This is a genomic window from Streptomyces sp. cg35 (assembly GCF_050410835.1).
Classification (GTDB): domain Bacteria; phylum Actinomycetota; class Actinomycetes; order Streptomycetales; family Streptomycetaceae; genus Streptomyces.
The window spans coordinates 3,514,785-3,571,816 of the sequence record NZ_CP191268.1 but is presented as its reverse complement, the minus strand read 5'-3'; the positions used below and the strand labels follow the sequence as shown (position 1 = coordinate 3,571,816).

Here is a 57,032-nt window from a genome sequence, read left to right as displayed (position 1 = left end):
CGCCGTCTTCTACCGGACGAACGCGCAGTCCCGTGTCTTCGAAGAGATCTTCATCCGCGTCGGCCTGCCCTACAAGGTCGTCGGCGGCGTCCGCTTCTACGAGCGCAAGGAGGTCCGGGACGTCCTCGCCTACCTGCGGGTCCTGTCGAACCCCGAGGACTCCGTCCCGCTGCGCCGCATCCTGAACGTGCCCAAGCGCGGCATCGGCGACCGCGCCGAGGCCATGATCGACGCACTGTCGCAGCGCGAGAAGATCTCCTTCCCGCAGGCACTGCGCCGCGTCGACGAGGCGTACGGCATGGCGGCCCGCTCGACGAACGCCGTGAAGCGGTTCAACACCCTCATGGAGGACCTGCGGACCATCGTGGAGTCGGGCGCCGGCCCGGCCACGGTCCTGGAGGCCGTCCTGGAGCGCACCGGGTACCTCGCCGAGCTGCAGTCCTCCACGGACCCGCAGGACGAGACCCGCATCGAGAACCTTCAGGAGCTCGCCGCCGTCGCCCTGGAATTCGAGCAGGAGTCCGGCGCGGCGGCCGAGGGCGCGGAGGAAGGCGAGGACGACGGCGCGTCCGCGGGCACCCTCTCCGACTTCCTGGAGCGCGTCGCGCTCGTCGCCGACTCCGACCAGATCCCCGACGAGGAGGACGACGGCAGCGGCGTCATCACCCTGATGACCCTGCACACCGCCAAGGGCCTCGAATTCCCCACGGTCTTCCTGACCGGCATGGAGGACGGCGTCTTCCCGCACATGCGCTCCCTCGGCCAGACCAAGGAACTGGAGGAGGAGCGGCGCCTCGCGTACGTCGGCATCACGCGCGCGCGGGAGCGGCTGTACCTGACGCGGTCGACGATGCGCAGCGCCTGGGGCCAGCCCTCGTACAACCCGCCCTCCCGCTTCCTGGAGGAGATCCCGGACGCGCACCTGGAGTGGAAGCGCACGGGCGCTTCGGCGCCGGCGCCGTCCACCAAGGGCATCGGCGGCGGCATCGCCGCGTCGCTGTCGTCGTCCCGCTCCCGTACGACGCCGGCGTTCGCCACGCGCCGCGCCACCGAGAAGCCGGTGGTGTCCCTGGCCGTCGGCGACCGTGTCACGCACGACCAGTTCGGCCTCGGCACGGTGGTGGGCGTGAGCGGATCGGGCGGGAACGCGGAGGCGACGATCGACTTCGGCGACCCCAAGCCCAAGCGTCTGCTGCTGCGGTACGCGCCGGTCGAGAAGCTGTAGCGGTTACGCGGTTACGCGGTTACGCGGTCACTCGGTTACGTGGGATCCAGGCCGTGGCTGCGCAGCCACGGCAGCGGGTCGATCGCCGAGCCGCCCCCGGGCCGTACCTCGAAGTGCAGGTGCGGTCCGGTCGAGTTCCCGGAGTTGCCCGACCGCGCGATCACGTCACCGGCCTTCACGGGCCCGCTCATCACGGTGTGCGCGGAGAGGTGGCAGTACCAGGTCTCCGTACCGTCCTTGGCGGTCACTATCGCCATGTTCCCGTACGCGCTGTTCCACTGCGTGCGCACGGTGCCGTCCGTCGCGGCCATCACCGGAGTCCCGTACGAGACCGGGAAGTCGATGCCGGAGTGCACGGACATCCAGTTGATACCGGCCTGTCCGTAATAGGCGCTCAGCCCGCGCTGCTTCACCGGCAGAGCGAACTTGGGGCGCAGCGCCTCCTTGCGCGCGGCCTCCTCGGCGGCCTTCTTGCGGTCGGCCTCCTGCTTCGCCCTCAGGTCGATCCGCTCCTGCGTGCGGCTCGCCCGGTCGGCGAAGTCGCCCGCGTCCGCGGACACATCCTTGAGCTGCGTGTCCAGCTTGTTGTTGGCGACGGACGGCTTCACCGCGCTCGCGTCGGGCGCCGCCGCTGCCTGCGTCTCCTTGCCGTCGTCCCCGCCGCCGATGCTGCCCACGGACGCCGCCGCGATCCCGGCGACCCCGACCACGCACACCGAGGGCACGGCGACGGTCAGCAGCGCGGAACGCTTGGCGGGCACACGGCGACGGGACCTTCCGGCGGCGCGGGACGCGGCCCGCGACGTGAACTCCGGTTCGGCGGGAGCCGGTTCACGCGCATCGGACTCCGCCCGGGGCTCCGGCACGGAACCCGGCCCGGAGTCCGACCCGGCCTCGGGCTCGTCGTGCGCCTGGGGATACTCGACGGGGTTGTACTGGTCCGGCACGTACTCGTGGAGTGCGGCGGTCTCGAGGACACCGGTCTCGTGGAGTGCAGTCTCATGGACACCGGTCTCATGGAGAACCGTGTCATGGACGGCGGTCTCGTGGACGGCCGGGGTCCCGTCGGAGTTCCACGCCGTTGCGTCGTACGCGCCCGTGTCGTACGCCGTCGTACCGAAGACCGGTGCCTCGAAAGTCTGCGTCTCGAAGGCCTGGGTTTCGAAAGTCTGCGTCTCGTAGGGCTGCGCCGTCCACTGAGCGGTGTGCTGCTGGCCGTAACCGGCGCCCGCCCACATGGCGGTCGTGTCGTAACTGCCGGTGTCGTACGTGTCCGTGTCGTACGCGGCCGCGCTGTACGTCGTCGTGTCGAACGCACCCGTGTCGAAGGCCGAGGTGTCGAAGCCCGACGTGGCGTACGGGTCGGCGTACTGCTGCTGACCGGCGGTGTGCCACTGGCCGGTGTCGTAGGAACCCGTGTCGTACGAGCTGTCGCCCGGCAGGTCACCGAAGAGCGGATCGGTGGCGAAGCTGGTCGTGGAGTAACCGTCGTGTGCCGCGTAGTGCGCGGTCCCCGACGGATGACGGTCGTTCACCAACTTCTCTTTCGCCTCGACAACAGGGGCTGCCAGAGCAGTGCGGCGACTGTACCCGGCGGTACGAGGGCACGACAATCTTCGGCAGGTTTCATGCCCGATGGAAACGGGCAATCGGCCGCCTTTCGGTGAACTGTGGGCAGAGCCTTGGCTCTGAGTTCGAGATGTGTTCGACGCGAACGGGCTCTTCCGGCGCCAGAGTCACGCCACCGTCAGGCCGCCGACCGAGTCGGCGGCGTGCACTCCTTCCGTCGTCGGGTCGGCGTCGAGGGCCTGGCGGACCCCCGTCGCGACGGCCGGGTGCACCGGCAGCGCCAGATGCCCGATGCCCGTCACCCGCACGTTCTGCACGAGGAGATCCGGGTGGTCGACGCACGCCGACTCCAGCGGCACCACCAGCCGGTCGAGATCGCTCCAGAAGCTCACGAAACGCGTACGGCAGCCGGGCGCCGGCCCCTTCAGCTCCTCGACGACCGGTGAACCGGGGCGCATCTGCCGCACGATCGGATGCGCGTCCGCGAGCGGCGCGACCCGGGTGCCGCCGTGCGGGGTGCCGAGCGAGACGAGCGTGCGCACCCGCTGGTCGCCGCCCAGGCGCTGCACGTAGTAGCGCGCTATCAGCCCGCCCAGGCTGTGACCCACGATGTCGATCCGCTCCTGGCCCGACCGCTCGCACAGCTCCTCGACATGCCGGGCCAGCAGCGCCGCCGCGGCCCGTATGTCGCACGTCAGCGGCGAGTAGTTGAGCGACTCGATCTCGTGCCTGCCGTGCTGGACCAGGGAACGGCGCAGCAGGACGAAGACCGAGCGGTTGTCGATGAAGCCGTGCAGCAGCAGCACCGGGGGCTTGGCCGGGGTGGGCAGCCGCGGCGCGTCCGCCAGACCGGCCAAGTCCTTCAGGTCGTCGGGGCCGTCCAGATCCTCGAGCTCATCGGGGTCGTCCAGCTGCTCCAGGTCCGCCGGCGTGAGTGCCGCGCCCGATGCCCCCGTGGCCGGGAGCGCCGGCGGATGCCTTCGTTCCGGGAGGATGCCCGAGGGATAGAGGAGCAGATGCCCCGCGAGGATCGCCAGTTCGAGCGCGGTCGCCTTCAGGAGCGCGACCGACAGACCGGCCAGTCTGGTGGGGAGCAGGTGGCAGATCGGGCGAAAGGGCAAGGTCCTCGTGACCTTCATCGGTCAACCTCCCGTCGGCACAGGGAGGACGCCTCTGACCCCCGTGTGCACTCATGTGGGGAACCGGCCGAAGCGACACCCAGGGCCGGGCCGATGTGCCGACTCGTCGACCCGAAAGACGGCCGAACGCACCGTGCCACCGTGCCGTGCGGCTGTCGGCGCGGTGGCCCGGCGACCTCGAAGCGGCTCCCCTCGCGCCTGTCCCGGATGCGGTTGAAAACCCGCCGGATGCGGTTGCGGCGCGCAGCGAACGTGTCCCACCGTGTGATTTCCCCCTCGCTGAGCACCGTGAAACGGCCGGTTGCGGGATGCTGTCGATAACGTTCGTTCACTTCGGGTATCCCGGATGGGGTATCCGGCAACCGGGTACCAGAGCCCCGGGGGTCAGTCGCTTCATGGAGGCAGTGATGGGTGTGGCAGCCGGTCCGATCCGCGTGGTCGTCGCGAAGCCGGGGCTCGACGGCCACGATCGCGGGGCCAAGGTGATCGCGCGGGCGCTGCGCGACGCCGGCATGGAGGTCATCTACACGGGTCTGCACCAGACGCCCGAGCAGATCGTGGACACCGCGATCCAGGAGGACGCCGACGCGATCGGCCTGTCCATCCTCTCCGGCGCGCACAACACCCTCTTCGCCCGCGTCATCGAACTGCTCCGGGAGCGCGACGCCGAGGACATCAAGGTCTTCGGCGGCGGCATCATCCCCGAGGCCGACATCCCGCCGCTCAAGGAGAAGGGCGTCGCGGAGATCTTCACGCCCGGCGCCACGACCGCGTCCATCGTGGACTGGGTCCGCGCCAACGTGCGGCAGCCGGCCGGGGCGTAGCCCGCCGGGGGGCGGTCCGGAGTCTGGCCTGTCGGAGTCTGTCCCGCCGGAGCCCGTCCCGTCGGAGCCTGGTGCGCCGGGCGGGAGACCGCTGGTGGAGTGGTTGCGGGGTGTGGGCCCGGCGTGGGTTGTGGGCCCGGCGTGGGTTGTGGACCGGGTGACGTTCGTCGGCCTGGTCTTGTCCGTGGGGCGGGGCCCGTTCGTGGGTTGGTTGCGGGTTGTGGGGCGGGGCCGCCCATCAGTGAGGTGGCTGCGGGGCGTGGGGCGGGTGCCGTTCATGGGCCGCCGGGCGTCGGGGCAGGTCCCGGCGGAGCCAGTTCGTCGCGCATCGCCCGGCGCAGCCGCAACGTGCCGACCAGCCTCTGGAACGCCTCCGACCAGTACCCGCCGGCCCCGGGCGCCGCGTCCTCCGTCTCCTCCACCGTCGCCGTGAGCCCTTCCAGACGCACGGCTTCCTCCGGGTCCAGGCAGCGCTCGGCCAGACCCATCACTCCGCTGAAGCTCCATGGATAACTCCCCGCGTCCCGCGCGATGTTCAGTGCGTCGACGACGGCCCGCCCGAGCGGCGGTGCCCAGGGCGTCGCGCACACCCCGAGCAGCTGGAACGCCTCGGACAGGCCGTGCGCCGCGATGAACCGCGCCACCCACTCCGCCCGCTCCGCCCCCGGCAGCGCCGCGAGCAGCTTCGACCGCTCCGCGAGCGAGACCGCGCCGGGGCCCGCCGCGTCGGCGGCCGTCGGGGTGCCGAGCAGCGCCCGCGACCAGCCGGTGTCGCGCTGGCGCACCGCGGCCCGGCACCACGCCGCGTGCAGCTCACCCCGCCAGTCGTCGGCGACCGGCAGCGTCACGATCTCCTCCGGGGTACGGTCGCCGAGTCTCGCCGGCCAGCGGTCGAGGGGCGCGGCCTCCACCAACTGGCCCAGCCACCACGATCGTTCGCCCCGGCCGGTGGGAGGCTTGGCCACCACGCCGTCCCGCTCCATCGCCACGTCGCACTCGTGCGGGGCCTCCACGACGACGGCCCCCGTCGTGCGGTCGAGCGCCACGCAGGACAGCGCACGGTCCGCCATGCGTCCGGCGAGCGCGGAGTGCGGCAGCGCGGAGAGCAGCTCGGCTGCCGTCGACCGCACATTGCGACTGCGGTCGGCCAGGGCCCGCTCCAGGAACGGCTCGTCCGCGTCGCCCAGTCCCGTGCGCAGGGAGTCCAGGAACATGAGGCGGTCCTCGGCCCGCTCGGTGCGCCAGGTGCCCTCCAGCAGGGTGCGGGCCGCATCCGGGTCGTGGGCGCGGACGGCGGCGAGCAGCGCCACCCGCTCCGCGAACAAACCCTCCGACCACAGGAGTTGGACCTGTTCCGTGTCCTCGGGCGCGGGCAGCGCCGTGCCCGCGCCCGGCGCCGCCCGCAGGGCGAACTTCCAGTCCGGGTTGAGGCGGGCCAGCCACAGGGCGCGCGGGCCCGCGAACGTGAGGGCCCCCGGGCGCAGGTCCGTGCGGCCGCGCGCCGCGTCGAGCAGCGCCGGCAGGAGTTCGGGCGGGGGCGCGTAGCCGTGGGCGTTGGCCGTCGCCAGCCACTGCGGGAGCAGTTCCAGGAGGTCGGGGGCGGCGCCTCTTCGCGTATTGCCGGTGCCGGGGCGGTCGGTGAGCAGCAGCGACAGGCGGCTGCGCGCGGCGGTCGGCAGGGGCGGGCGGGGGTCCGCGGCGGCGGGCTCGGGCGGGGTGGCGGCCGGGGCCGGGCGCAGGCCCGCGCGGCGCCGGACCGTCTGCACGGCCGCCTCGTCGAGGAGGGCGGTGGGGGTGGTGGTCGAGCGGCGCTCCGTACCGAGCAGAGCCGTGGTCACCAGGTCGTCCCAGGGTGTGGTGGTCGGGCTGGTCATCTGAACCCCTCTGTTCTGTGTTCTCTGTCCTCGTCGTGGTCGGTTGCTGTGGGGCGCCGTCGGACGGTGCGTGGGGGCGGGGCCGTGTCGGGGTACCTCCTCGGCCGGATGGGTCTCGTCGCCTCCGTACGCCGTAGGCGCGTCATCCGGCGCTGAATGCCTGTGGTGTCCTGCGGGGGCACCCCGACACATCCCCTCCCGTTGCCGTGCGGCCTTCCCCGGTGGGGCCTCCCGTGTTCGGGTGCGGCGCCGTTGGATTCCGCCCCCGCCTTGGGCAATCTGCCGCCTGGGGCGGCAGGGTGGGCAAGGCGGCACCCCAGCGCCGGGGCACTGTCATGGAGGCGGTGCGGTCAGCACAGGGAGATGAGGTCGGGGGACGCGGGCGTCCACGTCGAGAGCGGGCGGAAACCCGTGTGGCCGCATTCCCCGAACACCGTCACCGGCGCACCACCGGACAGAGCCACCAGACGCCACAGCCCGGAGGACATCGCGGCGTGGGCGGTCAGGGGGAGCGCCGACTTGCCATCGGCGTCCGCCAGTTGCCAGCCGCCGTCGGGGCCCTGCACCGGTATCACGTCAGCCAAGGTCACCGGCCACGACTCCAGCCACGGATCCGCCGCGAGCGCCCGCCCGTACGCCACGAGGGCCTGGCCCACATCACCCCCCGACGGCCGGACGGCGCTCGGCTCCGGTGCCGAGAACCGCTCGCCCATTTCCCCGCGGAGCGCCCCCGCCCCCGGATGTCTCGCCACGGCCGCGTCCACGGCCGGCCCGGTCGGCAGGGCCAGCGCCGGGGCGCGGCCCGCCGCCCCGAAGGAGAGGAGCAGGACCGTGCGGGCCGACTCCTCGCCGTACAGCCAGATGCGGCGCGTGGTGAGATGCCCGTCCGCCGTGTCGTACTGGGACAGGACCAGCCAGCGGTCCCGGAGCGCGGGCTCCGTCGCCGAGGCCGTCAGGCCCACCCGGGAACGGACCGTCGCCGCCAGGTCGTCGGGGAGCTCCGCACGGTGCAGCCAGCCCTGGTCGAGGAGATGCAGGAGAGCGCACTCCTCCAGCAGTCGCACCGGCCAGCCGGGTCCACTGCCCGGTATCGCGCCCAACTCCCGTACCCGCGAGGCCAGTCCGGGCGCCTGTGCGTCGACCATGCGGGCCGCTGTCTCCTCCCACAGTCCGTAACCCGCCTGCTCCGCCTGCGCCAGTCCGCCCCGGATCAGATCGGTCAGGCGCTGCTCCAGCTCCGTGGCCCCCGCGGTGATCCGCAGCGCGCGCCGCTCCGCTCTGCGTCGCGCCGCCTCAGGATCTGCCGGGGCGCTGCCGCCGGCCCCGGCCGCGCCCTCCTGCTTCGCCGCCGCCCGCTGTCTGCGGCCCGCGAGCCACTGCTCGGCCCAGTCCGGCGGCGCCTGCCCGCCCGGCACCTGCGTGTCGTCGCCCGCCCAGAGCAGCAGCAGCCCCAGCGCGTGCTTGCACGGGAACTTGCGGCTCGGACAACTGCACTTGTATCCCGGGCCCGTCGCGCCCGGCCCACCGCCCGTGTCCACGATCGTCTGGTACGGCTTGCTGCCGCTGCCCTTGCACAGTCCCCACACCGTCCCCTCGTCCGAACTCCCGGTCCCCGACCAGGGTCCCGCCGCCCCGAGCTTGCTTCCCGCCTTGCGTGACGAGGCGTCAGGCGCCAGTGCCAGCACCTGGTCCGTCGTCCAGCGCACCCCCTGCTGAGTCATGTCTTCGACGGTAGGTCCCGGCACTGACAATCCCGTCGGCCACCGCGCTGACCTGCGGTGATCGTGGGTGCGAGGTCGATTGTCAGTGGCGTGGTGCACCGTGGGATCCATCGCGCGGCGAGGCGGTCATGTCCTCGTCGTGATGGTTCGAGTTGGGCGAGTTGGAGGGGGACAGCCATGACCGTTTCCGTCGAGGACCGGACCGGCGAGCAGGCCGGGGGAGAGGCGCTGCGGCCGCACGCCGAGGACGCGTTCGCGGGTGAACTCGCGGCGCTGGCCGCGCAGGACGACCGGCCGCGGCCGGCCCGCTGGCGCCTGTCGCCGTGGGCCGTCGCCACGTATCTGCTCGGCGGCACCCTGGCCGACGGCACGGTGATCACGCCGAAGTACGTGGGGCCGCGGCGCATCGTCGAGGTGGCCGTGACCACGCTGGCGACCGACCGGGCCCTGCTGCTGCTCGGCGTGCCGGGGACCGCCAAGACATGGGTGTCCGAGCACCTCGCGGCCGCCGTCAGCGGGGACTCCACGCTGCTCGTGCAGGGCACGGCCGGCACGCCGGAGGAGGCCATCCGGTACGGGTGGAACTACGCGCAGCTGCTGGCCCACGGACCGAGCCGGGACGCCCTCGTGCCCAGCCCCGTCATGCGGGCGATGGCGGAGGGCATGACCGCACGGGTCGAGGAGCTCACGCGCATCCCGGCCGATGTGCAGGACACGCTCATCACCATCCTCTCCGAGAAGACGCTGCCCATACCGGAGTTGGGTCAGGAGCAGCAGGCCGTGCGCGGGTTCAACCTCATCGCCACGGCCAACGACCGGGACCGCGGCGTCAATGATCTGTCGAGCGCGCTGCGCCGCCGGTTCAACACGGTGGTGCTGCCCCTGCCCGCGAGCGTCGAGGCGGAGGTCGACATCGTCTCGCGCCGGGTCGAACAGGTCGGCCGCGCCCTGGAGTTGCCGAGCGCTCCCGACGGCATCGACGAGATCCGGCGGGTCGTCACCGTCTTCCGTGAGCTGCGCGACGGGGTGACCGCCGACGGCCGTACGAAGGTGAAGTCGCCCAGCGGGACGCTGTCGACGGCGGAGGCGATCTCCGTCGTCACCAACGGCCTGGCCCTGTCGGCCCACTTCGGGGACGGCGTGCTGCGGCCGTCGGACATCGCCGCCGGGATCCTCGGCGCCGTGGTGCGTGACCCGGCGGCGGACCGGGTCGTCTGGCAGGAGTACCTGGAGGCCGTGGTGCGCGAGCGGGACGGGTGGAAGGACTTCTACCGGGCCTGCCGCGAGGTGAGCGCATGACAGGGCCTCTGCTGCTCGGCGTCCGGCACCACGGACCCGGGTCCGCGCGGGCCGTGCGCCGTGCCCTGGACGCGGCCGGGCCGCGGATCGTGCTGATCGAGGGCCCGCCGGAGGCCGACGCGCTGGTGCCGCTCGCCGCGGAGGAGGGCATGCGGCCGCCGGTCGCGCTGCTCGCCCATGTCGTGGACGAGCCGGGGAAGTCGGCGTTCTGGCCGTTCGCCGAGTTCTCACCCGAGTGGGTCGCCGTGCGCTGGGCCCTGGCGCACGCGGTGCCCGTCCGCTTCATCGACCTGCCCGCCGCCCACAGCCTGGCGATGAGGGACGCCGAGGACGCCCCGAACGAGACGGACGAGGCGGACCAGGCGGACCAGGCGGAGGACGTGCGCGTCGACCCGCTGCGCGTGCTCGCCGAGACCGCGGGGTACGACGACGCGGAGCGGTGGTGGGAGGACGTCGTCGAGCACCGCGAGGGCGATGCCTTCGCCGCGCTCGGCGAGGCCATGGGCGCGCTGCGGGAGTCGTACGGGGACGGCGGACACGGCCGCGACCTGGTGCGCGAGGCGTACATGAGGCTCCAAGTGCGCGCCGCGCAGAAGGAGTTCGGCTCGGGGGAGGAGGTCGCCGTCGTGTGCGGGGCGTGGCATGTGCCCGCGCTGCGGCAGAAGACCACCGTCGCCGCCGACCGCGCCCTGCTCAAGGGGCTGCCGAAGGCGAAGGTAGACATGACCTGGGTGCCGTGGACCCACCGCCGCCTCGCCCGCGCCGGCGGATACGGGGCGGGGATCGAGTCGCCCGGCTGGTACGGGCACCTGTTCAGCGTCCCCGACCGGCCCGTGGAGCGCTGGCTGACCAAGATCGCGGGGCTGCTGCGCGACGAGGACCGGATCGTGTCGTCCGCCCATGTCATCGAGGCGGTGCGGCTCGCGGAGAGCCTCGCCGTGATGCGCGGGCGGCCACTGGCCGGACTGACGGAGACCCTCGACGCGGTACGGGCCGTCCTGTGCGAGGGCTCGGACGTCCCGCTGTCGCTCATCCACGACAAGCTCGTCGTCGGTGACGTCCTGGGCGAGGTGCCCGAGAGCGCGCCCGCCGTCCCGTTGCAGCGCGACCTCACCCGGCAGCAGCGCACCCTGCGCCTGAAGCCGGCCGCACTGGAGAAGGAGCTGGACCTCGATCTGCGCGGCGACACCGACGCCGCGCGCAGCCGACTGCTGCACCGCCTCCGGCTGCTCGGCGTCGACTGGGGCGAGCCGGCGAGGTCCACCCGCGGCTCCACCGGCACCTTCCGCGAGACATGGCGCCTTCGCTGGGAGCCGGAGCTCTCGGTGCGGGTCGCCGAGGCCGGGGTGTGGGGGACGACCGTGCTCGCCGCGGCCGGTGCCAAGGCGGAATCGGACGCCGTCGCCGCGACCGCCCTCGCCGACGTCACCGCGCTCGCCGAGCACTGCCTGCTCGCGGGCCTGCCGGACGCGCTGCCCGTCGTGATGCGGGTCCTCGCCGACCGCGCCGCGCTGGACGCGGACGTCGGTCATCTCGCCCAGGCCCTGCCCGCCCTGGTCCGCGCCCTGCGCTACGGCGACGTGCGCGGCACCGGCACCGCCGCCCTCGCCGAGGTGGCGACCGGCCTCGCCGAGCGGGTCTTCGTCGGGCTGCCCCCGGCGTGCGCGGGCCTCGACGCGGACGCGGCCGTCGAGATGCGCGGCCACGTCGACGCGGTGCACTCGGCCGTCGCCCTCCTGGAGCGGGCGGAACTGGGCGAGCGCTGGCGGGCCGTGCTGCGCACGCTCGCCGCGCGGGACAGCGTGGCCGGGGAGATCCGCGGCCGGTGCGCACGGATCCTGCTGGACGAGGGCGCGCTCGACGACGACGGCGCGGCCCGGCTGATGGGCCTCGCCCTCTCGCCCGGCACCCCGCCGGGCGAGGCGGCGGCCTGGATCGAGGGTTTCGTCGGGGGCGGTTCGGGCGGCGGCCTCCTCCTCGTCCACGACGAGCGGCTCCTCGCCCTGGTCGACGCGTGGCTGACCGGAGTGTCGGGCGACGCGTTCACCGACGTACTGCCGCTGCTGCGCCGCACGTTCTCGGCGTACGAGTCCGGGGTGCGGCGGACCCTGGGTGAGCTCGTCGGACGCGGGCCCGCGGCTTCGGCCTCCGCCGTGTCGGGGGTGCCGTCCGGGTTCGCCGGGGAGCTCGATCCGGATCGGGCCGACGCGGTGGTGCCCGTGGTTCGGCTGTTGCTCGGGGTCGGGGCGGGGGCCGGATGAGGGGATGGGGTGCGGGGGTGCGTTGCCGGGTGCGGACCGGTGGGGCTTCTCGCGCAGTTCCCCGCGCCCCTGGGATGCGCACTTCGTGCGGCATCCCATCGAGGGAGCAGCGGCGCAGCCGCATGCTCCAGGGGCGCGGGGAACTGCGCGACCAGCCCCCACCGGACGCGCAGGCGACCACACACCGCACCCGGCAGACGAGACAGCGCACCAGCACCCCCACGGAGGCGGCGAGATGACGGACCCCATGACCATCGGAGATGAACGGCTCCGGCGCTGGCGACTCGTCCTGGGCGGCGACGCGGCCGACGGCACGGGCTGCCAACTGGCAGGCCGGGACGCGGCGATGGACAGCGCCCTGACCGCGCTGTACGGAACCGACGGAGGGAAACAACGGGCACCCGGCGGCAGCCGGAGCGCCGGGCTCGGGGCCTCCGCCCCGTCCGTCGCCCGCTGGCTCGGCGACATCCGCACGTACTTCCCGTCCTCCGTCGTCCAGGTCATGCAGCGCGACGCCATCGACCGGCTCGGCCTGTCCGCGCTGCTGCTCGAACCGGAGATGCTGGAGGCCGTCGACGCCGACGTGCACCTCGTCGGCACGCTCCTCTCCCTCAACAAGGCGATGCCGGAGACGACCAAGGAGACGGCCCGCGCCGTCGTCCGCAAGGTCGTCGAGGACCTGGAGAAGAAGCTCGCCACCCGCACCCGCGCCACCCTCACCGGCGCCCTCGACCGCAGCGCCCGGATCAACCGGCCGCGCCACCACGACATCGACTGGAACCGCACGATCGCGGCCAACCTCAAGCACTACCTGCCCGAGTACCGCACGATCGTGCCCGAGCGGCTCATCGGGTACGGCCGGGCCGCGCAGTCCGTGAAGAAGGAGGTGATCCTCTGCATCGACCAGTCGGGCTCGATGGCCGCGTCCGTCGTGTACGCCTCCGTGTTCGGCGCGGTGCTCGCCTCCATGCGCTCGATCCAGACCCGGCTTGTCGTCTTCGACACGGCTGTCGTCGACCTCACCGACCAGCTCGACGACCCGGTCGACGTCCTGTTCGGCACCCAGCTCGGCGGTGGCACCGACATCAACCGGGCGCTCGCGTACTGCCAGTCGCAGATCACCCGCCCCGCCGAGACCGTCGTCGTACTGATCTCCGACCTCTACGAGGGCGGGATACGCAACGAGATGCTGAAGCGGGTCGCCGCGATGAAGGCCTCCGGCGTGCAGTTCGTGACGCTGCTCGCGCTCTCCGACGAGGGCGCGCCCGCCTACGACCGGGAGCACGCGGCGGCGCTCGCCTCACTCGGCGCACCGGCCTTCGCCTGCACCCCCGACCTGTTCCCCGAGGTCATGGCCGCGGCCATCGAGAAGCGGCCGCTGCCGATACCCGACGCGTCGGCCGAAACCGGCGGAGCGGCGGCAAACCGGATATGAGTACCCATCGGTAACACGGGGCTTGCGCAGGCTCCCTCGTCCCGTGCGAGGATCGGCGCACCGTGACGTCCCCGATCAGCCTCCCCGCCCCCGCCGAGCGCCTGCCGCGCGCGGCGGTGAAGCGGCGTGCGATTCAACTGGCGCTGTTGCTGGCCGGGTTGATCGGCATCGGTTTTCTCTGCGGCGGGCAGGCCCACGCGGACGACTCCGCCGGCCCCCTCGCGCCGCGTCACGCGGCGGTGCGCGAGGCGGCGGCCGAGCCCGTGCGCGAGGTCCGGGCCGTGCCCGGGCGGGCCTCCGGAGAGGTGCGCGCGCGGGTCGTCGAACCCGTACGGGAGAAGGCCGTGCGGCCCGCCGCCGACGCGGTCCGCCAGGTGACCGAGCCGGTCGGCGAGGTGGCCGGCCGGGTCGTCGAGGGCCTCGCGCAGGCGTCCCCCCGGCCGCTGCCGGACGGGCCGCCGACCCTGCCCGAACTGCCGGGCCTGCCCGGCCACTCCGGCTCCGAGCCGACACCGGCCGACCCCACCGAGCCCACCGAACCCGCCGAGGCGCAGCCCGCGCACACCTCCGCGCACGAGCACGCCCCGCACCGCGCCGCGCGTCCGCACGGCTCGACGCAGGCGGGGCCGACGGCGTACGACACCGCGCGGTTCGGCGACGTACGGCGGGACGGTGCACATCGCGCGTCCCCGGCCCGGCACGCCGCCGCGCCGCAGCCGGCCGGACCCGGCACCCCGTCCCGCCCCGACGGCGCACCCGTGGCCAACGCGTCCGCGGGTGACGGGGGTTCGACGCGGCACGGGGATCTGCACGCGGCGGCGTTCGACAGCCGGCTGCCCGTGCTGCTGCCGCCCGGCGCGCTCGCGTCCGGCGGCCCCGCGCCGGTGACCGACCGACATCGCGACATCCCCGAATTCCCCGGCTAGGGCGGCCCCTTCCCCGCACGTGACCTGTCGCGCGGGGGCGGAACAGGTCTGCCCTACCCCTGAGAATTCGAAGGAACCGACGTACCCATGAACAAGAACATCCGCCGCTCCCTCGTCATGGCCGCCGGCGTCTCCGGCGCCTGGGCCCTCGGCTCGGCCGTGGCCAGCGCCGACGAACTGCCCGCCCACTCGCTGTCCGTGCCGGACGTGGCCGGTGACACCGTCGCCGACGTGCAGGACACGGCCTCCCACCTGACGCGGGGCGCCACGGACAAGGCCGCCGACAAGGCCACCGCCGAGGTCGCCGACCAGGCGGCCGGCCACAAGGCCACCCACGCCGCCGAGAAGGCCGTCGCCAAGGCCACGCAGAAGACCGCCACGCAGAAGACCCCCCAGAAGGCCGGGGCCACGGTCTCGCACCTCGGCGCGCAGGCGCGGGCGCACGCCCCCGCCGCCGAGGACGTCCAGCACGCGGCGGCCACCGCGGCCACCGCGGGTGACGACGTCGACTACCTCTTCGGACCCCTGTCCACGTTCGCGGCCGAGGACGTGACCGCGACGGCCACGCCCATCGCCGACGAGACCGCGGCCGCCGTCCTGCCGCCCGTCGCGGCCACCGCCGTGCACGGCGTGCTGCCGGTCGCGGGCCAGGCGGTCGGCGACGCCGGTGGGCTCGCGGGCGGTGCGGTCGGCGACGTCACGCCGTTCGCCACCGGCCTGGTCGGGCAGCAGGTGCAGCCCTTCGCCGCGGGCGTGACCGGCGAGGTCCAGCCGCTGGCGTCCGGTGTGACCGGCGAGGTCGGCCCGCTCGCGCAGGGCCTGGTCGTGGGCGACGTGGCGCCGTTCGCGGGCGGCGTCGTCGACTCCGTGCGCCCCCTCGTGCAGACGGTCGCCGACCACGTGCGGCCCGTCGTGCAGAGCGTCGGCACCAGCGCCCACGGCCTGACGCAGGGCGTCACCGGTGACGTCACGCCGTTCGCCGCGGCGGTCGTCGGCGACGAGGTCGCGCCCTTCGCGCAGACCGTCGTCGCCGACGACGCGGCGCCCCTGGCGAACGGCGTCGTCGGCGCCGTCGCCCCGTTCGCGCACGACCTCACCGGAACCGTCGTCGCCGACGTCCAGCCGCTCGCGGGCAACGCCGTCACCGGTGTGCAGGGCGTCGCCGACTCCGTCGCGCCCAGCTACGTGCGGGGCATCTGACCGACGCCGCTGAGCCCGGTCGGCCGAAATCCATCGGTGTGACCTGGCCGACACCCGGCGTACGGGCGGGCGAACCCGTCGGGGACGGGGTGCCCGCCTTGGGCCCCTTCGTGCAGAACCGGGGCTCTTCGGGTGGCCTCACCGTGCGTACCCCCGCGCGGTGAGGCCGCAAACAAGTGGCGGACAGCACGACAAACGGGACGCTCTGTGACCGGTATCACCGCTCAGGTGTGATCTGCGATTTAGAAGCCATCGCTGAGCGGCGATAACCTGCGAGACGGACATGCCGCGTACCCGGCCACTGTGTACGCCTCGTACGCCTCCCTTGTGACAGCGGAGTCACGTTGCCCATCGCGGCACGCCCACGCAGGAAATCGAACCGCGAGATCACTGATAGGGACGGACGCGCGTGGACCTGTTCGAGTACCAGGCGAGGGACCTCTTCGCCAAGCACGGTGTACCGGTGCTGGCCGGTGAAGTCATCGACACGCCTGAGGCAGCCCGCGAGGCGACCGAGCGGCTGGGCGGCAAGTCCGTCGTCAAGGCGCAGGTGAAGGTCGGTGGCCGCGGCAAGGCCGGTGGCGTGAAGCTGGCCGCCACCCCCGACGAGGCCGTCGCGCACGCGACGAACATTCTCGGCATGGACATCAAGGGCCACACGGTCCACAAGGTGATGATGGCCGAGACGGCTCCGGAGATCGTGGAGGAGTACTACGTCTCCTTCCTCCTGGACCGCACCAACCGCACCTTCCTCTCCATCGCCTCCGTCGAGGGCGGCATGGAGATCGAGGAGGTGGCGGCCACCCGCCCGGAGGCCGTCGCCAAGACGCCGATCGACGCCAACGAGGGCGTGACCCCCGCGGTCGCGCGCAAGATCGTCGAGGACGCGAAGTTCCCGGCCGAGGTGGCCGACAAGGTCGCCGACGTGCTGGTCACGCTCTGGAAGACCTTCATCGAGGAGGACGCCCTCCTCGTCGAGGTCAACCCGCTGGCGAAGGTCGCCTCCGGCGACATCATCGCCCTCGACGGCAAGGTCTCCCTGGACGAGAACGCCGACTTCCGGCACCCCGACCACGAGGCCCTGCAGGACAAGGACGCGGCCGACCCGCTCGAGGCCGCTGCCAAGGAGAAGGGCCTCAACTACGTCAAGCTCGACGGCGAGGTCGGCATCATCGGCAACGGTGCCGGTCTGGTCATGTCGACGCTGGACGTCGTCGCGTACGCCGGTGAGAACCACGGCGGCGTGAAGCCGGCCAACTTCCTCGACATCGGCGGCGGCGCCTCCGCCCAGGTGATGGCGAACGGCCTGGAGATCATCCTCGGCGACGCGGACGTCAAGTCCGTCTTCGTCAACGTCTTCGGCGGCATCACCGCCTGTGACGAGGTCGCCAACGGCATCGTCCAGGCGCTCGCGCTCCTCGAGGAGAAGGGCGAGAAGGTCGAGAAGCCCCTCGTCGTCCGCCTCGACGGCAACAACGCCGAGCTGGGTCGCAAGATCCTCTCCGACGCCAACCACCCGCTGGTGCAGCGCGTGGACACCATGGACGGCGCGGCCGACAAGGCCGCCGAGCTCGCGGCCGCGAAGTAAGGGACGAGGGACAGAACAGCCATGGCTATCTTCCTCAACAAGGACAGCAAGGTCATCGTCCAGGGCATGACCGGTGCCACGGGCATGAAGCACACCAAGCTCATGCTGGCCGACGGCACGAACATCGTCGGCGGTGTGAACCCGCGCAAGGCCGGCACCTCCGTCGACATCGACGGCACGGACATCCCCGTCTTCGGCACGGTCGCCGAGGCGATCGAGAAGACGGGCGCCAACGTGTCCGTGCTCTTCGTCCCGCCGGCCTTCTCCAAGGCCGCCGTGGTCGAGGCCATCGACGCCGAGATCCCGCTCGCCGTGGTCATCACCGAGGGCATCGCCGTCCACGACTCCGCCGCGTTCTACGCGTACGCGAAGTCCAAGGGCGACAAGACCCGCATCATCGGCCCGAACTGCCCCGGCCTCATCACGCCGGGCCAGTCGAACGCCGGCATCATCCCGGGCGACATCACGAAGCCGGGCCGCATCGGCCTGGTCTCGAAGTCCGGCACGCTGACGTACCAGATGATGTACGAGCTCCGTGACATCGGCTTCTCGTCCGCCGTCGGCATTGGTGGCGACCCGGTCATCGGCACCACGCACATCGACGCGCTCGCCGCGTTCGAGGCCGACCCCGACACCGACCTGATCGTCATGATCGGTGAGATCGGCGGCGACGCCGAGGAGCGTGCGGCCGACTTCATCAAGGCCAACGTCACCAAGCCGGTCGTCGGCTACGTCGCGGGCTTCACCGCGCCCGAGGGCAAGACCATGGGCCACGCCGGCGCCATCGTCTCCGGTTCCTCCGGCACCGCCCAGGCGAAGAAGGAGGCCCTCGAGGCCGCCGGCGTCAAGGTCGGCAAGACGCCGACCGAGACCGCCAAGCTGGCCCGCGAGCTCCTCTCGTAGTCAGCCGCTGTACGCAGACCAGTGGGCCCGCACCGAAACGGTGCGGGCCCACTGGTCTTTGGTCATTCGGCCACGGGCGCCAGCCGCTCGGGGCCGCCGCTCAGCTCGCTGCGCAGCTGCCGGCGCAGCTCCAGCTCCTGCGGGGTCAGCCGGCCGGGTCCCGTCAGCGGCGGCACACCGCTGATCGGGGCGCCGGGCGCGGGCACCGGCTCGTAGTGCGTCGGCGCGACCCGCACCGTGAGCGCGGTCGCGCCGACGATCAGGACGGTGACGGCGATCGCGGCCCGGGTCCAGAACCGGGTGCGCTTCTCACCGACGTTCCGCACCAGCGTGGACTTCGGGGCGTCGAGCTTCTCCGCGCCCGCCAGCTCCGTCAGCCGCCGGCTCAGCTGCTCGGGAACGGCCAGCTCCGGCAGCTGCTCGGCGACGGCCTCCCGGGCGTGCAGGATGCGGTTCGCGGCGGCCGGCGTGCTGGCCTCGGTCTCGGCGGCGGTCTCCGGCAGGTCCAGGCCCACCCCGTCGTAGAGCAGCAGAGTGCGCCGGTAGGCGGGCGGCAGGCTCAGCAGGACGTCGAGGAGCTTGCGGTCCTCCGCGTCGGCCGGGGGCGCGTCCGGGTGGCGGTGCGCGGGGCGCATCCGGTGCCAGGGCGACATCGCGTACTCGTACGCCGCCGCCCGCACCCAGCCCGCCGGGTCCGGGTCGACGGCGACCTCCGGCCACCGCTGCCAGGCCAGCTGGAAGGCGCGCTCGACGGCCTCGCGGGCGAGGGTGCGGCGGCCGGTGAGCAGATACGTCTGGCGGACCAGGAACGGGGCGGCATGCGTGTAGAGGGCGTCGAAGGCCTCGGCCGGTGTCCGCGTGGGCGGCTGCTCCGGCCCGGCGGCGGAGGGCTCGGGCCGCGAGGTCCGCTCGACGGGCTTGGCCAGGTCGACCCGGGCGGCGCCGACGGCCACCGGCTCCGGCTTCGGCTGCCGGGCGGCGGGGCGCTCCGCGAGGTCCGTCAGGAGTCTGGCGTACGCCTCCCTCTTACGGCCCCGCGGCGAGGTGCGGCCCGACTCCCAGGACCGCACCGTCTCGCGTGTCACGCCGACCTTCGCGGCGAGCTGAGCCTGGGTCAGCGACTTCGCCTCGCGGAGCCTGCGGCGCTCCTTCGGCGTCGGCAGTGGGGTTGCGGCGCTCTGCGTCATCGGGAACTCCACACACCCTTTCGCGCGAAAAAGTACATAAACGTATCTTGAGCGACACATCCGTAGTTCGCCTGTTACGCGGGGAAAGCGCGTGTCGTTGGGAGCATGGGCCGGTGACCCAAATGACCGGCCGTGGACTGTCGTTGCCCCTGCTGCTGACCCGGGTGCGGGAACGATCACCGGGACCCGCCGCCGGAGTGTTCGGCGGAGCCGTCGCGGCGGGCCTCGGACTCGGGGCGTTCGCGGTGCTCGTGATGGTGCTGTGGATCAGCTCGCCCTACCCGGACAGCGGGCCCGGCGGCGCCCTGCACACCGCCGCCGCGCTGTGGCTGCTCGCCCACGGCGCCGAGGTGATCAGGACCGACACGCTGTCCGGGACGCCCGCGCCGATGGGCGTGACCCCGCTGCTCCTCCTGGCGCTCCCGGTCTGGCTGGTGCACCGGGCGGCCCGGGACGCCGCGGAGCCGGAGGAGGGGGCGCCGCAGCCCCCCGCCGCCGGAGTGTGGGCCGGGGTCGCGCTCGGCTACCTCCTCGTCGGCGCCGCCGCCGCGTCCTACGCGTCCGGCGGTGAACTGCGGCCCTCCTGGGCCAGCTGCGCGGCACACCTCGTCGTGGTCGCCGTGGCGGCGGCCGGCGCCGGCGTGTGGACCGCGCACGGGCGGCCGCGCGGGCCCCTGCCACAGGCGCTGCGCACGGCCCTGGACGTGCTCCCGGAGACGTTCGTGCGCGACGTCCTCCCGGTCGCCGCGCGGGCCGCGGCCGCCGGGGTCCTCGCCTTGGTCGCCGGGGGCGCGCTCGTGGTGGCCGGGGGGCTCGTATGGCACGGGGGAGCGGTGCGGGAGTCGTTCGTGCAGCTGACGGAGGCCTGGTCGGGGCGGTTCGCGGTGCTGCTGCTGTGTTTCACGCTGGTGCCGAACGCCGTGGTCTGGGGCGCCGCGTACGCACTGGGCCCCGGGGTCGTCCTCGGGGCGGGGCACGTGGTGGGGCCGCTGGGCAGCGCGGGCGGTCCGCTGCTGCCGGCCTTCCCGCTGCTCGCCGCGCTGCCCGCGGCCGGCGACGGCTCGCCCCTGACGTGGGCGGCGGGCGTGGTGCCGGCCGCGGCGGCGGTGACGGTGGCGTGGTTCGTGGTGGTGGCGGGCGAGGCGGCCGGATGGTCACGGGGACGCGTCGCGTACGCGGTGGGAGTGGCCGCCGCGCTGTGCGGGGCGGCGCTGGCCGTGCTCGCCGTGGCGGCGGGCGGCGCGCTGGGCGGCGAGGCGCTCGCCCGGTTCGGGCCCGTCGGCTGGCTCACCGGGCTGGCCGCGGTGGCCTGGGTCGGCGGCGTCGGGGTGCCGGTGGCGCTGCTGGTGCGGTGGTGGCGCGGGCGGGAGTCCGCGATGCGGCCCCGGCTGTCCGCGTGGGCGGCGTCGGCGGTGGCCCGGCGGCGTCGTCCCGACGCCGCGCCGGAGCCCGAACCCGCCGGGGAACCGGGCGGGTTCGAGCCCTACGACTTCTTCGACGAGGCGTCACGCGAGTCGCGCTGGGCGCTCCTGAAGGACCTGTCGGAGCGGCCGCGGACGCCGGAGCGGCCGTCCGGCCCCGAGTCCTGACCTCCGGTCAGCGAGTGCCCAGGAGCGGACGGAGCTCCTTCGGCAGGAGGTCGTCGCAGGACTCCTTCGCCGCGTTGGTCAGGGCGTCCGTGCGGCACTCGTAGTAGTCGCTGTAGACCAGCTTCGCCGCGAACATCGACGCCACCAGCGCCAGCGCCAGCGCACCCGTGACCAGACCGCTGATCGCCGCGGTGGTCTGCGGGCGCGAGGTGTCGGGCGCGGCGGCCGGCGCCGGGGCGTCCGGGGCCGGCGTGCGGGGCTTGGCACGCAGGGCGCTGATGCTCCAGTACAGGGCGAGCGCGCCGAGCAGCAGGGCCACGTACGGCCAGGCGAACAGGGCGAAGAAGAAGCCCCACATGCCCGACAGGAGTGCGTAGCGTGCGCGGCGCTGGGCCGGGTCCGTCGGGTCCCAGCGCATACCGCCGGGACCGGGGCCCTGCCCTTCCGGGCCGCCCTGACCGCCCTGTCCGTTGCCCCCGGTGCCTCCGTTGCCGAGGCGGTCGCCGAACCGGCCGCCCTGGGCGCGGCCCGGCTGGCGGTCGCTCCACTGGCTGCCCCACGGGGAGCGGTCGCCGCCCCCGTCGGAGGAGTCCGAGCCCTCCGGGCGGCGCGGCTGCCAGGGACGGTCAGGGGCGTCCTCGGGCGGCGGTGCGAACGGGTTGTCCGCCCCGGTGTCCCCGGAGCCCTTGGTCTCGTCGCGCTCCTCGGTCTCCTTGGACGGCGACGGCGGCGTGGGCCGGCCTTCGCGCAGCAGGACGGCGCCGGCGGGCAGCGTGAGGCGAAGGCTTCGGTCCGGCATCAGGTGTGCGTCTTCCCCTAGGTCGTCGGTCGGGTCGCAGGTGCGGTTTGGTTCGTTCTTTACGTCAACGTTCCGTACCCGCCCGGCGTTCCGCGCCGGAGGTGGCTCTTGCGGGATCTTGCTGGGACTTCCTGGACGCTGACGCTACCTCCCGCCCACGCCCCCGTCCCGTGGGGGCCGCCCGGTGTGCCGGTATCGTTGCTGACGGTCGGCCGCTTCGTAGGGTTCCCCGTATGGGCGAGTGCGAAGCCTTCGTAGGAACGAACAAGGGCGACCGCACGAGAAAGCTCTCCCGAGAAAGGGCCCCGTCGTGGCCAAGGCCAAGCGCCTCGTCGTGCTGGTCTCCGGATCAGGTACGAATCTGCAGGCCCTGCTGGATGCCGTCGCGGCCCAGGGGACGGACGCGTACGGCGCCGAGATCGTGGCCGTCGGCGCCGACCGTGACGGCATCGCGGGTCTGGAGCGCGCCGAGCGCGCCGGGCTCCCCACCTTCGTGTGCCGGGTCAAGGACCACGCCGAGCGCGCGGACTGGGACCGGGCGCTCGCCGAGGCGATCGCCGCGTACGAGCCGGACCTGGTGGTCTCGGCGGGCTTCATGAAGATCGTGGGCAAGGAGTTCCTGGCCCGCTTCGGCGGGCGGTTCGTGAACACGCACCCGGCCCTGCTGCCCAGTTTTCCCGGTGCGCACGGCGTGCGCGACGCACTCGCGTACGGCGCCAAGGTCACCGGATGCACCGTCCACTTCGTCGACGACGGCGTCGACACCGGCCCGATCATCGCTCAGGGCGTGGTCGAGATCCGTGATGAGGACGACGAGAGCGCTCTGCACGAGCGCATCAAGGAAGTCGAGCGCACGCTGCTCGTCGATGTCGTGGGGCGTCTGGCCCGTAATGGCTACAGCATTGAGGGACGAAAGGTAGTTATCCCGTGACCGCCGAGAGCAACAAGCGGCCCATCCGCCGGGCGCTGGTCAGCGTCTACGACAAGACCGGTCTGGAGGAGCTGGCGCGCGGGCTCCACGAGGCGGGCGTCGAGCTGGTGTCGACCGGCTCCACCGCCGCGAAGATCGCCGCGGCCGGGGTGCCGGTCACCAAGGTCGAGGACGTCACCGGGTTCCCCGAGTGCCTCGACGGCCGTGTGAAGACCCTCCACCCGAAGGTCCACGCGGGCATCCTCGCCGACCTCCGCCTGGAGGACCACCAGAAGCAGCTCGCCGACCTCGGCGTGAAGCCCTTCGAGCTGGTCGTCGTGAACCTCTACCCGTTCCGCGAGACCGTCGCCTCGGGCGCCACCCCCGACGAGTGCGTCGAGCAGATCGACATCGGCGGCCCCTCGATGGTCCGCGCCGCCGCCAAGAACCACCCCTCGGTCGCCGTGGTCACCAGCCCCGAGCGCTACGCCGACGTCCTCGCGGCCGTCAAGGACGGCGGGTTCGACCTCACCACCCGCAAGCGGCTCGCCGCGGAGGCCTTCCAGCACACCGCGTCCTACGACGTGGCCGTCGCCTCCTGGTTCGCGGACGACTACGCGGCCGCCGACGACAGCGGCCACCCCGACTTCCTGGGCGCCGCCTACACGCGCAAGAACGTCCTGCGCTACGGCGAGAACCCGCACCAGGGCGCCGCCCTCTACGTCGACGGCACCGGCGGCCTCGCCGAGGCGGAGCAGCTGCACGGCAAGGAGATGTCGTACAACAACTTCACGGACACGGACGCCGCGCGCCGTGCCGCGTACGACCACGAGGACCCCTGCGTCGCGATCATCAAGCACGCGAACCCCTGCGGCATCGCCGTCGCCGGGAACGTCGCGGAGGCCCACCGCAAGGCCCACGCCTGTGACCCGGTCTCGGCCTACGGCGGCGTCATCGCCGTGAACCGCCCGGTCACCAAGGAGATGGCGGAGCAGGTCGCCGACATCTTCACCGAGGTCATCGTCGCGCCCGACTATGAGGACGGCGCCCTCGAAGCCCTCACCAAGAAGAAGAACATCCGCGTCCTGCGCGCCCCGAACGGCCCGGCCGCGAAGGTCGAGACGAAGCAGATCGACGGCGGCGCGCTGCTCCAGGTCACCGACCGGCTCCAGGCCGACGGCGACAACCCGGCCACCTGGACCCTCGCGACCGGCGACGCCCTCTCGCAGGGCGAGCTGGACGAGCTGGCGTTCGCCTGGAAGGCGTGCCGCGCCGTGAAGTCCAACGCGATCCTGCTCGCCAAGGACGGCGCCTCGGTCGGCGTCGGCATGGGCCAGGTCAACCGCGTCGACTCCTGCAAGCTCGCCGTCGAGCGCGCGGGCGAGGAGCGGGCGCGCGGTTCGTTCGCCGCCTCCGACGCGTTCTTCCCGTTCCCCGACGGGCCGCAGATCCTCATCGACGCCGGCGTGAAGGCGATCGTGCAGCCCGGCGGTTCGATCCGTGACGAGCTGGTCGTCGAGGCCGCCAAGAAGGCGGGCGTGACGATGTACTTCACGGGGACGCGGCACTTCTTCCACTGAGTCACCCGTACACGGAGAGGGCCCGCCGGTCACCGACCGGCGGGCCCTCTCCGTAGTGCTGGGGCTCAGCCCTTCACATGCACGACGACCGTGCTCGCGACCTTGTCGTGCCAGCCCTGCTTGCGGCCGGACTTGTCCCAGAACGGGGACAGATAGACGAGGAGCGCGCCGATGCCGCAGGCGAAGCCGCCGACGACCGGGATGATCCAGCGCAGGAAGCCGCCGCCGATGCCCGGCTTCGCACCGGTCTCCGCCTTCAGGACGCGGATGCCGACGGCCAGCTTGCCCAGCGTGGCGCCGACGAAGGCGATCATCAGGACCTGGTACAGCAGGACGATGAGCATGAAGACGCCGGCGATCGGCAGGGTCGCGGACTGGAAGTCCGACGTGGCGTTGTTCACGCAGGTGTCGTACGTGGACGAGCCGGCGTCACAGGCCCGAATCGCGTCGATGAGATCGCTGAACTTCGGCGCCAGGAAGACGAAGTAGACGATGCTGATCAGCACCCCGTCGATCAGCTGCGCGCCGAGTCTGCGGCCCATCGAGGCGAGCGGCGGGACACCGGGCATGCCCGGCCCCGGCATGCCCGGCTGCTGCGGGTACGCCCCGTAGGGCTGGCCCGGCTGCTGCGGATAGCCGTAGCCCTGCGGCGGGACCCCCTGCGGGGCCTGCTGGCCGTACGGGTTCGGCTGCGGCGGTTGCTGTCCGTAAGGGTTGTTCGGGTCGCCGTAACTCATGGCGAGATTCCTCCGAGGATGGTGACGGGGACGGCGCGGACCTGCGGAGGAATGAAACACAAATACGGCCGCCTGAGCGGTTTGCCCCCCTGCCGCCGTCCGCGGCACTGCGCGGATCATGCTCCTCAATCGGACACTCTCCTGTCCAGAGGGCGGCAAAGCTGTTGTGCAGGTGCAACTTGGGTGAACCCGGGCCGCCCTGAAAGAATGGGCACCATGACCGCCCAGATTCTCGATGGCAAGGCCACCGCAGCCGCGATCAAGTCCGAACTGACCGTCCGCGTGGCGGCCCTGAAGGAGAAGGGGGTCACGCCCGGTCTCGGTACCGTCCTCGTCGGCGAGGATCCCGGCAGCCAGAAGTACGTCGCAGGAAAGCACCGCGACTGCGCGCAGGTCGGCATCGCCTCCATCCAGCGCGAACTGCCCGCCACGGCGACGCAGGAGGAGATCGAGGCGGTCGTCCGCGAGCTGAACGAGGACCCCGCCTGCACCGGCTACATCGTCCAGCTCCCGCTGCCCAAGGGCATCGACGAGAACCGCATCCTCGAGCTGATGGACCCGGCCAAGGACGCGGACGGCCTGCACCCGATGAACCTGGGCCGCCTCGTGCTGAACGAGCCGGCGCCGCTGCCCTGCACCCCGTTCGGCATCATCACGCTGCTGCGCCAGCACGGTGTGGAGATCAACGGCGCCGAGGTCGTCGTGGTCGGCCGCGGCGTGACCATCGGCCGCCCGATGCCGCTGCTGCTCACCCGCAAGTCCGAGAACGCGACGGTCACCCAGTGCCACACCGGCACCCGTGACCTGGCCGCCCACCTCAAGCGCGCCGACATCGTCGTGGCCGCCGCGGGCGTCCCGCACCTGATCAAGCCCGAGGACATCAAGCCGGGCGCGGCCGTGCTCGACGTCGGTGTCTCGCGCGACGAGAACGGCAAGATCGTCGGCGATGTGCACCCGGGCGTCACCGAGGTCGCCGGCTGGATCTCCCCGAACCCCGGCGGTGTGGGCCCGATGACCCGCGCCCAGCTCCTGGTGAACGTGGTCGAGGCCGCCGAGCGGAACGCGAACGGTGTTCGCTGAGGCCTCCGGGGGCGCGAAGAAGCGGGGCACCCGGCGCTTCCCGCTGTGGACGCGGGACACCGCGCGCCCCGAGGGCGGCGGCCGCGCGGCCCCCGGCGACGCACCGGCGCCCGCCCGCCAGTGGCCGCTGATCGCCGTGCTCGCGCTGACCGGGATCGGGCTGCTGCTCACCGCGTTCGACCTGTTCCGCGTCGGCTGCATCCTGGTGGGCGTGGCCCTGCTCGGCGGGGCCGTGATGCGCTGGGTGCTGCCGTCCGTCGGCATGCTCGCCGTGCGCTCCCGCTTCACGGACATGCTCACGTACGGGATTCTCGGCCTCGTCATCGTGCTGCTCGCGATGATGGCGCAGCCGCAGCCCTGGCTGAAGATCCCCTTCCTTCAGGACACGCTGCACTTCACCGTGCGATGAGCCGTGGGACGAACCGTGCGGCCAACCGTGTGGCACGTCACACGGTGAGTCGCCTCAAGTGATGTGCGGGGCCTCCGGGATGGAGGCCCGCCGTCCTTGTGTGGGGATGTCCCGTCAACTTCGGGGATTTTGTCGTACGAGGGCCGACACCGCGCATAGCCTGGGAAATCGGGACCGTCATGGACGTCCCGGACCCGGATCGTGCGAGGGGGCACGCTCCGGTGGCGGGCGCTGTCGAATGGTGTCGAATGCCCCCGTGCGCCCCCGCCCAGGGAACTGACATCCTGGCTACCCGCATCCCATTGGGTAGCCAGTGCAAGCCGGGGCCGAAGCGCGGCGCAGGGGTATTCAGGCACGTATGGGGGGAATAGGGGGAAGGCAATGCCTCGTTGGAAGGCGCTACCGGACGAACTCGACCCGCAGGTCAAGGAGTTCGCCAGCCAGCTGCGCCGGCTGGTCGACCGCAGCGGGCTCGGGATCGCCGCACTGTCGGACCGCACCGGGTACAGCAAGACCTCGTGGGAGCGGTATCTGAACGGGCGGCTGCTGGCACCCAAGGGTGCCATCGTGGCGCTCGCCGAGGTGACCGGCACCAATCCTGTGCACCTGACCACGATGTGGGAGCTCGCGGAGCGCGCCTGGAGCCGCTCCGAGATGCGTCACGACATGACCATGGAAGCGATCCGGATCTCCCAGGCGCGGGCCGCGCTCGGGGAGTTCGGCGGACCGACCGCGCCCACGGGCGGCAGCAGAAACGGGAGCGCGACCGCCTCCCGGGCCACCGGTGTCGCCGGCCCCGCGGGTGTCGCGCCGACCGTGCCGCCGCAGGGCTCGGCGCCGCGCGCCGACCGGTTCGGGCCCGCCGAGCCCGCCGGGCCCGCGGCACCGGGAGGTGCCGGCGGCCGGGGCAAGCGGCGGCTGACCATGTTCTTCGCGGGAGTCCTGGGCGCGGTGCTCGTCGTGGTGGTCGCCTACGTCCTGACCAGCGGCGGCGACGGCGACAAGGGCGACGAGGCCGGGCCCTCGGCGGCGCCGACCACCAGCGCGCCGCAACTGCCCGCGGGCGTCCAGTGCGTGGGCGCCGGCTGCACCGGCAAGGACCCGGAGGCCATGGGCTGCGGCGGTGACCTCGCCGACAGCCCGACCCGGGCCGTGGTCGGCACGGCCACCGTCGAGGTCCGCTACAGCAAGACGTGCAAGGCGGCCTGGGCGCGCGTCACGGGCGCGGCGCCCGGCGACAGCGTCCAGCTCGACGCGGGCGCCAAGTCGTCGAAGAAGGGCCTGGTCGGCGACGCGGACACCGACGCGTACACGCCGATGGTGGCCGTGGGGGCGGCCGCCGACGCCAAGGCCTGCGTGACGCTCGCGTCCGGCCAGAAGGGCTGCACCGAGTAAGGCGATCGGTCCGCACCATCGAACAGTGCGTTCGCGTGCGTTTCGCGTGCATGGGGACGGCTTCTCGGGGAAGGCGCAGCAGTACCCCCACGGGAGCGGTCACACAGTGGCACCCCCACGGCGGCCGTCGGTCCCTCCCTTCCGGGACCGCCGGCCGCCGCCGTGTTCGGAAGCCCGTGCGGTCGCGGGTGCTGTGGGGTGAGCCACACGCACCGGTAGGTCCGGTGGCGGCAGGGCGCGATAGCCTGACGAGCGGATCTCTTGATGTAGAGAGATCGATCAAATGTCCTGCTGTCTTACGGAGAACGCCATGACCCGCACTCCCGTGAACGTCACCGTCACCGGCGCCGCCGGCCAGATCGGCTACGCACTGCTCTTCCGCATCGCCTCCGGCCAGCTGCTCGGCGCGGACGTGCCGGTCAAGCTGCGCCTCCTGGAGATCACCCCCGCGCTCAAGGCCGCCGAGGGCACCGCCATGGAGCTCGACGACTGCGCCTTCCCGCTGCTTCAGGGCATCGACATCACCGACGACCCGAACGTCGCCTTCGACGGCGCCAACGTCGGTCTGCTCGTCGGCGCCCGCCCGCGCACCAAGGGCATGGAGCGCGGTGACCTCCTCGAGGCCAACGGCGGCATCTTCAAGCCGCAGGGCAAGGCCATCAACGACAACGCCGCGGACGACATCAAGGTCCTCGTCGTCGGCAACCCGGCCAACACCAACGCCCTCATCGCCCAGGCCGCCGCGCCGGACGTACCGGCCGAGCGCTTCACCGCCATGACGCGCCTCGACCACAACCGCGCGCTGACCCAGCTCGCGAAGAAGACGGGCTCGACGGTCGCCGACATCAAGCGTCTGACGATCTGGGGCAACCACTCCGCCACCCAGTACCCCGACATCTTCCAGGCGTCCGTCGCGGGCAAGCCGGCGATCGACGCCATCGGCGGCGACGAGAAGTGGCTGGCCGAGGACTTCATCCCGACCGTCGCCAAGCGTGGCGCCGCGATCATCGAGGCCCGGGGCGCGTCCTCGGCGGCCTCTGCCGCGAACGCCGCCATCGACCACGTCCACACCTGGGTCAACGGCACCGCCGAGGGCGACTGGACCTCCATGGGTATCCCGTCGGACGGTTCGTACGGCGTTCCCGAGGGCCTCATCTCGTCCTTCCCCGTCACCACCAAGGACGGCAAGTACGAGATCGTCCAGGGCCTGGACATCAACGAGTTCTCGCGTGCGCGGATCGATGCCTCTGTGGCGGAGCTGGCCGAGGAGCGCGAGGCCGTCCGCGGCCTCGCGCTCCTCTAGTCCCGGGTTCCTCCGGCCGGTTCTTCAGCCGCCCGCGGTGGGTCTTCTCGACTCGTCGCGGGCGGTTTGTGCGTGGGGGCGGGTGTCCCGTCGTCGTGGCTGGTCGCGCAGTTCCCCGCGCCCCTGTCGCCCGGAAACCGGATCCGCTACGGCGCTCAGGCGCGGTCCCGGTAGCCCAGGGCCACCGCCACCGTGGCGAGCAGCGTCACCGAGCCCACGACGGCCAGTGCCACGGACATGCCCGAGGAGAAGTCCCGCCCGGCGCCGGCCAGCACCGTCCCGGTGACGGCGACGCCGAGCGCCGCGCCGAGCTCGCGCGAGGCCGTGCCGAGGCCCGAGCCCAGGCCCGCCTGGTGGGCGGGGAGCGAGGTCAGGACGCCGAGGGTCAGGGCCGGCATACAGGTGCCCGTGCCGAAGGAGATGACCAGGAGCCACACCACGTAGACGCCGTACGGGGTGTGCGGGCCGGCCGTGGCGGCGCCGAGCAGGCCGAGGCCGATCAGTGCGAGGCCCGTCGTCACCACCGGGCGGGGCGTCGCCTGCCGGCGCGCGGCGAGCTTCGGGGCCAGCGCCATGCCCACGGTCACCGGCATGATCGCGATGCCGGTGAGCGCGGGACCGTAGCCCTTGATGCCCTGCAGATACTGGGAGTTGACGAAGAACAGGGCGAACAGGCCGAAGAAGCCCACCGCCGTGCCGAGCGTCGCCGCCCGCAGCCGCGGGGAGCGGAACACCCGCGGGTCGAAGAGGGGCGCGGGGGAGCGCAGGGCGTGCCGGGTGAAGGCCGCCGCGAGCAGCGCGCCGAGCGCGAACGCGACGAGGATGCGGGGCGAGCCCCAGCCGTACGTCGGGCCCTCGATGATGCCGAAGAGGATCGCGACCAGGGCCGCCGTGACGAGGAGCGTGCCGAGCGGGTCCGGGTTGCCGCGGTCCACGCGCGGGGTGCGCGGGACGGCCCGGGCGACGGCCACGGCGAGCAGCGCCGCCAGCGGCACCATCCCCCAGAACAGGGCCCGCCAGCTGAGGAACTGGCCCGCGAGGCCGCCGCCCAGGTTGCCGAACGCGCCGCCGATCCCCATCGCCAGCGTCCACGCGGCCATCGCCTGGGCGCGGCGCGTCGGACCCCCGGCCAGGTGGACCAGGATCGACACGGTCGCCGGGGTGATCAGCGCGGCGCCGGTGCCGCAGACCGCGCGGCCCGCGATGAGGACGCCGGGCGCCGTGGCGAGCGCGCTGGTGGCGGCGCCCGCGGCGAACAGGGCGAGCCCGGTCAGGAGCGCGCCCTTGCGGCCGTAGCGGTCGGCGGCGGCGCCCGCCGGTATCAGCAGGCCCGCGAACGCGATGACGTACGCGTCGACCGTCCACAGGATCTGGCTCGACGAGGGATGCAGGGACGACGAACTCAGCTGCGGGATCAGCAGGTTGATCGCCGCGACCATACTCTGCGCGACCAGTACGCAGGCGCAGACCGTGAGCAGGGTCAGGCGTCCCAGGCGGGGTGTCCCGGCGGCGTGGGACAGGGGCGGGGACGTCGTCGGGGCAGGCGTGGGCATGGCTCCTCCCGGGAGCTTCACGTGGTGGTGGGGGATGCCCGTCCAACGTAGGGTCGGATCTGGTCTGCTTTCCAGTGCAATGTGTGCAGGGGATGATTGTGTATGGCGCAATCCGTTACGGGACCTGCGGCGACGCCGTCCGTGACGGCCGGGCTCGACCTGAATCTCCTGGTCGCCCTCGACGTGCTGCTGGAGGAGCAGAGCGTGCGCGGCGCCGCGCTCCGCCTCCACCTGTCCGAACCCGCGATGAGCCGCACCCTGGGCCGGGCCCGCAAGGCGCTCGGCGACCCGCTGCTGGTGCGCGCCGGGCGGCAGATGGTGCCGACGCCGTACGCGCTGTCGGTACGGGCCGAGGTCGGGGCGGTCGTCGAGCGGGCGCGAGCGCTGTTCGCGGCGCGCGGCGACGAGGACCTGCGCTCCCTGACGCGTACGTTCACGGTGCACGGGCACGATTCGCTGGCCGCGCTGCTCGGCCCGCCGCTGCTCTCCCGGGCCGCCGCCGAGGCGCCCGGCATCCGCCTCCGGTTCCTCGGCGAGAGCCATGTGGACGCGCCGGTGCTGCGCGAGGGCACGGCCGATCTGGAGGTCGGTGTCATCGACACGACCGCGCCCGAGGTGCGCGTGGAGCCGATGTCCACGGACCGGATGCTGGCCGCGGTGCGCGCCGGACACCCCCTGCTGGAGGGGGAGATGACGCCTCGCCGGTTCGCGCAGGAGGCCGAGCACCTCATCGTGTCGCGACGCGGCAAGCTGCACGGCCCGGTCGACGACGCGCTGGCCGAACTCGGCCTGCGCAGAAAGGTGGTGGGCAGCGTCAGCACGTTCCCCGCGTCGCTTTTCTTCCTGCGCGACACGGATCTGGTGGGGCTGGTCGGCTCGTGGTGCCTGCCGATGACCGACGCGCTCGGCCTGGTCACCTTCCCGATCCCGCTGGAGCTTCCCCCGCTGGCGCTGAGCCTGGCCTGGCATCCGCGGCACGACGCGGATCCGGCGCACGCCTGGCTGCGAGGATGCGTGCGCGACCAGATGCTGCGTACCGCGCCCACCTCTGAGAATGCTCAACTCCCCCGCCCGGAAGGGGAGTAGTGCCGCACCATGGAGGGATGATCATCAAGGCCAAGCGTGAGCTGAACGTCCTCGTCCTGCGGGACGCCGACCGCGTCGCCGACGCCGTGCAGGAGGCGCTCGCCTCGGCGTCGGACGCCGAACGGCCCGGCCTGGAGCGGGCCGCCGCCCTGATCGCCGAGGCGGCCGGCATGAGCGAGGCCGAGGTGCGCGGTCGCTGGGTGCGCGAGCGGCTCGCGGCGGCGGGCCACACCGGCCCCGCCGACTCCGTCCAGGCGATCAAGGCGTTGCGCCAGGCCGAACCGGCCCTGTCCCTGTACACGGCGGTGCGGCTCGCCAAGGACGCGGCCGCCACCGCTACCGCGTGAGTTCCGCCGTGAGCCGGTCGGCCAGCCGCGGCAGCCACCGGTCCCGCACATTGCCGAGGAGATGGTCGCCGCCGGGCACCAGATCGTAGGTGCCGTACGGGGCTTCGGCGGCGAGCCGGGCCCCGTTCTCCACCCCCGGGATCCTGTCGTCCGCCCCGTCGACGACGAGCAGCGGCACCGTGATGCGTCCGGCCGTGCCGCGCAGGTCGACGCGGGCGAGGAACTCCCGTGCGGCGTCCGCCGATCCGGCCCGCTGGGTCAGCGTCTCCCGGACGAACGGCACCGTGTCGTCCCAGCCGGTGATCCGGTACGGCCCGCTGACCGTGGCCGCCGCACGGATCCGCGGTTCGTGGGCCGTGCTCCACGCCGCGTAGTACCCGCCGAGGCTGAGCCCGACGACACCGACCGGGACCGGGCCGAGGCGTTCGTGCAGCGCGTCGACGACCCGGCCCATGACCTGCTCGTAGTCCGCGGTGACCGTGCTCGTCGCCGCCCGAACGCCCTGGCCGGGGCCGTCCATCGTGAACACGGCGGTGCCGCGCGCGAGCAGCGCCTCGGTCACGTCGTGGAACTCCTCCTTGGACGAGTCGAGGCCCGGGACCACGACGACCACGCTTTTCCTCCCGCCTGCGGCGCCGCGCAGCCAGCCCGCGTACGGGGCGTCCTCGACGCGTACGGCGTCGGGTTCGAGGAGGGCGAGCGCGCGGCCCATCGCCGCGTCGGCCCGCGCGGCGGCGTGGGCGGCCAGGCCGCGGTCGGGGTGGGGGAGCAGCACGGCGCAGTGGAACCAGCGGGCGGCCCGGCGGTACGCCTCGGCGGCGGAACGGTCCGCGCCCCGCGCCTCGTGCCGCTCGCCGGCGGTCAGGTGGTCGCCCGCCGCACGGACGAAGGCGGCCGGCCAGTCCCGCAGGTCGTCGAGCGCGCTCGTCACACGCTCGTACGCGAACGGGTCCAGGCCCGCGCCGTACGCGCGTGAGCGGTTCTGACCGATGAAGTCCGCCAGGATGCCCGGGAGTTCGAAGAAGGAACTGGTCGGGGGTGTCGTCGGCATGGTGACTCTCCTCGCGGGTTCAGGAAACGGTCAGCACGGCGTTGCCGCGGATGCGGCGCTCGCGCAGGTCGACGAGCGTCGTGGCGGTGTCCGCCCAGTCCGTGACCCGGCCCAGTTCCGGATGCAGCCGCCCGGCGGCGACGAGCCGGACGAGCGCGGCGAGGTCGTCGGCGTAGGACTCGGGGAAGTCCATGTAGTGGAAGTGGCGCAGCGACGCCGACTCCGGGCCCCGGAAGAAGTCGAAGAAGTCCAGCGTGACCGGGGTGCGGCCGGCCTGGCCGAACCAGATGAGCGTCCCGCCGCGACGGAGCCGGGACAGGGCCGCCGGGAGCGTCGGGCCGCCCGTCGATTCGAGGACCAGATCGTAGGGGCCGGCCGCCTCGGTCACGTCGTGCACGACCTCGTGCGCACCCAACTCCCGTAGCCGTGCGCCGCGTTCGGGTGAGGCGGTCACCGCCGTGAGGTACGCGCCCGCGGCGGCCGCCAGCTCGGTGACGTAGTGGCCCACCCCGCCCGATGCGCCGGTCAGCAGGACGTGGCGCCCGCCGACCGGGCCCGCGGCGCGCAGCAGCCGCAGCGCGGTGAGCCCGGCGAGGGGCAGCGCGGCGGCCTGCGCCGTGGTGACGGCGTCGGGCAGTTCGGCGAGCGCGGACGTCGGCACCGCCGCGTACTCGGCCCAGCCCGCGCCCATCGGATGGCCGACGACGCGGCGCCCCGCCTCGGGCCCGCTGCCGTCCGCGGCCTGCTGCACGACCAGGCCTGCGACGTCCTTGCCCGGCCGCCAACTCGCCCCGGGCTCCTCCAGCTTGAACGTCTCGCCCCGGTTCACCGAGTACGCCTCGACCTTGATCAACGCCTCGTCGGGACGGAGCCGGGGCTGCGGCAGCTCGGCGAGAACGACGTGCGGCTGTCCGGCGTGGGCCTTGCCCGTGGGTACGTAAGCTCTCATGCCCCGCAGTCCACCGGGCCCGGGGCACCGGGGTCCAACAACTGGCCACCGGGTACGACAACCGACGGTTGTTCCCTAGGGTGGCCGCATGGAATCCGCCGCCGGCCCCGACGACCGGGACGTCGATCTCGACCTCGCACAGGTCCGCGCGTTCGCCGCCGTCGCCGACGAGCGGCACTTCGGGCGGGCCGCGGCCCGGCTCGGCATCACCCAGCAGGCCCTGTCCAAGCGGGTCGCCCGGCTGGAGTCGACGCTCGGCGTGCGGCTCTTCGAGCGCGGGGCGCGCGGGGTCGAGCCGACCGGGGACGGGGCGCGGTTCCTGGAGCCCGCCCGGCAGGTCCTCGACGCGGGGCGGGCCGCCGTCGACGCGGTGCGCGGCACGCCGCCGAGGCCGCTGCGCATCGACGTATGGGGGCACCTGTACGCGCCGATGCGGACCGTCGCCGCCATGATCGAGGCCGCGCCCGGACTCGCCGTCGAACCCGGTGCCGGCCGCGACTACCCGGCCGTGGTGGACGCCATGGTGCGGGCGGACCGCGGCGGCTGCGACGCCGGGTTCGGGCGGGTGCACGCGCTGCCCGACGGGGACGCGGCGCTGGTGCGCCGCCTGGTCCGGCTCGAACCGGTCGACGCGGTGCTCAGCGCCCGGCATCCGCTGGCCGGTGCCGACGCGCTGCGCCCGGCCGACCTGCGCGACTCCGTGCTGCGGTACCCGGCCGAGACGGTGCGGCTGGACTTCCTGACGCGGTTCGCGGACCGCTTCGGCATCGCGGCGCGGGAGGGCGGGCCGAACCTCGGCCTGGAGTCCTTCCTCGCCCATCTGCGCGAGGAGCCGGGGCAGTTCACGCTGTTCCCGGCCGATGTCCCGCTGCCGGACGACCCGGGCCTGCGGGTGGTGCCGCTCGTCGACCCGACCCCGCTGTACGCCTGGTCGCTGGTGTGGCCCGCCGGCCGCGAGCACCCGGGGATCGCCGAACTGCTGCGCGCCTGCGGCCAGTTGGCGGGGGAGCGGCGCTGGCTCGACTACGACCCGGCGCGCGACTGGCTGCCGGACACCGACAGGCCCTGAGCGGACTCCGACGGGTCCTGAGCGGACTCCGAAGGATCCTGAGCCGCCTTGTCCGACGGGTTCTGCGCCGTCTCGGAGGGGGTCGAGGCCGCCTTCGAGGCCTCCTGGACCGGATGCGGCGGGCCTTGATCCGGCTTCGACGGCCCCGCCGCCGGTTTGCCGCGCAGCGGGACCTCCTTCACGGCCACCGCGGCCAGCAGGGCGAGCACACTGACGACGGCCGCGACCAGGAAGACCTGCTGCGTCCCCTCGGTCACCGCGTGCGCCGAAGTGCCGTGCGGAGTGGCCCGGTTGAAGAGCGAGCCGAACACCGCGAGGCCGACCGAGGCGCCGACCGTACGGAAGAGGTTGACGCTCGACGAGGCGACGCCCAGGTCCCTCATCTCCACGCTGTTCTGCGCGATCGTCGTCGTCATCTGCATGAAGAAGCCGAGGCCGATGCCGGTGAGCACCATGAAGAAAGACGTCATGGCGCCGGACGTGTCCGCGTCCATCGTGGCGAGCAGAGCCGTGCCGGCCGTCAGGAACACCCCGCCCAGCACCGGGAAGATCTTGTAGCGGCCGGTACGCGACATCACCCGGCCCGCGATCTGTGTGACCACCACGACCGGTGCCATCAGCGGCAGCAGGAGCAGTCCCGAACTCGTCGCCGTCGCGCCCTGCACCGTCTGCTGGAACAGCGGCAGATACAGCGACGCCCCGAACATCACCGCGCCCACCGCGCCGATCAACACCGAGGCGAGCGGGAAGTTGCGGTGCGCGAACACCCGCAGGGGGATCAGGGGTTCGGCCGCGCGGCGCTGGGACACGACGAATCCGGCGAGACCGAGGACGGTGACCGCGAGCAGCCCGACGATCTGGGCCGAGGTCCACGCGTACTGGGACCCGCCCCAGGTCGTGGCGAGCACCAGGGCGCTGATCGTGACGGTCATCAAGGAGATGCCGGGCCAGTCGACGCGGACCCGTCCGGCGGTCCGCGCCCCGTCCGGGGCGAGCATCACCGCACACCACACCAGGGCCAGCACCCCGAGCGGCAGGTTCAGGTAGAACGCCCAGCGCCAGCCCACGTGCCCGGTGACGAAGCCGCCGACGAGCGGCCCGCCGATGGTGCCGAGTGCCATCACCGACGCGCTCATGCCCTGGTAGCGGCCACGCTCGCGGGGCGGCACGAGGGAGGCGATCAGCGCGAACGCGAGTCCGCCGAGGCCCCCCGCGCCCAGGCCCTGCAGCACCCGGAAGCCGATCAGCTCGCCCATCGTCCGCGCGGCGCCCGACAGCACGGAGCCCGCCAGGAAGACGCCGATCGAGACGAGGAAGACGCGCTTGCGGCCGTAGAGATCGCCGAGCTTTCCCCAGACGGGGGTCGAGACGGCGGTGGCGAGCGTGTACGCGATCACCACCCACGACAGGTGCTCCGTGCCGCCGAGGTCCCGGACGATCGTCGGCATCGAGGTCCCGACGATGTTGTTGTCCAGCATCGACAGCAGCATCGCCAGCATCACGCCGAGCATGGTCCAGCGGATCCGGCCCGCGGACCCCGCGCTTCTCTTGGCTCCTGCGGCTCCTGCGGCTCCTGCGGCTCGTGCGGGTTTTGTTGTTTCTGCGGTTCTTGTGGTTTCTGTGGCTCCTGAACCAGTCAGGTCCGTTTCTTTCGCGTCAGTCATACCCCGAGAAAAGCACAACCGTACAATAAGTGCAACGGATCAACTTTTTGCACGGGTCACCCATGGCGGTAGAGTGTGGTCATGACCTCGCACCCCCCGCCGCCGTCGCACGCCCCGGCCGCTTCCCCGGAACCGCTCGGCCGGCGTGAGCGCAAGAAGGCCGCCACGCGACAGGCGCTGGCGGACGCGGCCCTGCGGCTCTTCCTGGAGCACGGCTACGACAAGGTCGGGATCCGGGACGTGGCCGAGGCCGCCGACGTGTCGACGACCACGCTGTTCAAGCACTTCTCCGGCAAGGAGGCCCTCGTCTTCGACCGGGACGAGGACCAGGAGCAGGCCCTGGTCTCGGCCGTCCGTGACCGGCCCGACGGGGTGACGATCCTGCGCGCGCTGCGTGAACACGCGCGCGGCGCACGGGACTTCGACCCCACGGACGACGGGGCGGTGCGCTTCCGTGAACTGATCGACGGCACAAAGGCGCTGCGCGAGTACGCCGAGCGGATGTGGCTGCGCCACCGCACCGCGCTGGCCCGCGCCATCGCCGAGGACATCGGCGCGCCCGAGGGCGACCCGGCATGCGAGGCGCTCGCCGCCTTCGCTCTCCAGGCGGTCCGCCTCGGAGACGGGGCCGAGGCCGTCGACGCCGCGTTCGACATCCTGGAGCGGGGCTGGGACCCCGGGGTGGCGGGGGCCCAGCGGGGCTGAGCGGATCCCGCGGTCCGGATCCCGCGGTCCGGATCCCGCGGACCGGATCCCGCGGCCCCCGGAACCAGCCCCGGAAGCCTCCCGAGGACAGAACGCTCCTCGGGGCGCGTTTCGGTCCTTTCCCCGGCGCATACGGTGACGCAGCGCACTTTCGGCCACGGAACGCGCATGCTTTCCGCACCCCAGGGCAGGGGCACCCGACATCACGGCAGAGATCGCCGAGAGGCATCTGCGGTGCTCGGGGGAAAGATCCGGAACGGAAGGCAAGCAGGACGTGTCAGCACAACACACCATCCATGTCGGCGGAGAGTGGCGCGCAGCCGCCTCGGGAGCCACCCGCGAGATCCTCGACCCCGCGGATGCCAAGCCGTTCGCCGTGATCGCCGAAGGCGGCGCCGACGACGCGGACGCCGCGATAGCCGCCGCCCGCCGCGCCTTCGACGAGGGCCCCTGGCCGACGACGCCCGTCGCCGAGCGTGCCGCGCTGCTGCGCCGCGTCGCCGACCTCCTCGTCCGCGACCGGGAGAAGATCGGCCTCCTGGAGAGCCGGGACGCCGGAAAGACCGTCGAGGAGGGCCGCGTCGACGTCGACTGTGTCGCCGACGCCTTCCGCTACTTCGCCGACCTCGTCATCGGGGAAGGCGCCGGACGCGTCGTCGACGCGGGCTCCGACGAGATCCACAGCGTCGTCGTGCACGAGCCCGTCGGCGTCTGCTCGATGATCACGCCCTGGAACTACCCGCTGCTCCAGGCCAGCTGGAAGATCGCCCCGGCCCTCGCCGCGGGCAACACCTTCGTCATCAAGCCGAGCGAGATCACCCCGCTGACCACGGTCGTGCTCGTCGAACTGCTGGTGGAGGCCGGACTGCCCGCCGGCGTCGCCAACATCGTGACCGGCCCCGGCGCCTCGGTCGGCGCCCGCCTCGCCGACCACCCCGACGTCGACCTCGTCTCCTTCACCGGCGGCCTGGTCAGCGGCACCAAGGTCGCCCAGGCCGCCGCCGCGGACGTCAAGAAGGTCGCCCTCGAACTCGGCGGCAAGAACCCGAACGTCGTCTTCGCCGACGCCTGCGAGACCGAGGACGGCTTCGACACGGCCGTCGACCAGGCCCTCAACGCCGCGTTCATCCACAGCGGCCAGGTCTGCTCCGCCGGCTCCCGCCTCATCATCGAGGAGTCCGTGCGCGAACGCTTCGTCGCTGAACTCGCCCGCCGCGCCGAGAAGATCCGCCTCGGCCGCGGCACCGAGAACGGCGTCGAGTGCGGCCCGCTCGTCAGCGAGCAGCAGCGCGACAAGACCGAGTCCTACGTCGCCTCCGCCCTCGCCGAGGGAGCCGTGCTGCGCTGCGGCGGCAAGCGCCCCGAGGCCAGCGACGTACGCCCCGCCACCGGCTGGTTCTACGAGCCGACCGTCCTCGACCAGTGCCACCGCGAGATGCGGGTCGTGCGCGAGGAGACCTTCGGGCCGATCCTCACCGTCGAGACGTTCCGCACCGAGGACGAGGCCGTCGCCCTCGCCAACGACACCGAGTACGGCCTCGCGGGCGCCGTGTGGACCACCGACGCGGGCCGTGCCCGCCGGATCGCCGCACGCCTGCGCCACGGCACGATCTGGATCAACGACTTCCACCCCTACCTGCCGCAGGCCGAGTGGGGCGGCTTCGGAAAGAGCGGCGTGGGACGGGAGTTGGGCCCCGCCGGACTCGCCGAGTACCGCGAGACCAAGCACGTCTACCAGAACCTGGCGCCGAAGCCGGTGCGGTGGTTCGCGGGCTGAGCGCCCCCGCCGGGCGCCGTCCCACGGCGCCCGGCCCCGCCTCGCCCATAACCCGGTACCGCGGCCGTACTCGTACCCGTACCGCGCCCGTATCCGTACCGCGCCCGTATCCGTATCTCTGTACCTCTCTCCGTACCTCCCATTACGCGAAGTACCTTGCCTCGCCTTGGAGTTGACGCATGCCTGAGAATCCCGAACAGCCCGAGAACACGTACGACTACGTAGTGGTCGGCGGCGGCACGGCCGGATCGGTGATCGCCTCCCGGCTCACCGAGAACCCGGACGTCACCGTCGCCGTCATCGAGGGCGGTCCCAGCGACATCGACCGCGACGACGTGCTGACGCTGCGCCGCTGGCTCGGCCTGCTCGGCGGCGACCTCGACTACGGCTACACCACCACCGAGCAGCCGCGCGGCAACTCGCACATCCTGCACAGCCGCGCCAAGGTGCTCGGCGGCTGCTCGTCGCACAACACCCTCATCTCGTTCAAGCCGCTGCCCGGCGACTGGGACGAGTGGGCCGCGGCCGGCGCCGAGGGCTGGGACCACAAGGCGATGGACCCCTACTTCGCCAAGCTGCGCAACAACGTCGTCGCCGTCGACGAGAAGGACCGCAACGCCATCGCCCGCGACTTCGTCGAGTCCGCGCAGGCCGCGACCGGCGTGCCGCGTGTCGAGGGCTTCAACAAGGGCCCCTTCAAGGACGGCGTCGGCTTCTTCGACCTCGCCTACCACCCCGAGAACAACAAGCGGTCCTCCGCCTCGGTCGCGTACCTGCACCCGCACATGGAGGCGGGCGACCGCCCCAACCTCACGCTGCTGCTGGAGACGTGGGCGCACAAGCTGGAGTTCGTGGACGGCGTGCGGGCGCGCGGCGTGCACGTGCGCGGCAAGGACGGCGCCGAACGGCTGATATCCGCGCGGCGCGAGGTCGTCGTGTGCGCGGGCGCCGTGGACACGCCCCGCCTGCTCCTGCACTCCGGCATCGGCCCCAAGGCCGACCTGGAGAAGCTCGGCATCCCCGTCCTGCACGACCTGCCCGGCGTCGGCGAGAACCTCCTCGACCACCCGGAGTCGGTCATCGTCTGGGAGACGGACGGCCCGATCCCCGACAACAGCGCCATGGACAGCGACGCGGGCCTGTTCATCCAGCGCGACCCCGAGGCCGCCGGCCCGGACCTGATGTTCCACTTCTACCAAATCCCGTTCACCGACAACCCGGAGCGGCTCGGCTACGAGAAGCCCGAGCACGGGGTGTCCATGACGCCGAACATCCCCAAGCCGAAGAGCCGTGGGCGGTTGTACCTGACCAGCGCGAACCCCGAGGACAAGCCCGCCCTCGACTTCCGCTACTTCACCGACGAGGACGACTACGACGGGCAGACCCTCGTCGACGGCATCCGTATCGCCCGCGAGATCGCGAAGACGCAGCCGCTGGCCGGCTGGCTCAAGCGCGAGGTGTGCCCGGGACCCGACGTCACCGGTGACGAGGAGCTCAGCGAGTACGCCCGCAAGGTCGCCCACACCGTCTACCACCCTGCCGGCACCTGTCGCATGGGCGCCAAGAATGATGAACTCGCGGTGGTCGACCCCGAGTTGAGGGTCCGCGGGCTGCAAGCCATCCGAATCGCCGACGCGTCCGTCTTCCCGACGATGCCCGCGGTGAACCCGATGATCGGGGTGCTCATGGTCGGGGAGAAGTGCGCCGAGCTGCTGGGTGGTGATGCGTGATGAGTACGCAGACTGTGGTGAAGGACCCCGCTCCGGACGCGAGCGCGGGAGCCGCCGAGACCGTCTTCGCCGTCCGCAACCTGTGGAAGGTCTTCGGCCCCAAGGCCGAACGCATCCCGGGCGACGCGGAACTGGCCGACCTGAGCGCCGCCGAACTGCGCTCCCGCACCGGCTGCACCGCCGCCGTGCGCGACGTCTCCTTCGACGTCAGACGCGGCGAGGTCTTCGTGGTGATGGGCCTGTCCGGCTCCGGCAAGTCCACGCTGGTGCGCTGCCTGACCCGCCTCATCGAGCCGACGTCCGGCTCGCTCGCCATCGACGGCGAGGACGTCCGCGCCATGGACAAGGGCCGGCTGCGCGAACTGCGCCGCCACCGCGCCGCCATGGTCTTCCAGCACTTCGGACTGCTGCCGCACCGCACCGTCCTCGACAACGTCGCCTACGGCCTGGAGATCCAGGGCGTCGGACGCGCCGAGCGCCGGGCGAAGGCCGCGGAGGTCGTCGCGAAGGTGGGCCTGGAGGGCCTTGAGGGGCGCCGTCCCGGCCAGCTGTCCGGCGGCCAGCAGCAGCGCGTGGGCCTCGCCCGCGCCCTCGCCGTGGACCCCGAAGTCCTGCTGTTCGACGAGCCGTTCAGCGCGCTCGACCCGCTGATCCGGCGCGACATGCAGGAGGAGGTCGTGCGCCTGCACCGCGAGGAGGGCCGCACGATGGTCTTCATCACCCACGACCTCAACGAGGCACTCCGCCTCGGCGACCGCATCGCCCTCATGCGCGACGGCCGCATCGTGCAGCTCGGCACCCCCGAGGAGATCGTCGGCGCGCCCGCCGACGACTACGTCCGCGAGTTCGTCCGCGACGTACCCCGCGAACAGGTCATGACGGTCCGCCGCGCCATGCGCCCCGCCGACCTCGACGAGGCCGACCGCGGCCCCGAGATCGCCCCCGACGCCACGGTGTCGGAAGCGATCGAGGCGGTCGCGCGCAGCGGGTTCGCGGTGCGGGTCATGGACGACGGGCAGTGCGTCGGGGTCGTCGACCACGAGCGGCTGATCGACGTGGTGGCCGGCACGGCCGGCACGGCCGGCACGGCCGGCACGGCCGGCACGGCCGGCACGGCCGGCACGACCGATACGGATTCGTCAGGATCGGCCCCGGCAGCGGCAGCGGCATCGGCTGCGGTCACGGGTTCGGCCCCGGCCGCGGGTTCGGCCGCAGCCACGGGTTCGGCCCCGGCACCGGCGGCGGTACCGGCGCAGGGTGCGTCGACTGCCTCGGGCTCCGAGGGGACGGGTGCGGCCGCGTCGGCCGTTCCGGGCTCCGGGGACAAGGGCGCGACTACCGCGACGCCGACTGCCGCCTCGGGCTCCGAGGGCAAGGGCGGGCCCACGCCGGCTGCTCCCGGCCCCGAGGGCGAGGAGGCGGTCTGACATGGCAGCTGCCGTCACAGTCGCCCCGGCCAAGGGCGACACCACCCGTCGGGGAAGCCTGCTCCGCCACCGCGTACTCGGCAAGCTCCTGCTGCTCGCCGTGGCCGCGGCGGTGATCGTCCCGATCGTCAACGCCCGCTGGTCCAGCGGCACCTGGCCGGACGCCCTCACCGTCGACATCTCCGAGCCGCTCGGCAAGGCCAGCGACTGGATCATCGACAACCGCGACAGCCACCCGCTGTTCCTCTATTTCCTCGGCCACATCAGCAACGCGATCGTCGTCTCCATCCGCGCCGTCTACCTCGTGCTGCTCGCCGCCGGCTGGGCCGGAGTGACGGCCGCGGCCGGGCTGATCGCCTGGCGCGTCGCGGGCTGGCGCCTCGCCGCCTCCGCCGTGCTCGCCTTCCTCGCCTGCGGCGCCCTCGGCATGTGGGTGCCCACCGTGCAGACCCTCGCGCTGATGGTGGTCGCCGTCTTCGTCTCGGTCGTCCTCGGCGCGCTCCTCGGTCTCGCCGCGGGCCTGAGCGACCGCATGCACCGCGCCCTGCGCCCGGTCCTCGACACCATGCAGGTGTTCCCGGCGTACGCGTACCTCCTTCCGGTCGTCCTCGTCTTCGGCATCGGCGTCCCCGCCGCGGTCCTCGCCACCGTCGTCTACGCAGCCCCGCCCATGGCCCGCCTCACCGCGCTCGGCCTGCGCTCCGCCGACGGCGGCGTCATGGAGGCCGTCACCTCGCTCGGCGCCACCGCCCGCCAGCGCCTGCTCACCGCGCGCCTCCCGCTGGCCCGCAGGGAACTCCTCCTCGGCCTGAACCAGACGATCATGATGGCCCTCTCCATGGCCGTCATCGCCTCGGTCATCGGCGCCGGCGGCCTCGGCGACCGCGTCTACCAGGCGCTCGCCTCCGTCGACGTCGGCGCCGCACTCGCCGCCGGCATTCCGATCGTGCTGCTCGCCGTCGTCCTCGACCGCGTCACCGGCGCGGCAGGGGCCCGGCTCGGCTCCGACGAACGACCGGCGCGCTGGCAGTGGGGCGTCGTCGCCGCCGGCACCCTCGCGGTCGCCCTCGTCGCCCGCTTCGCCGACCGCCTCGACTGGCCCGACTCCTGGGTCGTGAACATCGCCGCCCCCGTCAACGACGCCGTCGACTGGATGACCGACCACCTCTACACCGGCGTCCCCTACGTGGGCGGCACCGCCGACTGGGCCGGCCACTTCACCACCTGGATCCTCGACCCGCTGCGCTCCGGCCTGACCTGGCTGCCCTGGTGGTCGGTGCTCCTGATCGTGGCCGCGCTCGCCTGGCTGATCGGCACCTGGCGCACCGCCCTGACCGCCGTCCTCGCCATGGCCGCGATCGGCGTGCTCGGCGTCTGGAAGCCGTCCCTGGACACCCTCTCCCAGGTCCTGGCCGCCGTCGCCGTCACCCTGGTCCTCGGCTTCGCGATCGGTATCGCCGCCGCCCGCAGCGAACGCCTCGACCGGCTGCTGCGCCCCGTCCTCGACGTCTTCCAGACGATGCCGCAGTTCGTCTACCTGATCCCCGTCGTCGCCCTCTTCGGTGTCGGCCGGGCCCCGGCCGCCGCCGCGGCCGTCGTCTACGCGCTGCCCGCCGTCGTCCGCATCACCGCCCAGGGGCTGCGCCAGGTCGACCCGGCCGCGATGGAGGCGTCCCGCTCGATGGGCGCCACCACGGGCCAGCAACTGCGCCAGGTCCAACTCCCGCTCGCCCGCCCGGCGCTGCTCCTCGCCGTCAACCAGGGCGTCGTCCTGGTCCTCGCCGTGGTCATCATCGGCGGCCTGGTCGGCGGTGGCGCGCTCGGCTACGACGTCGTCTTCGGTCTCGCCCAGGGCGACCTCGCCACCGGCCTCGTCGCGGGCGCCGCCATCGTCTGCCTCGGCCTGATGCTGGACCGCGTGACCCAGCCGACGGAACGCCGTACCCGTACCGGAAAGGGGGCCTGACGTGATGCGAACCCGTATGGCCACAGGGGTGGTTGTCGCCGCGGCCCTACTGGCGGTCAGCGGCTGCGGCGCCGCCGACATGACCAAGCAGGCGTCGCCGTACGCCAACGCCCAGGGCGCCAAGACGGTGACCCTCTCCGTCCAGTCCTGGGTCGGCGCCCAGGCCAACGTCGCCGTCGCCCAGTACCTCCTGGAACACGAACTCGGCTACCGCGTCGACACCGTCCAGGTCGACGAGGTCCCCGCCTGGGACGCCCTCAGCCAGGGCCGCGTCGACGCGATCCTGGAGGACTGGGGCCACCCCGACCAGGAACAGCGCTACGTGAAGGACAAGAACACCATCGTGAACGGCGGCGGCCTCGGCGTCACCGGACACATCGGCTGGTTCGTGCCCACGTACTTCGCCAAGCAGCACCCCGACGTCACCAACTGGAAGAACCTCAACAAGTACGCCGACCAGCTGAAGACCGCGGAGAGCGGCGGCAAGGGCCAGCTCCTGGACGGCTCCCCGTCCTACGTCACGAACGACAAAGCCCTGGTCCAGAACCTGAAGCTGGACTACCAGGTCGTCTTCTCCGGCTCCGAAGCCGCCCAGATCACCCAGATCAAGCAGTTCGCCAAGCAGAAGAAGCCGTTCCTGACGTACTGGTACCAGCCGCAGTGGCTCTTCAAGAAGGTCCCGATGACTGAGGTGAAGCTGCCCGCCTACAAGGAGGGCTGCGACGCCGACCCGAAGAAGGTCGCCTGCGCCTACCCGCAGACCCCGCTGCAGAAGTACCTCAACGCCGACTTCGCCAAGGACGGCGGCAAGGCCGCGGCCTTCCTGAAGAACTTCCACTGGACGACGGAGGACCAGAACGAGGTCTCCCTGCTGATCGCCGAACAGAAGCTCTCGCCGGACGAAGCGGCGAAGAAGTGGATCGACGGCCACCGCAGCACGTGGGAGGCGTGGCTGCCCAAGTAGCCGGGCAGATTCCACAGTGCCGGGTGTCTTTCCTGACGGGGGCACCCGGCACAGTCATGTGGTGGCGGTGGCGGTGGCAACGGCAGTGGCAGCGGCAGTGGTGCTGGTGCTGGTGCTGGTCTTGGGCGGGGCCGTCGGCTGCCCAGCACAGCGGGGTCAGCGGGGTCAGCGGGGCTGCTGGGGGAGGATCCGCGGGTCCGCTACCCCAGGTTCTCCGCGATCTCCCGCAGCGCCGCTGCCGCCCGGCGCTGCAACCCGGGCCCGAACGTGATCCGCGTCGCCCCCGACTCGCCCCACTCCCGCAGCGACGGCCCACCGGGCGGCGCCCCGACGTTGACCGGCCCCTCGATCCCGGCCCGCAGAAGAGGCAGTGCCTCGACCGGCGCCCCGATCGGATACACACAGTCCGCGCCGGCCGCCACGTACCACCGCGCCCGCTCGATCGTCTCCCCGACCGGATCGTCGACGCCCCTCATGAACGTGTCGATCCGCGCGTTGAGCACGATCCGGTCACCGGCGGCAGCCCGCACCTCGGCCAGCCAGGCGGCCTGCTCCCGAGGGTCCTTGAGCGCCTTGCCCGGTCCGGCGCCGGGCTCCGTGTCCGAGGCCGAGTCCTCGAGGTTGCACCCGACGGCCCCGGTCTCCAGCAACCGCTCCACCAGCTCCCTGGGCGCGATCCCGTACCCGCCCTCGATGTCCGCCGACACCGGCACCGACACCGACCGCACGATCCGTGTCACGGCCGCGAACATCTCGTCCGCCGGCGTCCGCCCGTCCTCGTACCCCAGCGACGCCGCGACCCCCGCGCTGGGCGTCGCCAGAGCCGGGAACCCGGCCTCCTCGAAGACCCGTGCACTCGCCGCGTCCCACGGCCCCGGCAGGACCAACGGATCGCCGGGAGCACGGTCGTGGTGCAGCGCCCGCAGGACGTCCACGGGCCTCGCGTGCCTCACGGGCCCCTGCGACCGGTCGGGGTCGGCCGTCGCGCCGTTCACCACGCGGGACCTCCCGGCTCGATCCGCCTGCTGACCATCAGCCGGTTCCAGCTGTTGATCAAAGCGATCGCCCCGATGAGGTGGGCGAGCTCCCCCTCGGTGAACTGCTTCGCGGCGAGCTCGTACGCCTCGTCGGGCACGAACCCCTCGGTGAGCACCGTCACGGCCTCGGTCAGCGCGAGCGCCGCCCGCTCCCGCTCGCTGTACAACTCGCCGGCCTCCCGCCAGGCGTTGAGCAGCGCAATCCGCTTCGCGCTCTCCCCGTTCTTCTCGACAGCGATGTCGACGTGCATGTCCAGACAGAACGCGCACTCGTTGATCTGCGAAGCCCGGATCATCACCAGCTCGGCCAGGACCGGATCCCCGAGCCCCTTCTTCACGGCCGCGCTCAACGCGACCATCGCGTCCCGGACCCCGGGGTCCAATCGGGTCATACGCGCGCTCACTTGAAGTCCCCCGCCTTGTAGTGCCCCGGCGACTGGCGCGTGGTGACACCGAACCGGTTCCACGCGTTGATCGTCGTGATCGCCGCGATCAACTGGCTCAGCTCCCGCTCGTCGTAGACCTTCGCCGCCTTCTCGTACACCTCGTCCGGCACGAAACCGTCCGTGAGGACCGTGATCGCCTCGGTCAGCTCGATCGCGGCGATCTCCTTCTCCGTGTAGAAGTGCTGCGACTCCTCCCAGGCGGCGAGCTGGATGATCCGCTCGACGCTCTCGCCGGCGGCCAGCGCGTCCTTGGAGTGCATGTCCAGGCACAGCGCGCAGTGGTTGATCTGCGAGGCCCGAATCTTGACCAGCTCGTACGTCACCGGGTCGAGCCCCTGACGAGCCGCCGCGTCGAGCCGGACCATCGCCTTGAACACCTCGGGGGCGTGCTGGGACCAGGCGAGCCGAGGCGTGTGCTCGTGCATGTACTCCGTGCCGGCGTCAGCGGTGCCGCCGGCGCTGCCAGTGGTGGGGGTGGGGGCCGTCGTGCCCTGGCTGCTGCCGTGCGGGCCGTTCCCCTGCTGGGTCTCATTCTGGTGCTGTGTGTCGTTCCCGTGCGTCGTCATGTCTCGACCCTACGAACGGATTAGCCCAGAGGTATGGTCCATTCCCATGGCAGAATCCTGGGCCACTTCGCCCTCCGGGCAGGCACTCGGCATCGACCTCCACATCGAGCCCACCGGCTCCGGCCTGCGCCGGGGCCTGACCGACGCGCTCCGCGAAGCCGTACGCGGCGGCCGCCTCGCCCCCGGCACCCGACTGCCCGCCTCGCGCACGCTCGCCGTCGATCTGGGCATCGCCCGCAACACCGTCGCCGACGCCTACGCCGACCTCGTCGCGGAAGGCTGGCTCACCGCCCGCCAGGGCTCCGGCACCCGGGTCGCCGAACGCCCCGTCGAGGCGCCCCGCCCAGCCCCCGCCCCGGGGCGCCGAGCCCCCGGCAGGCTCCTGCACGACCTGCACCCCGGCACCCCCGACCTCTCTTCGTTCCCCCGCGCCGCCTGGCTCCGGGCGTCCCGCCGCGCCCTGACCGCCGCACCGAACGACGCCCTCGGCTACGGCGACCCCCGCGGCCGCCCCGAACTGCGCACCGCCCTCGCCGGCTATCTCGCCCGCGCCCGCGGCGTCCACGCCCACCCCGACCGCATCGTCATCTGCGCCGGGTTCGCGCACGGCCTGATGCTGCTCGGCGACGTCCTGCGCCGCCGAGGCGTGCACGACATCGCTGTGGAGACCTACGGCCTCGACGTCCACTGGAACGTCCTCACCCGCGCAGGCCTCCACACCCATCCCCTCCCGCTCGACGAACTCGGCACGGACACGGGGGAGTTGGATCATTGGACGATGGGCGGGGCGCCGTCTCGGGGGGCCGGTGTGGGGGCGGGGGTGGGTGCGGATGTGGATGTGGGTGCGGGTGCGCGGTCGGGTGCAGGAGTGGGGCCGGGGGCTGGTGCTGGTGCGGCGGTGGCTCCGGTCGTGGCGCGGCCGGCCCGGGCGGAGGGCGGTGGGCCATCTGGCGGAGGCTCAGGCGGCGGCGATCGACCGGGCGGCGATCGACCGGGCGGCGGTCGGTCCAGCGGCGGTCGAAAGGGCGGGGGTCGATCCGGCGGGGACGCTGCTGTCGGCGGATCCGGCGATCGCGCGGCAGTCGGCGCCGCTCTGCTGACACCCGCCCATCAGTTCCCCGTGGGCGTCCCGCTCCATCCTGACCGGCGGGCCGCCGTCGTCGACTGGGCACGTCGCACTGGTGGACTGATCCTCGAGGACGACTACGACGGCGAATTCCGCTACGACCGCCAACCCGTAGGCGCGCTCCAGGGGCTGGACCCGGACCGTGTCGTCTATCTCGGCACGGCGAGCAAGTCGCTCGCCCCCGGGCTGCGTCTGGGCTGGATGGTCCTGCCTCCGGCCCTCGCCGACGAGGTCATGGAGGCCAAGGGCCCCAGCGACTGGTCGTGCGGTGCTCTCGACCAGCTGACCCTCGCCGAGTTCCTGAACTCGGGCGCCTACGACCGCCACCTGCGCAGCGCCCGCCTGCGCTACCGCCGACGCCGTGACCAACTCGTGGCCGCCCTCGCCGAACACGCGCCCACCGTCCACGCCACCGGCATCGCCGCCGGCCTGCACGCGGTCCTCCAACTCCCGCCCGGCACCGAACAATCCGTCGTCCGAGCCGCCGCCTGGCAACGCCTGGGCGTCGCAGGTCTCTCCAGCTTCCGCCACGAGAACGCCGCCGCCTCGGCAGCTCAACCCGACGCCTTGGTGGTCGGCTACGGCACCCCGCCCGACCACGCCTGGTCCGGAGCTTTGGACGCACTGTGCCGGGTGCTGCCGTAAGGGTGGGGCGAGTGGGCGGTGGTCTCGGCCAGCAGCGAGGCGTTGCGGAGCTACGAAAACGGCAATGGGGGCAGTCGGGGTCGGTCAGGTTGGCGCAGACCAGGGTCGGGCGGGCCGGGGCGGGCCATGGAGGGCGAGTGCATGGTGGGCCGGCGGGCAAGGCGAGTGCCCGGGCAGCCCGGCCCGAGCGGAGGCATGGCGAGGGTCGACCGGGTAAGGAGTACGGCGAGGGTCGACCGTAAGGAGGTACGGCGGGGCGGATACGGGCGCTGTCATACGGCTGCCCGCGCACGACCGTGCCTATGAGCACCCCGCACCTGTACAGCGTCTGCCCCTTCGCCCCCGCTCGTCACCTTGGCCGACGCCTCCCTCGACGCCGAGCCCGCCAAGCGCCCGCGCCTACTCGCCTGCTCGAACGGGCTCCCCGCCCTCCACCACCGGTGCCTCCCCGAACCGGGCCAGGGCCAGCGCCCCCGCCACGGCCACTGCGAATCCCAGCACCGCCAGCCACTCGAGCCCCGACCGCGTCCGGTCCCCGAGCCACACCACGCCCACCAACGCCGGCCCCACCGTCTCCCCGACGACCATCCCGGCCGTGGCCACCGTCACCGACCCGCGCTGCAGCGCCGACGTCAGCAAGAGGAACGCCGCGCCTCCGCCCACCAGCAGCGCGTAGGTCGCCGGATTCGTCAGCAGGGCCCCTGGCGAGATGTCGTCGATGAGCCGCACGCTCACCTCGACCACGCCGAAACCGAACCCCGCCCCGAGCCCCAACGCCAAGGCCCGGCCACGCCCCGGCAGTCGCCCCGCCCCGGCCCCGATCAGCAGCACCCCGACCGCCACCCCGAGCATCGCGAACCGCAGCCCGTCCGAACCGGCCCGCTCGCCCTCCGCCCCCGACGCCAGCCCCAGCATCGTGAGCCCCGCGCACACGGCACCCACAGCGCCCCACTCGGCCCCGCTCAACCGCACGCGCAGCAACCGGGCGGCGACCACCGCGGTCACGGCCAGGCTCGCGGCGAGCGCCGCCCCCACGGCGTAGATGGGGAGGGATCGCAGCGCCACCACCTGCAGGACGAATCCGAGCCCGTCGAGCCCGAGCCCGGCGACGTAACGCCACTGCCGCAACGCCCGCACCAGTAGCGCCGGATCGACTCCCGACCCGGTCCCGGGCTCGGCCGCCCGCGCCGCCATCGCCTGAAGCACCGACGCCGTACCGAAGCAGATCGCGGACCCCAGCGCGCAAATCATTCCAAGAGGCACAAAGTGACTTTAGAGGAAAGGGAGTCGGGCTTTGGATCGGGAGTGGATGCGCGGGGAACCCGTGTGTTCTTCTACGCTGACCGCCGACAAGGACCAGGACGCGCCGGGACTACCCACGACGAGCCGTCGCCGAGCCCATGGCGCCGGCTGCACGCGTCCGGTCGGAACCAGCACAGACGGGGGAGTTGCACCGATGGCGGAGAAACGACGGCGGTTGCGGTCGAGCACAGTGGTACTCGGTGGCATGGGCGTGCTCGCCACGGCCCTGACTTCCTGCGGTTCGGACCCGGACCGGCGCTGTGTGGACCGTGACAGCTACGACACGTTCAACGGGTACAAGATCGTCAGCGACCAGTACTGCAAGAGCGGTTCGGGAACGACCTCGACCGGCAAGGGCCGCAAGACCGGCACGAGTACCGGCGGCAGCACGAGCGGCACCGGCCGGAGCGGCCGGGTCGACGGAGCCTGGTACTACGACTCCGATGTCAGCGGACGCCACGCCGACAGCGGCACTTTCAGCCGCAGCGAGGCCGTCGACCGGGGCGGCTTCGGTTGCTCGGGTTCCGGTTCCGGAGGCGGCTGAACCAGGGATGAAGCGCCACACCATCCAGCCCCGCGACGGCTGGCAGCAGACCGTCGAGGAACAAGGGCTGATCTACCCCCTCACCCGCTACCCGGACGACTCCCTTCGCCCCTACTGGGACGAGAGCGCCTACTACGAGTTCTCCTTGCGCGAGGTCGAGGCGCTCGAGGAGGTCGTCGAGGAACTGCACGGGATGTGCCTGGCCGCAGCCGAGCACCTCGTCACCCAGGACCGCCTCGCCGACCTCGGAATCACCGACCCGCGCCTCGCATCACTCGTTCGTGAGTCCTGGCGCCGACGCGATGAACTCCCTTCCGTGTACGGCCGTTTCGACCTCCACTACGACGGCCGCACAGGAGGCCCGGCGAAGCTCCTGGAGTACAACGCCGACACGCCCACCTCCCTCGTCGAGGCCGCCAGCCCGCAATGGTTCTGGATGGAGGAGCGCTTCCCCGGCGCCGACCAGTGGAACTCCCTTCACGAGCGGCTGGTCGACGCCTGGAAGAAACAGGCCGCACTCCTCCCGCCCGGCAGCCCGCTGCATTTCGCGCACTCCGCCGAGGACGAACTCGGCGAGGACCTGATGACCGTGGCCTATCTGCGCGAGACCGCCGAGCAGGCCGGACTGGACACGGAATCCATCTCCGTGGAGGACATCGGCTGGGACCCGCTGTCACGGCGCTTCGTCGACAAGAAACTCCGCTTCATCCGCAGCTGCTTCAAGCTCTACCCCTGGGAGTGGCTGACCACCGATCGCTTCGCCCCGTACGTCCTGGACACACTCGACAACGGAGGCGGCACCGGCACCACTCTGTGGATCGAACCCGCCTGGAAGATGCTCCTGTCCAACAAGGCGCTCCTGGCCGTGCTCTGGGAACTCTTCCCGGGCCATCCGAACCTCCTCCCCGCCTACCTGGACGGCCCGCGCGAACTCGCCCGCACCACCGGGTACGTCGCCAAGCCCCTCCTCGGCCGCGAAGGCGCCGGCGTCACTCTCCACGAACCGGGCAGCTCACCAACCGAAACGACGCCTCGTGAAGAGGCCTGCTGTTACCAGGAACTGAGCCTCTTGCCCGACTTCGACGGCAACCGGGTGGTGCTGGGTGCCTGGGTCGTGGAGAACGAAGCCGCGGGTCTCGGCATCCGTGAATCCTCGGGCCCGATCACGGACGAATACGCCCGCTTCCTGCCCCACGTCATCCTCTAGCGCCGACCGGGTCTGGGCCGCCGACCCCAGACCCGGCCTCGGGCCCTGATACGCCCCGGGGCGTCATCACTCTTCAGGTGTCAAGGAACTCTCGGATGTCTCCGGGCGCCGCCGTTCACGCGCCGAGTACCGCACGGAGCTGATCGAGCCCCCAGTCCAGATCCTCCTTCCTGATCACCAGGGGCGGGGCGATCCGGATCGTGGAGCCATGGGTGTCCTTCACGAGCACACCCCGATCCATCAACTTCTCCGAGATCTCCCGTCCCGTCCCGTACGCCGGATCGATGTCCACACCCGCCCAGAGCCCACGGCCCCGCACCTCGGTCACCTTGCCCGTCCCGGCCAACAGGCCCAGCTCGGCGTGCAGATGCTCACCCAGCTCCGCGGCCCGCTGCTGGAACTCCCCGCCCCGCAGCATCGCGATCACCTCGAGCGCCACAGCACAAGCGAGCGGATTGCCGCCGAACGTCGACCCGTGCTCGCCCGGTCGGAACACCCCCAGCACCGCCTTGCTCGACACGACCGCCGACACCGGCACGACACCGCCCCCGAGCGCCTTGCCCAGCACATACATGTCGGGCACCACGCCCTCGTGCTCGCAGGCGAACGTCCGCCCCGTCCGCCCGAGCCCCGACTGGATCTCGTCCGCGATGAACAGCACGCTGCGCTCGCGCGTCAGCTCCCGCACCGCCGGCAGGTATCCGGGCGGCGGCACCAGCACCCCCGCCTCACCCTGGATCGGCTCCAGAAGGACCGCCACCGTGTCCTCGGTCATCGCGTCCCGGAGCGCTTCCAGGTCGCCGTACGGGACGATGTCGAACCCCGGCGTGTAGGGCCCGAAGTCCGCTCGGGCCTCCGGATCCGTGGAGAAGCTGACGATGGTCGTCGTCCGGCCGTGGAAGTTGTCGCTCGCGACCACGATCCGCGCCCGGCCGTCCGGCACGCCCTTGACCCGGTACCCCCACTTACGGGCGGTCTTCACCGCGGTCTCCACCGCCTCCGCCCCCGTGTTCATCGGCAGCACCATCTCCATGCCGCACAACTCGGCGAGCTGCGTACAGAACTCGGCGAACCGGTCGTGATGGAACGCCCGAGAGGTCAGGGTGACGCGCTCCAGCTGGGCCTTGGCCGCCTCGATCAGCCGCCGGTTTCCATGCCCGAAATTGAGGGCGGAGTACCCGGCGAGCATGTCCAGATAGCGGCGCCCCTCGACGTCCGTCATCCACGCGCCCTCCGCCGTGGCGACGACGACGGGCAGCGGATGGTAGTTGTGCGCGCTGTGCTCCTCGGAGGCGGCGATCAAGCCCTCCGTAGCAGCACGTGGGTCCTCGGCGGTGTGGGCGGGAGTCACAGAAGTCACGGGATCTCCGTTCTTACGGCTCTGAAGGCCTTGCGGCTCTTACGGCGCGAGACGGGTTTGTGGCCCCTTCCTATCGTCGCTCGCATCCTGGACGCGGAAACCTCGCGCACCGGCGCGCCCGGTAATGTGATTCCCGGGCCGTGACTGGCGCGCTGGGATGGGACCGACCATCGGGGAGCGGCCCGCGAACTGTGTGCCGTGCGCCTGGGCCGAACCGTGCAGCGCCCCGTCTGTCCGAGCCCGCTCGGACCGGGGAGAACCCGTCCCGGAGGTCCTTCATGCCAGAGCCCACCCCTTCCTCCTCCCTTTCCACCGAGTCAGTCGCCTTCCGCAGCGCCCTCGACGTGATCCGGAGCGTGGAGCCCCGGGTCGCCGACGCCATCGGCCAGGAGATCGCCGACCAGCGCGAGATGCTCAAGCTGATCGCCAGTGAGAACTACGCCTCTCCGGCCACCCTGCTGGCGATGGGCAACTGGTTCAGCGACAAGTACGCCGAGGGCACCGTCGGCCGCCGCTTCTACGCGGGGTGCCGCAACGTCGACACCGTCGAGTCCCTGGCCGCTGAACACGCCCGAGAGCTCTTCGGCGCCCAGCACGCGTATGTCCAGCCGCACTCCGGCATCGACGCCAACCTCGTCGCCTTCTGGGCCGTCCTCGCGGACCGCGTCGAGGCTCCCGCCCTGCAGCGAGCCGGGGTGCGCAACGTCAACGACCTGTCCGACGTCGACTGGACAGAGCTGCGCCAGGCCTTCGGCAACCAGCGCATGCTCGGCATGTCCCTGGACGCCGGCGGCCACCTCACGCATGGGTTCCGACCCAACATCTCCGGCAAGATGTTCGACCAGCGCAGCTACGGCACCGACCCGGCCACCGGACTCCTGGACTACGAGGCGCTGCGCGCCACGGCCCGCGAGTTCAAGCCGATGATCATCGTCGCCGGCTACTCCGCCTACCCGCGCCTGGTGAACTTCCGCATCATGCGGGAGATCGCCGACGAGGTCGGGGCAACGCTGATGGTCGACATGGCTCACTTCGCCGGTCTTGTCGCGGGCAAGGTCCTCACCGGCGACTTCGACCCGGTGCCGCACGCCCAGATCGTCACCACGACCACCCACAAGTCGCTGCGCGGCCCGCGCGGCGGCATGGTCCTGTGCGACGACTCGCTCGCCGACCAGGTGGACCGCGGCTGCCCGATGGTGCTGGGCGGTCCGCTGCCGCACGTCATGGCCGCGAAGGCTGTCGCGCTCGCCGAGGCCCGCCGTCCTGACTTCCGTGGCTACGCCCAGGCCGTCGTCGACAACTCCCGCGCCCTCGCCGAAGGCCTCACCCGGCGCGGAGCGACCCTGGTCACCGGCGGTACGGACAACCACCTCAATCTGATCGATGTCGCCACCTCCTACGGTCTGACCGGCCGACAGGCCGAGTCCGCGCTTCTCGATTCCGGCATCGTCACCAACCGCAACGCCATTCCTGCCGACCCGAACGGCGCGTGGTACACCTCCGGCATCCGTATCGGCACCCCCGCCCTCACCACCCGCGGCCTGGGCGCCACCGAGATGGACGAGATCGCCGCGCTCATCGACCGCGTCCTCACGGCGACCGAGGCCGGCACCACCAGCAAGGGCGCCCCCTCCAAGGCCCAGCACGTCCTGGAGGCCAAGGTCGCCGACGAGGTCTCCCACCGGGCCGGCGATCTGCTCGCCGGTTTCCCGCTCTACCCCGCCGTCGACCTCACCTGAGCCTCGACCCGCCGCCTTCGGAAGGGGCCCGTCCCTGACGGAGGCGGCGGCTGCGCCGGTCCGAGAACCTGCTCGCCAGGCGGTCATATGTCCCGCAGCTCCTGCCGTGGGCCTGACTCCCGGCGCCTGCGAGACGACGCCAGCGTCTCCGGCAGACGCATGACCAGCGGTCGAAGCAGCAGGGCTGCCGCCGCTCCAGCGCCCGCACAGGGGACCGCCCACCACCAGTCGATCCCGCTGCCCCGGGCCGTCGCCGCGGACGTGGCAGATGCAGTGGCGGCCGCTCCTGGAGCCGCTGCCGCGGGTGTCCCGGATATCTCCGAGCTGGGAAATACGGGAGGCGCCCCACCGGGAGCCCGCTTGCCCATCACACCCAGCCTGTGCAGCAGCGACCGCAGCTCATCCGGCTTCTGAGCCGTGTGCCAGTAGCCGCTGAACTTCTCCGGGATATCCGTCGACGTATGGATCCAGACCTCCTTGCTGCCCGGAGTGTCGGGATAGACGCGGTCCACCCGCCAGGGCTGCACATCGTGCAGCAGCCACGTCATGTTGAGCTGTCGTCCCGCACCGACACCGAGGCCGGGTGGCACCTTCTCCTGTCCCTCGCCCGGCTCACCGAGCAGGCTGCTCAGACGGCCGTACTCCTTGTCACTGAAGTAGAGCGACGCGCTCTGCTTGCTCTCCGGTGAGACGACGAGGACGCTGGTGGGCCCGCCGGCCAATGCTTGCGAACCGCTCCACAGCACCATGACCAGTGCCGCAGCCAGCGCTGTGGCCAGTGCCGCCACGCTTCGTACCGTACGCATTCGAACCCCCAGCCGATCCCTGCACGGCTCCTCCGTGCACTGTCACTTCTGGTACACCGCTCGAGCTGTCCGGGTTCCCGATTCGCCGGGATGTCTTTTCGTCTGCGTCGGCTATGGCCTGCCCGGCGGATCTTGCCGCCGGGGGTGCGTGCGTTGTGCCCTGAGACACATGGCGGGGTGGGAACGGGCGTCGTTGGCGACACTCACCGTCATCGAAGGGGGCTGTCACCTCACGCGGTCTGAGGCACCGGACGTGACCTAGCGCCGACCGCGCACCGACTTCGCGATTTTCAACGCTTCGTCCTCGGACTCGATGCCCTCCAGACGCAGCGTGAGGTCGGAGCCGTGTGTCCACAGCAGCGTCGGCCCAGCTGTGCGCTCCGCACGGTTCCACTGCTTGCCCTGCTCGTCGAGCATCCGGAAGCTCAGCCGATGCTCGTTCCTGAACCAGAGCCCGGTGTCCCCGGCCACCGTGACCCACTTCGGCGGCACAGCGACGGTCTTCACGAAGCCGATGTCGAGACGCGCCGGATACTCGTCGAGCCGAACCGTGCGGCCCGCGTCTCGCCAGCACAAGGTCAGCAGCGCGCGATCGTCCTGCTCGCGAGTGACCATGATCGCGTCGGGCGAGCCCAGCCCGGACGGGACCAGAGGCGTGAAGCCGGCCCGACGCACGGCCTGAGCCAGCGAGACGGAGTCACCGCAGCCAGGGACGTGGGCGCCCGTCGACGGTGCGGACGACGGGTCGTAGCGCACTTCGACCCCGCCGAAGCCGAACCAGTCCGCGACCGCAGCTCGCACGGGCGGGGTGAACACAACGATGGTCGCCACCCCACACAGTGCGGCGGCGAGCGCCCGCCAGCGAAGCCGTACCCACCCTCGTATCCGACGCAAGAAGCTGCGCGGCCCGCGAGGCTCGGCGACCGGCGTGGGCACACGCTCGGCGAGTATCTGCGCCAGCACGCGCTCGGCCATCGTCTCGCCCGCGCCTTCCGGGCCCTCCATCAGTCGGC

General features: G+C 72.4%; 46 protein-coding genes, 1 pseudogene and 1 riboswitch (2 of these 48 cut by a window edge). Of the genes and pseudogenes, 29 read left to right on the top strand and 18 right to left on the bottom strand.

Features of this window, described 5'->3' with window-relative positions; all coding sequences use genetic code 11:
* Positions 1-1,225, top strand: the 3' end of a protein-coding gene (pcrA, locus tag ACQUQD_RS16250; RefSeq protein ID WP_428952794.1) for a DNA helicase PcrA. 1,274 nt of this gene lie to the left of the window's left edge; the window shows 1,225 of its 2,499 coding nt (coding positions 1,275-2,499); its start codon lies beyond the left edge, outside the window; it ends in the stop codon at positions 1,223-1,225.
* A 35-nt stretch (positions 1,226-1,260) separates the two neighbouring features.
* On the opposite strand, the gene ACQUQD_RS16245 is transcribed toward pcrA, so the two are convergent.
* Entirely contained in the window at positions 1,261-2,760 is a 1,500-nt protein-coding gene (locus tag ACQUQD_RS16245; RefSeq protein WP_428952793.1) for a M23 family metallopeptidase, read from the bottom strand.
* 201 nt (positions 2,761-2,961) lie between these two features.
* Complete coding sequence (locus ACQUQD_RS16240) at positions 2,962-3,933, bottom strand: esterase/lipase family protein (protein WP_428952792.1); 972 nt, start codon at positions 3,931-3,933, stop codon at positions 2,962-2,964.
* Positions 3,934-4,340: 407 nt separating this feature from the next.
* On the opposite strand from ACQUQD_RS16240, the gene ACQUQD_RS16235 reads away from it, so the two are divergent.
* A complete protein-coding gene (locus tag ACQUQD_RS16235; RefSeq protein WP_428952791.1) occupies positions 4,341-4,757 on the top strand; it encodes a cobalamin B12-binding domain-containing protein in 417 nt (138 codons plus the stop codon).
* 275 nt (positions 4,758-5,032) lie between these two features.
* On the opposite strand, the gene ACQUQD_RS16230 is transcribed toward ACQUQD_RS16235, so the two are convergent.
* Both ACQUQD_RS16230 and ACQUQD_RS16225 read right to left on the bottom strand, forming a co-directional pair.
* Positions 5,033-6,631 carry a DUF5691 domain-containing protein gene (locus ACQUQD_RS16230; RefSeq protein ID WP_428952790.1) on the bottom strand — a complete coding sequence of 533 codons (1,599 nt, stop codon included), beginning with the start codon at positions 6,629-6,631 and terminating at the stop codon, positions 5,033-5,035.
* Positions 6,632-6,981: 350 nt separating this feature from the next.
* Complete coding sequence (locus tag ACQUQD_RS16225; protein ID WP_428952789.1) at positions 6,982-8,352, bottom strand: SWIM zinc finger family protein; 1,371 nt, start codon at positions 8,350-8,352, stop codon at positions 6,982-6,984.
* Between the two features lie 177 nt (positions 8,353-8,529).
* Here ACQUQD_RS16225 and ACQUQD_RS16220 point away from each other — a divergent pair, with 177 nt between their 5' ends.
* From ACQUQD_RS16220 to sucD, 7 genes are all read left to right on the top strand, one after another.
* On the top strand, positions 8,530-9,651 hold the full coding sequence (locus ACQUQD_RS16220) for an ATP-binding protein (protein ID WP_428952788.1): 1,122 nt from the start codon (positions 8,530-8,532) through the stop codon (positions 9,649-9,651).
* Positions 9,648-11,912 carry a DUF5682 family protein gene (locus ACQUQD_RS16215; RefSeq protein WP_428952787.1) on the top strand — a complete coding sequence of 755 codons (2,265 nt, stop codon included), beginning with the start codon at positions 9,648-9,650 and terminating at the stop codon, positions 11,910-11,912. Before ACQUQD_RS16220 ends, ACQUQD_RS16215 begins: the two co-directional genes overlap by 4 nt.
* 247 nt (positions 11,913-12,159) lie before the next feature.
* Positions 12,160-13,347, top strand: coding sequence for a vWA domain-containing protein (locus ACQUQD_RS16210; RefSeq protein WP_428952786.1), 1,188 nt, complete (start codon positions 12,160-12,162; stop codon positions 13,345-13,347).
* 62 nt (positions 13,348-13,409) lie between these two features.
* Complete coding sequence (locus tag ACQUQD_RS16205; RefSeq protein WP_428952785.1) at positions 13,410-14,273, top strand: hypothetical protein; 864 nt, start codon at positions 13,410-13,412, stop codon at positions 14,271-14,273.
* 87 nt (positions 14,274-14,360) lie between these two features.
* Positions 14,361-15,473 (top strand): hypothetical protein, encoded by a 1,113-nt coding sequence (locus ACQUQD_RS16200; RefSeq protein WP_428952784.1) that lies wholly within the window; start codon positions 14,361-14,363, stop codon positions 15,471-15,473.
* A gap of 409 nt (positions 15,474-15,882) precedes the next feature.
* Entirely contained in the window at positions 15,883-17,061 is a 1,179-nt protein-coding gene (gene sucC, locus ACQUQD_RS16195) for an ADP-forming succinate--CoA ligase subunit beta (protein WP_428952783.1), read from the top strand.
* Between the two features lie 21 nt (positions 17,062-17,082).
* Entirely contained in the window at positions 17,083-17,964 is an 882-nt protein-coding gene (gene sucD / locus ACQUQD_RS16190) for a succinate--CoA ligase subunit alpha (RefSeq protein WP_428952782.1), read from the top strand.
* Positions 17,965-18,026: 62 nt separating this feature from the next.
* On the opposite strand, the gene ACQUQD_RS16185 is transcribed toward sucD, so the two are convergent.
* A complete protein-coding gene (locus ACQUQD_RS16185) occupies positions 18,027-19,151 on the bottom strand; it encodes a helix-turn-helix domain-containing protein (protein ID WP_428952781.1) in 1,125 nt (374 codons plus the stop codon).
* Positions 19,152-19,273: 122 nt separating this feature from the next.
* On the opposite strand from ACQUQD_RS16185, the gene ACQUQD_RS16180 reads away from it, so the two are divergent.
* On the top strand, positions 19,274-20,740 hold the full coding sequence (locus ACQUQD_RS16180) for a cell division protein PerM (protein ID WP_428952780.1): 1,467 nt from the start codon (positions 19,274-19,276) through the stop codon (positions 20,738-20,740).
* A 7-nt stretch (positions 20,741-20,747) separates the two neighbouring features.
* Here ACQUQD_RS16180 and ACQUQD_RS16175 read toward each other — a convergent pair whose 3' ends face one another.
* Positions 20,748-21,539, bottom strand: a complete 792-nt coding sequence (locus ACQUQD_RS16175) for a hypothetical protein (protein ID WP_428952779.1) — start codon at positions 21,537-21,539, stop codon at positions 20,748-20,750.
* Between the two features lie 310 nt (positions 21,540-21,849).
* Here ACQUQD_RS16175 and purN point away from each other — a divergent pair, with 310 nt between their 5' ends.
* On the top strand, positions 21,850-22,470 hold the full coding sequence (purN, locus tag ACQUQD_RS16170; protein ID WP_428952778.1) for a phosphoribosylglycinamide formyltransferase: 621 nt from the start codon (positions 21,850-21,852) through the stop codon (positions 22,468-22,470).
* Positions 22,467-24,029, top strand: coding sequence for a bifunctional phosphoribosylaminoimidazolecarboxamide formyltransferase/IMP cyclohydrolase (gene purH, locus ACQUQD_RS16165; RefSeq protein ID WP_428952777.1), 1,563 nt, complete (start codon positions 22,467-22,469; stop codon positions 24,027-24,029). Before purN ends, purH begins: the two co-directional genes overlap by 4 nt.
* A 65-nt stretch (positions 24,030-24,094) precedes the next feature.
* Here the strand turns inward: purH and ACQUQD_RS16160 are convergent, their stop codons facing one another.
* Entirely contained in the window at positions 24,095-24,766 is a 672-nt protein-coding gene (locus tag ACQUQD_RS16160; protein WP_428952776.1) for an RDD family protein, read from the bottom strand.
* A gap of 216 nt (positions 24,767-24,982) precedes the next feature.
* Here ACQUQD_RS16160 and ACQUQD_RS16155 point away from each other — a divergent pair, with 216 nt between their 5' ends.
* The 4 genes from ACQUQD_RS16155 to ACQUQD_RS16140 all read left to right on the top strand — a co-directional run bounded on the left by ACQUQD_RS16155 (position 24,983) and on the right by ACQUQD_RS16140 (position 28,953).
* Positions 24,983-25,846, top strand: a complete 864-nt coding sequence (locus ACQUQD_RS16155; RefSeq protein WP_428952775.1) for a bifunctional methylenetetrahydrofolate dehydrogenase/methenyltetrahydrofolate cyclohydrolase — start codon at positions 24,983-24,985, stop codon at positions 25,844-25,846.
* Positions 25,836-26,255: a DUF3017 domain-containing protein gene (locus tag ACQUQD_RS16150; protein ID WP_428952774.1), complete on the top strand. Its 420-nt coding sequence runs from the start codon at positions 25,836-25,838 to the stop codon at positions 26,253-26,255. The genes ACQUQD_RS16155 and ACQUQD_RS16150 overlap by 11 nt, the downstream gene beginning before the upstream one ends.
* A 381-nt stretch (positions 26,256-26,636) precedes the next feature.
* Positions 26,637-27,650, top strand: a complete 1,014-nt coding sequence (locus tag ACQUQD_RS16145; protein ID WP_428952773.1) for an XRE family transcriptional regulator — start codon at positions 26,637-26,639, stop codon at positions 27,648-27,650.
* A 310-nt stretch (positions 27,651-27,960) separates the two neighbouring features.
* A complete protein-coding gene (locus ACQUQD_RS16140; RefSeq protein WP_428952772.1) occupies positions 27,961-28,953 on the top strand; it encodes a malate dehydrogenase in 993 nt (330 codons plus the stop codon).
* 155 nt (positions 28,954-29,108) lie between these two features.
* On the opposite strand, the gene ACQUQD_RS16135 is transcribed toward ACQUQD_RS16140, so the two are convergent.
* Positions 29,109-30,506: an MFS transporter gene (locus tag ACQUQD_RS16135; RefSeq protein ID WP_428952771.1), complete on the bottom strand. Its 1,398-nt coding sequence runs from the start codon at positions 30,504-30,506 to the stop codon at positions 29,109-29,111.
* A gap of 102 nt (positions 30,507-30,608) precedes the next feature.
* On the opposite strand from ACQUQD_RS16135, the gene ACQUQD_RS16130 reads away from it, so the two are divergent.
* Together ACQUQD_RS16130 and ACQUQD_RS16125 are read left to right on the top strand one after the other, a co-directional pair.
* The gene (locus tag ACQUQD_RS16130) at positions 30,609-31,592 is read left to right on the top strand and encodes a LysR family transcriptional regulator (RefSeq protein ID WP_428952770.1); all 984 of its coding nucleotides are present in this window, start codon (positions 30,609-30,611) and stop codon (positions 31,590-31,592) included.
* A 17-nt stretch (positions 31,593-31,609) separates the two neighbouring features.
* Positions 31,610-31,939, top strand: a complete 330-nt coding sequence (locus ACQUQD_RS16125) for a hypothetical protein (protein WP_428952769.1) — start codon at positions 31,610-31,612, stop codon at positions 31,937-31,939.
* Here ACQUQD_RS16125 and ACQUQD_RS16120 read toward each other — a convergent pair.
* Both ACQUQD_RS16120 and ACQUQD_RS16115 read right to left on the bottom strand, forming a co-directional pair.
* Positions 31,929-32,990: an alpha/beta hydrolase family protein gene (locus ACQUQD_RS16120; protein ID WP_428952768.1), complete on the bottom strand. Its 1,062-nt coding sequence runs from the start codon at positions 32,988-32,990 to the stop codon at positions 31,929-31,931. The two genes, ACQUQD_RS16125 and ACQUQD_RS16120, sit on opposite strands and share 11 nt — an antisense overlap.
* A gap of 19 nt (positions 32,991-33,009) precedes the next feature.
* The gene (locus ACQUQD_RS16115; RefSeq protein WP_428952767.1) at positions 33,010-33,939 is read right to left on the bottom strand and encodes a zinc-binding dehydrogenase; all 930 of its coding nucleotides are present in this window, start codon (positions 33,937-33,939) and stop codon (positions 33,010-33,012) included.
* An 88-nt stretch (positions 33,940-34,027) separates the two neighbouring features.
* Here ACQUQD_RS16115 and ACQUQD_RS16110 point away from each other — a divergent pair, with 88 nt between their 5' ends.
* Positions 34,028-35,008 (top strand): LysR family transcriptional regulator, encoded by a 981-nt coding sequence (locus tag ACQUQD_RS16110; RefSeq protein ID WP_428952766.1) that lies wholly within the window; start codon positions 34,028-34,030, stop codon positions 35,006-35,008.
* Here the strand turns inward: ACQUQD_RS16110 and ACQUQD_RS16105 are convergent.
* Positions 34,963-36,519 carry an MDR family MFS transporter gene (locus ACQUQD_RS16105; RefSeq protein ID WP_428952765.1) on the bottom strand — a complete coding sequence of 519 codons (1,557 nt, stop codon included), beginning with the start codon at positions 36,517-36,519 and terminating at the stop codon, positions 34,963-34,965. The genes ACQUQD_RS16110 and ACQUQD_RS16105 overlap by 46 nt on opposite strands.
* Before the next feature lie 234 nt (positions 36,520-36,753).
* Between ACQUQD_RS16105 and ACQUQD_RS16100 the strand changes: the two genes are divergently transcribed.
* The 6 genes and pseudogenes from ACQUQD_RS16100 (at position 36,754) to ACQUQD_RS16075 (ending at position 45,241) form a co-directional block, all read left to right on the top strand.
* Positions 36,754-37,377: a TetR/AcrR family transcriptional regulator gene (locus ACQUQD_RS16100; RefSeq protein WP_428952764.1), complete on the top strand. Its 624-nt coding sequence runs from the start codon at positions 36,754-36,756 to the stop codon at positions 37,375-37,377.
* Positions 37,378-37,651: 274 nt separating this feature from the next.
* Positions 37,652-39,154: an aldehyde dehydrogenase family protein gene (locus ACQUQD_RS16095; RefSeq protein ID WP_428952763.1), complete on the top strand. Its 1,503-nt coding sequence runs from the start codon at positions 37,652-37,654 to the stop codon at positions 39,152-39,154.
* Between the two features lie 179 nt (positions 39,155-39,333).
* A complete protein-coding gene (locus ACQUQD_RS16090) occupies positions 39,334-40,884 on the top strand; it encodes a GMC family oxidoreductase (RefSeq protein WP_428952762.1) in 1,551 nt (516 codons plus the stop codon).
* Positions 40,884-41,955 (top strand): annotated as a pseudogene (locus ACQUQD_RS16085) (quaternary amine ABC transporter ATP-binding protein); the annotation flags it as partial. The gene ACQUQD_RS16090 and the pseudogene ACQUQD_RS16085, both read left to right, overlap by 1 nt.
* Before the next feature lie 357 nt (positions 41,956-42,312).
* Positions 42,313-44,277, top strand: coding sequence for an ABC transporter permease (locus tag ACQUQD_RS16080; RefSeq protein WP_428952761.1), 1,965 nt, complete (start codon positions 42,313-42,315; stop codon positions 44,275-44,277).
* 4 nt (positions 44,278-44,281) lie between these two features.
* Positions 44,282-45,241 carry an ABC transporter substrate-binding protein gene (locus tag ACQUQD_RS16075; protein WP_428957578.1) on the top strand — a complete coding sequence of 320 codons (960 nt, stop codon included), beginning with the start codon at positions 44,282-44,284 and terminating at the stop codon, positions 45,239-45,241.
* Between the two features lie 200 nt (positions 45,242-45,441).
* Here ACQUQD_RS16075 and ACQUQD_RS16070 read toward each other — a convergent pair whose 3' ends face one another.
* From ACQUQD_RS16070 to ACQUQD_RS16060, 3 genes are read right to left on the bottom strand one after another with little or no spacing between them, the layout of a single operon-like run.
* Complete coding sequence (locus ACQUQD_RS16070; protein ID WP_428952760.1) at positions 45,442-46,194, bottom strand: isocitrate lyase/PEP mutase family protein; 753 nt, start codon at positions 46,192-46,194, stop codon at positions 45,442-45,444.
* Positions 46,195-46,232: 38 nt separating this feature from the next.
* Complete coding sequence (locus tag ACQUQD_RS16065) at positions 46,233-46,670, bottom strand: carboxymuconolactone decarboxylase family protein (RefSeq protein ID WP_428952759.1); 438 nt, start codon at positions 46,668-46,670, stop codon at positions 46,233-46,235.
* An 8-nt stretch (positions 46,671-46,678) separates the two neighbouring features.
* Positions 46,679-47,149, bottom strand: coding sequence for a carboxymuconolactone decarboxylase family protein (locus ACQUQD_RS16060; RefSeq protein WP_428957577.1), 471 nt, complete (start codon positions 47,147-47,149; stop codon positions 46,679-46,681).
* A 187-nt stretch (positions 47,150-47,336) separates the two neighbouring features.
* Between ACQUQD_RS16060 and ACQUQD_RS16055 the strand changes: the two genes are divergently transcribed.
* The gene (locus ACQUQD_RS16055) at positions 47,337-49,061 is read left to right on the top strand and encodes a PLP-dependent aminotransferase family protein (RefSeq protein ID WP_428952758.1); all 1,725 of its coding nucleotides are present in this window, start codon (positions 47,337-47,339) and stop codon (positions 49,059-49,061) included.
* A gap of 399 nt (positions 49,062-49,460) precedes the next feature.
* Here ACQUQD_RS16055 and ACQUQD_RS16050 read toward each other — a convergent pair whose 3' ends face one another.
* Positions 49,461-50,312 carry a hypothetical protein gene (locus tag ACQUQD_RS16050; RefSeq protein ID WP_428957576.1) on the bottom strand — a complete coding sequence of 284 codons (852 nt, stop codon included), beginning with the start codon at positions 50,310-50,312 and terminating at the stop codon, positions 49,461-49,463.
* Positions 50,313-50,517: 205 nt separating this feature from the next.
* Here ACQUQD_RS16050 and ACQUQD_RS16045 point away from each other — a divergent pair, with 205 nt between their 5' ends.
* Both ACQUQD_RS16045 and ACQUQD_RS16040 read left to right on the top strand, forming a co-directional pair.
* Positions 50,518-50,907: a hypothetical protein gene (locus ACQUQD_RS16045; RefSeq protein ID WP_428952757.1), complete on the top strand. Its 390-nt coding sequence runs from the start codon at positions 50,518-50,520 to the stop codon at positions 50,905-50,907.
* Between the two features lie 7 nt (positions 50,908-50,914).
* A complete protein-coding gene (locus ACQUQD_RS16040) occupies positions 50,915-52,114 on the top strand; it encodes a glutathionylspermidine synthase family protein (protein WP_428952756.1) in 1,200 nt (399 codons plus the stop codon).
* 115 nt (positions 52,115-52,229) lie between these two features.
* Here ACQUQD_RS16040 and rocD read toward each other — a convergent pair whose 3' ends face one another.
* On the bottom strand, positions 52,230-53,465 hold the full coding sequence (gene rocD / locus ACQUQD_RS16035) for an ornithine--oxo-acid transaminase (protein ID WP_428957575.1): 1,236 nt from the start codon (positions 53,463-53,465) through the stop codon (positions 52,230-52,232).
* A gap of 139 nt (positions 53,466-53,604) precedes the next feature.
* Positions 53,605-53,691: riboswitch (ZMP/ZTP riboswitch) on the top strand.
* Between the two features lie 61 nt (positions 53,692-53,752).
* Here rocD and ACQUQD_RS16030 point away from each other — a divergent pair.
* Complete coding sequence (locus ACQUQD_RS16030) at positions 53,753-55,213, top strand: glycine hydroxymethyltransferase (protein ID WP_428952755.1); 1,461 nt, start codon at positions 53,753-53,755, stop codon at positions 55,211-55,213.
* Positions 55,214-55,296: 83 nt separating this feature from the next.
* On the opposite strand, the gene ACQUQD_RS16025 is transcribed toward ACQUQD_RS16030, so the two are convergent.
* Together ACQUQD_RS16025 and ACQUQD_RS16020 are read right to left on the bottom strand one after the other, a co-directional pair.
* Complete coding sequence (locus ACQUQD_RS16025; RefSeq protein ID WP_428952754.1) at positions 55,297-56,001, bottom strand: hypothetical protein; 705 nt, start codon at positions 55,999-56,001, stop codon at positions 55,297-55,299.
* 276 nt (positions 56,002-56,277) lie between these two features.
* On the bottom strand, positions 56,278-57,032 hold the 3' portion of the coding sequence (locus ACQUQD_RS16020) for a hypothetical protein (protein ID WP_428952753.1). It continues 55 nt past the right edge of the window; only the last 755 of its 810 coding nucleotides appear in the window; its start codon lies beyond the right edge, outside the window — the gene reads right to left on this strand; the stop codon is at positions 56,278-56,280.

Excerpts from the sequence above, each read along its gene's own strand:
- ACQUQD_RS16240 (WP_428952792.1), bottom strand. The coding sequence starts at position 3,933 with ATGAAGGTCACGAGGACCTTGCCCTTTCGCCCGATCTGCCACCTGCTC.
- ACQUQD_RS16235 (WP_428952791.1), top strand. The coding sequence starts at position 4,341 with ATGGGTGTGGCAGCCGGTCCGATCCGCGTGGTCGTCGCGAAGCCGGGG.
- ACQUQD_RS16230 (WP_428952790.1), bottom strand. The coding sequence starts at position 6,631 with ATGACCAGCCCGACCACCACACCCTGGGACGACCTGGTGACCACGGCT.
- ACQUQD_RS16225 (WP_428952789.1), bottom strand. The coding sequence starts at position 8,352 with ATGACTCAGCAGGGGGTGCGCTGGACGACGGACCAGGTGCTGGCACTG.
- ACQUQD_RS16220 (WP_428952788.1), top strand. The coding sequence starts at position 8,530 with ATGACCGTTTCCGTCGAGGACCGGACCGGCGAGCAGGCCGGGGGAGAG.
- ACQUQD_RS16215 (WP_428952787.1), top strand. The coding sequence starts at position 9,648 with ATGACAGGGCCTCTGCTGCTCGGCGTCCGGCACCACGGACCCGGGTCC.
- ACQUQD_RS16210 (WP_428952786.1), top strand. The coding sequence starts at position 12,160 with ATGACCATCGGAGATGAACGGCTCCGGCGCTGGCGACTCGTCCTGGGC.
- ACQUQD_RS16200 (WP_428952784.1), top strand. The coding sequence starts at position 14,361 with ATGAACAAGAACATCCGCCGCTCCCTCGTCATGGCCGCCGGCGTCTCC.
- sucD (WP_428952782.1), top strand. The coding sequence starts at position 17,083 with ATGGCTATCTTCCTCAACAAGGACAGCAAGGTCATCGTCCAGGGCATG.
- ACQUQD_RS16185 (WP_428952781.1), bottom strand. The coding sequence starts at position 19,151 with ATGACGCAGAGCGCCGCAACCCCACTGCCGACGCCGAAGGAGCGCCGC.
- ACQUQD_RS16180 (WP_428952780.1), top strand. The coding sequence starts at position 19,274 with ATGACCGGCCGTGGACTGTCGTTGCCCCTGCTGCTGACCCGGGTGCGG.
- ACQUQD_RS16175 (WP_428952779.1), bottom strand. The coding sequence starts at position 21,539 with ATGCCGGACCGAAGCCTTCGCCTCACGCTGCCCGCCGGCGCCGTCCTG.
- ACQUQD_RS16160 (WP_428952776.1), bottom strand. The coding sequence starts at position 24,766 with ATGAGTTACGGCGACCCGAACAACCCTTACGGACAGCAACCGCCGCAG.
- ACQUQD_RS16155 (WP_428952775.1), top strand. The coding sequence starts at position 24,983 with ATGACCGCCCAGATTCTCGATGGCAAGGCCACCGCAGCCGCGATCAAG.
- ACQUQD_RS16145 (WP_428952773.1), top strand. The coding sequence starts at position 26,637 with ATGCCTCGTTGGAAGGCGCTACCGGACGAACTCGACCCGCAGGTCAAG.
- ACQUQD_RS16140 (WP_428952772.1), top strand. The coding sequence starts at position 27,961 with ATGACCCGCACTCCCGTGAACGTCACCGTCACCGGCGCCGCCGGCCAG.
- ACQUQD_RS16135 (WP_428952771.1), bottom strand. The coding sequence starts at position 30,506 with ATGCCCACGCCTGCCCCGACGACGTCCCCGCCCCTGTCCCACGCCGCC.
- ACQUQD_RS16130 (WP_428952770.1), top strand. The coding sequence starts at position 30,609 with ATGGCGCAATCCGTTACGGGACCTGCGGCGACGCCGTCCGTGACGGCC.
- ACQUQD_RS16125 (WP_428952769.1), top strand. The coding sequence starts at position 31,610 with ATGATCATCAAGGCCAAGCGTGAGCTGAACGTCCTCGTCCTGCGGGAC.
- ACQUQD_RS16120 (WP_428952768.1), bottom strand. The coding sequence starts at position 32,990 with ATGCCGACGACACCCCCGACCAGTTCCTTCTTCGAACTCCCGGGCATC.
- ACQUQD_RS16115 (WP_428952767.1), bottom strand. The coding sequence starts at position 33,939 with ATGAGAGCTTACGTACCCACGGGCAAGGCCCACGCCGGACAGCCGCAC.
- ACQUQD_RS16110 (WP_428952766.1), top strand. The coding sequence starts at position 34,028 with ATGGAATCCGCCGCCGGCCCCGACGACCGGGACGTCGATCTCGACCTC.
- ACQUQD_RS16105 (WP_428952765.1), bottom strand. The coding sequence starts at position 36,519 with ATGCTCGGCGTGATGCTGGCGATGCTGCTGTCGATGCTGGACAACAAC.
- ACQUQD_RS16100 (WP_428952764.1), top strand. The coding sequence starts at position 36,754 with ATGACCTCGCACCCCCCGCCGCCGTCGCACGCCCCGGCCGCTTCCCCG.
- ACQUQD_RS16090 (WP_428952762.1), top strand. The coding sequence starts at position 39,334 with ATGCCTGAGAATCCCGAACAGCCCGAGAACACGTACGACTACGTAGTG.
- ACQUQD_RS16080 (WP_428952761.1), top strand. The coding sequence starts at position 42,313 with ATGGCAGCTGCCGTCACAGTCGCCCCGGCCAAGGGCGACACCACCCGT.
- ACQUQD_RS16075 (WP_428957578.1), top strand. The coding sequence starts at position 44,282 with ATGCGAACCCGTATGGCCACAGGGGTGGTTGTCGCCGCGGCCCTACTG.
- ACQUQD_RS16065 (WP_428952759.1), bottom strand. The coding sequence starts at position 46,670 with ATGACCCGATTGGACCCCGGGGTCCGGGACGCGATGGTCGCGTTGAGC.
- ACQUQD_RS16060 (WP_428957577.1), bottom strand. The coding sequence starts at position 47,149 with ATGCACGAGCACACGCCTCGGCTCGCCTGGTCCCAGCACGCCCCCGAG.
- ACQUQD_RS16055 (WP_428952758.1), top strand. The coding sequence starts at position 47,337 with ATGGCAGAATCCTGGGCCACTTCGCCCTCCGGGCAGGCACTCGGCATC.
- ACQUQD_RS16050 (WP_428957576.1), bottom strand. The coding sequence starts at position 50,312 with ATGATTTGCGCGCTGGGGTCCGCGATCTGCTTCGGTACGGCGTCGGTG.
- ACQUQD_RS16045 (WP_428952757.1), top strand. The coding sequence starts at position 50,518 with ATGGCGGAGAAACGACGGCGGTTGCGGTCGAGCACAGTGGTACTCGGT.
- ACQUQD_RS16040 (WP_428952756.1), top strand. The coding sequence starts at position 50,915 with ATGAAGCGCCACACCATCCAGCCCCGCGACGGCTGGCAGCAGACCGTC.
- ACQUQD_RS16030 (WP_428952755.1), top strand. The coding sequence starts at position 53,753 with ATGCCAGAGCCCACCCCTTCCTCCTCCCTTTCCACCGAGTCAGTCGCC.